Source organism: Patescibacteria group bacterium (genome assembly GCA_026417895.1).
GTDB lineage: Bacteria > Patescibacteriota > Patescibacteriia > UBA2591 > CALHIP01 > CALHIP01.
This window is the reverse complement of sequence record JAOACJ010000016.1, coordinates 1-57671: the sequence shown is the minus strand read 5'-3', so window position 1 is coordinate 57671 and position 57671 is coordinate 1. Positions and strand designations below refer to the sequence as shown.

General features: G+C 35.0%; 47 protein-coding genes and 4 tRNA genes (1 of these 51 running past the window's edge). 46 read left to right on the top strand and 5 right to left on the bottom strand.

All coding sequences use genetic code 11. The features are described 5' to 3' along the window. On the top strand, positions 1-476 hold the 3' portion of the coding sequence (locus tag N2259_03065) for a TIGR00282 family metallophosphoesterase (GenBank protein ID MCX7779192.1). The gene continues 328 nt to the left of window position 1, outside the view; the window shows 476 of its 804 coding nt (coding positions 329-804); the start codon falls outside the window, past its left edge; it ends in the stop codon at positions 474-476. Between the two features lie 18 nt (positions 477-494). Beyond that, a complete protein-coding gene (gene recA, locus N2259_03060; protein MCX7779191.1) occupies positions 495-1499 on the top strand; it encodes a recombinase RecA in 1005 nt (334 codons plus the stop codon). Between the two features lie 149 nt (positions 1500-1648). Here the strand turns inward: recA and N2259_03055 are convergent. Further along, positions 1649-1720, bottom strand: a tRNA-Arg gene (locus N2259_03055). 72 nt (positions 1721-1792) lie between these two features. After that, a complete protein-coding gene (locus N2259_03050) occupies positions 1793-2953 on the bottom strand; it encodes a glycosyltransferase (GenBank protein MCX7779190.1) in 1161 nt (386 codons plus the stop codon). A 63-nt stretch (positions 2954-3016) separates the two neighbouring features. Between N2259_03050 and rpsO the strand changes: the two genes are divergently transcribed. The 9 genes from rpsO (at position 3017) to N2259_03005 (ending at position 9299) form a co-directional block, all read left to right on the top strand. Further along, the gene (rpsO, locus tag N2259_03045) at positions 3017-3283 is read left to right on the top strand and encodes a 30S ribosomal protein S15 (GenBank protein ID MCX7779189.1); all 267 of its coding nucleotides are present in this window, start codon (positions 3017-3019) and stop codon (positions 3281-3283) included. Between the two features lie 14 nt (positions 3284-3297). Then, a complete protein-coding gene (locus N2259_03040; protein MCX7779188.1) occupies positions 3298-3810 on the top strand; it encodes an NYN domain-containing protein in 513 nt (170 codons plus the stop codon). A gap of 8 nt (positions 3811-3818) precedes the next feature. Further along, a complete protein-coding gene (gene pnp / locus N2259_03035) occupies positions 3819-5978 on the top strand; it encodes a polyribonucleotide nucleotidyltransferase (protein MCX7779187.1) in 2160 nt (719 codons plus the stop codon). Next, positions 5975-6223: a membrane protein insertion efficiency factor YidD gene (yidD, locus tag N2259_03030; GenBank protein MCX7779186.1), complete on the top strand. Its 249-nt coding sequence runs from the start codon at positions 5975-5977 to the stop codon at positions 6221-6223. The genes pnp and yidD overlap by 4 nt, the downstream gene beginning before the upstream one ends. Before the next feature lie 30 nt (positions 6224-6253). Further along, on the top strand, positions 6254-6394 hold the full coding sequence (rpmH, locus tag N2259_03025) for a 50S ribosomal protein L34 (protein ID MCX7779185.1): 141 nt from the start codon (positions 6254-6256) through the stop codon (positions 6392-6394). Between the two features lie 40 nt (positions 6395-6434). Continuing rightward, entirely contained in the window at positions 6435-6800 is a 366-nt protein-coding gene (gene rnpA, locus N2259_03020) for a ribonuclease P protein component (GenBank protein ID MCX7779184.1), read from the top strand. 168 nt (positions 6801-6968) lie between these two features. Continuing rightward, positions 6969-7322: a TraR/DksA C4-type zinc finger protein gene (locus tag N2259_03015; protein MCX7779183.1), complete on the top strand. Its 354-nt coding sequence runs from the start codon at positions 6969-6971 to the stop codon at positions 7320-7322. Position 7323: 1 nt separating this feature from the next. After that, on the top strand, positions 7324-7752 hold the full coding sequence (locus N2259_03010; GenBank protein MCX7779182.1) for a signal peptidase II: 429 nt from the start codon (positions 7324-7326) through the stop codon (positions 7750-7752). A 14-nt stretch (positions 7753-7766) separates the two neighbouring features. Beyond that, positions 7767-9299: a YifB family Mg chelatase-like AAA ATPase gene (locus N2259_03005; protein ID MCX7779181.1), complete on the top strand. Its 1533-nt coding sequence runs from the start codon at positions 7767-7769 to the stop codon at positions 9297-9299. 1 nt (position 9300) lies between these two features. Here the strand turns inward: N2259_03005 and N2259_03000 are convergent, their stop codons facing one another. Beyond that, positions 9301-10491, bottom strand: a complete 1191-nt coding sequence (locus N2259_03000) for a LysM peptidoglycan-binding domain-containing protein (protein ID MCX7779180.1) — start codon at positions 10489-10491, stop codon at positions 9301-9303. Between the two features lie 78 nt (positions 10492-10569). On the opposite strand from N2259_03000, the gene leuS reads away from it, so the two are divergent. The 18 genes from leuS (at position 10570) to radA (ending at position 41884) form a co-directional block, all read left to right on the top strand. Further along, on the top strand, positions 10570-13083 hold the full coding sequence (gene leuS, locus N2259_02995) for a leucine--tRNA ligase (protein ID MCX7779179.1): 2514 nt from the start codon (positions 10570-10572) through the stop codon (positions 13081-13083). A gap of 107 nt (positions 13084-13190) precedes the next feature. Continuing rightward, the gene (locus tag N2259_02990) at positions 13191-13751 is read left to right on the top strand and encodes a hypothetical protein (protein MCX7779178.1); all 561 of its coding nucleotides are present in this window, start codon (positions 13191-13193) and stop codon (positions 13749-13751) included. Positions 13752-13816: 65 nt separating this feature from the next. Continuing rightward, positions 13817-14635 carry a 16S rRNA (adenine(1518)-N(6)/adenine(1519)-N(6))-dimethyltransferase RsmA gene (gene rsmA / locus N2259_02985; protein ID MCX7779177.1) on the top strand — a complete coding sequence of 273 codons (819 nt, stop codon included), beginning with the start codon at positions 13817-13819 and terminating at the stop codon, positions 14633-14635. 1 nt (position 14636) lies between these two features. Further along, positions 14637-15395, top strand: a complete 759-nt coding sequence (locus N2259_02980; protein ID MCX7779176.1) for a thrombospondin type 3 repeat-containing protein — start codon at positions 14637-14639, stop codon at positions 15393-15395. A 21-nt stretch (positions 15396-15416) separates the two neighbouring features. Continuing rightward, positions 15417-24917 (top strand): carbohydrate binding domain-containing protein, encoded by a 9501-nt coding sequence (locus tag N2259_02975; protein MCX7779175.1) that lies wholly within the window; start codon positions 15417-15419, stop codon positions 24915-24917. Positions 24918-24954: 37 nt separating this feature from the next. Next, complete coding sequence (locus N2259_02970) at positions 24955-28296, top strand: hypothetical protein (protein ID MCX7779174.1); 3342 nt, start codon at positions 24955-24957, stop codon at positions 28294-28296. Positions 28297-28329: 33 nt separating this feature from the next. After that, the gene (locus N2259_02965; protein ID MCX7779173.1) at positions 28330-29241 is read left to right on the top strand and encodes a hypothetical protein; all 912 of its coding nucleotides are present in this window, start codon (positions 28330-28332) and stop codon (positions 29239-29241) included. An 81-nt stretch (positions 29242-29322) separates the two neighbouring features. Then, positions 29323-30729 carry a hypothetical protein gene (locus N2259_02960; protein ID MCX7779172.1) on the top strand — a complete coding sequence of 469 codons (1407 nt, stop codon included), beginning with the start codon at positions 29323-29325 and terminating at the stop codon, positions 30727-30729. 63 nt (positions 30730-30792) lie between these two features. Further along, positions 30793-32031, top strand: coding sequence for an adenosylhomocysteinase (locus tag N2259_02955; protein ID MCX7779171.1), 1239 nt, complete (start codon positions 30793-30795; stop codon positions 32029-32031). A gap of 141 nt (positions 32032-32172) precedes the next feature. Continuing rightward, positions 32173-32589 carry a PrgI family protein gene (locus N2259_02950; GenBank protein ID MCX7779170.1) on the top strand — a complete coding sequence of 139 codons (417 nt, stop codon included), beginning with the start codon at positions 32173-32175 and terminating at the stop codon, positions 32587-32589. Between the two features lie 136 nt (positions 32590-32725). Beyond that, positions 32726-33403: a conjugal transfer protein TraC gene (locus N2259_02945; protein MCX7779169.1), complete on the top strand. Its 678-nt coding sequence runs from the start codon at positions 32726-32728 to the stop codon at positions 33401-33403. A gap of 5 nt (positions 33404-33408) precedes the next feature. Beyond that, entirely contained in the window at positions 33409-35322 is a 1914-nt protein-coding gene (locus N2259_02940) for a DUF87 domain-containing protein (GenBank protein ID MCX7779168.1), read from the top strand. A 174-nt stretch (positions 35323-35496) separates the two neighbouring features. Further along, on the top strand, positions 35497-36066 hold the full coding sequence (locus tag N2259_02935) for a hypothetical protein (GenBank protein MCX7779167.1): 570 nt from the start codon (positions 35497-35499) through the stop codon (positions 36064-36066). A gap of 119 nt (positions 36067-36185) precedes the next feature. After that, entirely contained in the window at positions 36186-36707 is a 522-nt protein-coding gene (locus N2259_02930; protein ID MCX7779166.1) for a hypothetical protein, read from the top strand. Positions 36708-36716: 9 nt separating this feature from the next. Further along, complete coding sequence (locus tag N2259_02925; protein ID MCX7779165.1) at positions 36717-37976, top strand: pilin; 1260 nt, start codon at positions 36717-36719, stop codon at positions 37974-37976. 10 nt (positions 37977-37986) lie between these two features. After that, the gene (locus N2259_02920) at positions 37987-39264 is read left to right on the top strand and encodes a hypothetical protein (protein MCX7779164.1); all 1278 of its coding nucleotides are present in this window, start codon (positions 37987-37989) and stop codon (positions 39262-39264) included. A gap of 84 nt (positions 39265-39348) precedes the next feature. Next, positions 39349-40482 carry a pilin gene (locus N2259_02915; protein ID MCX7779163.1) on the top strand — a complete coding sequence of 378 codons (1134 nt, stop codon included), beginning with the start codon at positions 39349-39351 and terminating at the stop codon, positions 40480-40482. A 10-nt stretch (positions 40483-40492) separates the two neighbouring features. Then, on the top strand, positions 40493-41884 hold the full coding sequence (gene radA, locus N2259_02910; GenBank protein MCX7779162.1) for a DNA repair protein RadA: 1392 nt from the start codon (positions 40493-40495) through the stop codon (positions 41882-41884). Between the two features lie 83 nt (positions 41885-41967). Here radA and recG read toward each other — a convergent pair whose 3' ends face one another. Next, the gene (gene recG / locus N2259_02905) at positions 41968-44040 is read right to left on the bottom strand and encodes an ATP-dependent DNA helicase RecG (protein ID MCX7779161.1); all 2073 of its coding nucleotides are present in this window, start codon (positions 44038-44040) and stop codon (positions 41968-41970) included. An 81-nt stretch (positions 44041-44121) separates the two neighbouring features. On the opposite strand from recG, the gene N2259_02900 reads away from it, so the two are divergent. From N2259_02900 to N2259_02875, 6 genes are all read left to right on the top strand, one after another. Next, positions 44122-44212: transfer RNA gene (locus N2259_02900), tRNA-Ser, on the top strand. An 11-nt stretch (positions 44213-44223) separates the two neighbouring features. Next, the gene (locus tag N2259_02895) at positions 44224-44964 is read left to right on the top strand and encodes a hypothetical protein (protein MCX7779160.1); all 741 of its coding nucleotides are present in this window, start codon (positions 44224-44226) and stop codon (positions 44962-44964) included. Positions 44965-44988: 24 nt separating this feature from the next. After that, positions 44989-45882: a DUF3419 family protein gene (locus N2259_02890; GenBank protein MCX7779159.1), complete on the top strand. Its 894-nt coding sequence runs from the start codon at positions 44989-44991 to the stop codon at positions 45880-45882. Continuing rightward, positions 45869-45955: transfer RNA gene (locus N2259_02885), tRNA-Ser, on the top strand. Before N2259_02890 ends, N2259_02885 begins: the two co-directional genes overlap by 14 nt. Positions 45956-45978: 23 nt before the next feature. After that, positions 45979-46488, top strand: a complete 510-nt coding sequence (locus tag N2259_02880) for a hypothetical protein (GenBank protein MCX7779158.1) — start codon at positions 45979-45981, stop codon at positions 46486-46488. Positions 46489-46507: 19 nt separating this feature from the next. After that, positions 46508-46580 (top strand) — tRNA-Arg (locus N2259_02875). A 1-nt stretch (position 46581) separates the two neighbouring features. Here N2259_02875 and N2259_02870 read toward each other — a convergent pair. Then, positions 46582-47313, bottom strand: coding sequence for a ComF family protein (locus N2259_02870; GenBank protein MCX7779157.1), 732 nt, complete (start codon positions 47311-47313; stop codon positions 46582-46584). Positions 47314-47382: 69 nt separating this feature from the next. On the opposite strand from N2259_02870, the gene pilM reads away from it, so the two are divergent. The 11 genes from pilM to N2259_02815 all read left to right on the top strand — a co-directional run bounded on the left by pilM (position 47383) and on the right by N2259_02815 (position 57481). Beyond that, positions 47383-48459: a type IV pilus assembly protein PilM gene (gene pilM, locus N2259_02865; protein ID MCX7779156.1), complete on the top strand. Its 1077-nt coding sequence runs from the start codon at positions 47383-47385 to the stop codon at positions 48457-48459. 16 nt (positions 48460-48475) lie between these two features. Then, positions 48476-49357: a hypothetical protein gene (locus N2259_02860; GenBank protein MCX7779155.1), complete on the top strand. Its 882-nt coding sequence runs from the start codon at positions 48476-48478 to the stop codon at positions 49355-49357. After that, positions 49354-50049 (top strand): hypothetical protein, encoded by a 696-nt coding sequence (locus N2259_02855; protein ID MCX7779154.1) that lies wholly within the window; start codon positions 49354-49356, stop codon positions 50047-50049. The genes N2259_02860 and N2259_02855 overlap by 4 nt, the downstream gene beginning before the upstream one ends. 21 nt (positions 50050-50070) lie before the next feature. Next, positions 50071-51816: a GspE/PulE family protein gene (locus N2259_02850; GenBank protein ID MCX7779153.1), complete on the top strand. Its 1746-nt coding sequence runs from the start codon at positions 50071-50073 to the stop codon at positions 51814-51816. Positions 51817-51922: 106 nt separating this feature from the next. Further along, positions 51923-53122, top strand: a complete 1200-nt coding sequence (locus N2259_02845) for a type II secretion system F family protein (protein MCX7779152.1) — start codon at positions 51923-51925, stop codon at positions 53120-53122. A gap of 11 nt (positions 53123-53133) precedes the next feature. Next, positions 53134-53712 (top strand): signal peptidase I, encoded by a 579-nt coding sequence (gene lepB, locus N2259_02840; GenBank protein ID MCX7779151.1) that lies wholly within the window; start codon positions 53134-53136, stop codon positions 53710-53712. A gap of 4 nt (positions 53713-53716) precedes the next feature. After that, positions 53717-55066 carry a histidine--tRNA ligase gene (hisS, locus tag N2259_02835; protein MCX7779150.1) on the top strand — a complete coding sequence of 450 codons (1350 nt, stop codon included), beginning with the start codon at positions 53717-53719 and terminating at the stop codon, positions 55064-55066. 3 nt (positions 55067-55069) lie between these two features. Next, entirely contained in the window at positions 55070-56308 is a 1239-nt protein-coding gene (mtaB, locus tag N2259_02830; protein ID MCX7779149.1) for a tRNA (N(6)-L-threonylcarbamoyladenosine(37)-C(2))-methylthiotransferase MtaB, read from the top strand. Positions 56309-56406: 98 nt separating this feature from the next. Further along, positions 56407-56748, top strand: a complete 342-nt coding sequence (locus N2259_02825) for a histidine triad nucleotide-binding protein (GenBank protein ID MCX7779148.1) — start codon at positions 56407-56409, stop codon at positions 56746-56748. Positions 56749-56813: 65 nt separating this feature from the next. Next, positions 56814-57029 (top strand): hypothetical protein, encoded by a 216-nt coding sequence (locus N2259_02820; protein MCX7779147.1) that lies wholly within the window; start codon positions 56814-56816, stop codon positions 57027-57029. Beyond that, complete coding sequence (locus N2259_02815; protein ID MCX7779146.1) at positions 57026-57481, top strand: GatB/YqeY domain-containing protein; 456 nt, start codon at positions 57026-57028, stop codon at positions 57479-57481. The genes N2259_02820 and N2259_02815 overlap by 4 nt, the downstream gene beginning before the upstream one ends. Positions 57482-57671: the final 190 nt, after the last annotated feature.

The window sequence follows — 57671 nt, the reverse complement described above, 5'->3', positions numbered from 1 at the left end:
AAAATTTTATTTTAGTGATAAACTTGTTAGGTAGAGTTTTTTTGGAAATAGAAGCCGACTGTCCTTTTCGCAAGGCTGACGAGATCTTGGCTCGATTTTCTAACAAGAATTTAAATGCTATTATTGTAGACTTTCACGCTGAAGCAACCTCAGAAAAAGTTGCTTTAGGACACTATCTTGATGGCCGGGCAAGTGCTGTTTTGGGTACTCATACTCATATTGGCACTATTGATGCTCAAATTTTATCTTCTGGCACCGCTTTTTTATCAGACATTGGGATGGTTGGAGCAAAAAATTCCGTCATCGGTGTTGAGAAAAAAAATGTCTTAACTGCCTTTTTGAGCCAGATCCCTCAGAATTTTGAAATTCCGGAAAAAGGAGAAGCTATTATTAATGCTGTATTTCTTGCCATTGATCCAAAGACAAAAAAAGCCTCCTCTATTCAAAGGGTTGACCAAGAGATAAAAATAGATTAAAAAATAATTTTTAAATTTATGGCCAAAGAAAAAGAATTAAAAGACGAAAAAATTAAAGCCGCCGAAGAAGCAATTAAACAGATCAAAGAAAGATTTGGCGAAGGCTCAATTATGAGATTAGGAGAAGCTAAAAGAATGGAGGTGGAAACGGTTTCCACCGGCTGTCTCTCCTTGGACCTGGCTTTGGGAGTCGGTGGTGTACCACGCGGTCGGATCATTGAAATTTTCGGCGACGAAGCCTCAGGCAAGACGACACTTGCTCTTCATATTTTAGCGGAATTACAAAAACAAAAAGGAGTGGCAGCCTTTGTTGATGCCGAGCATGCTTTAGATCCAGAATATGCAAAAAAAATTGGTGTCAAAGTTGAAGATTTATTAATTTCTCAACCTGACACTGGCGAGCAAGCTTTAGAAATTGTCGAAACACTTGTTCGTTCAAATGCCGTTGACGCTATTGTTATTGACTCAGTAGCGGCTTTAACACCTAAAGCTGAAATTGAAGGCGAAATGGGCGATCAGTTTGTCGGTCTTCAAGCCAGGCTAATGAGTCAAGCCTTACGTAAGTTAGCCGGTATTGTTGCTAAGAGTAAAACAATTGTAATTTTTCTTAACCAAACACGGCAAAAAATCGGCATTATGTGGGGTTCTCCTACAACAACGACTGGCGGCACTGCTTTGAAATTTTATTCATCGGTGCGGATTGAATTAAAAAAAGTTGGACAGATTAAAAAAGGAGAACAAGTAATTGGTAATCGAGTCAAAGCGAAAGTCGTCAAGAATAAAGTTGCCCCACCTTTTAAAGGATGTGAATTTGATATTATTTATAATGAAGGCATTTCTCTGAGCGGTGATTTAATTGATTTAGGTTTGAATTATGGTCTTATAAAAAAATCTGGCAACACTTTTTCTTTTGGCGAAACAAAACTTGGTGTTGGCCGGGAAGGAGCGAGAGAATTTTTAAAAACCAATCCAAAATTAATTACAGAAATTCGTCAAGCTATTTTAGCAAAGGTGAAAGAATAATTTTTGAGACTTGAACCGTAAAAAAAGAGATAAAATTACCCAAATTTTAGATAATAGAATTTAGGAAGTCTATAATTAAATAATAGTTAATAAAAAGACGATTGTTTTTCGTCTTTTTTATTTTTCTATTTTTTTTGATTTTATTGTCATACCCCCAGCGTGAATCGAACACGCATCCTCAGCTTAGAAGGCTGATGCTCTATCCATTGAGCTATGGGGGCATTAAAAATTAAAAAATAAAAACTTTAATTTTATTTTAATAAAATTTTAACCTAAAAATTTATTTTTGTCAATTATTTGCCTATCGGCATGGATCGCATTTTCTCGTAAATCTCAACCAATTTTCTTGCCTGATTTTCAGCGGAAAATTTTTTGGCTAACTCCCGACCATTTTTTGAAAATTCTTGATAGAGTTTTTCGTCATTTAAAATTTCTAAGACTTTTTTAGCGAAAAGAACAGGGTCGTAGGGATAAACCGTAAAGCCATTTTTTCCATCAATCAACATTCCTTGATAAGACTCATCTTTCAAAGCAACAATCGGTAGGCCAAAATAACTTGCTTCAACAATAATCAAGCCCTGCGTATCAGTTAAAGAAGCAAAGAGAAAAAGATAGGCGTCGCGATAAAGTTTGACCACCTCTTCCCATAAAATTCGACCGGTAAAAATGACTTTTTTTTCTAAACCTAATTTTTTTGTTCTTTCTTTCAATTCTCTTTCTAAGTATCCTTCACCAACCAAGACTAAACAAACATCTTGTTTCTTTTTTCGAATTTCAGAAAAAGCCTCCAGAAGAAAGCCAACATTTTTTTCTTGAGTCAAGCGGCCAACGTAGAGTAAGATTTTGTGGTCTAAAGGAATATTAAATTTCCTTTTTGTTTCCGAATCTTTTTCTTGAACTTTTTCTAATCGTGTAAAATCAAGACCAGTTGGTAAAACAAAAATTGGCTTTTCCACACCATATTCCTCAAGTAATTTTTTCATTTTTTCTGAAGGAGCAATTAAAGCGGTACAACTATTGCCATAGATTTTTAAATAGAATTTCATTAAAATCGGCAAAATTTTATTTTCTCTAATCAACCAGTGTTTAGCATATTCAGGATAAAGCATGTGTGAGGTATAGAAAAGAGGAATTTTTAGTTTCTTAGCTACCAGCTTGGCTAAAATACCGGCCGAAAAGGGCGTGTGGGCGTGAGCGACGTCTAATTTTAAATTAACAATTTTTTTCACCGCCGCTGGTCCAAAAAACATCAACCGATTTTCTGGACTTTTCATTAAACGGAGAGAAGGGAAACGAAAAACATTTTTTTCTAGCCCTTCTCGGTCTGGATATTTTGGGCAAAAAACAAAAACTTCATGACCAAATTTTTCTAGCTCCTTTTTAAAAGTTTCCATAGAGATTTCAGTGCCAAAAGTAATTGGTAAATAAGTGTCGCTAAAAAAGCCAATTCGCATATTTTTTATTCTATCATATTTTTCTTTTTGACAAAAATTTAGTCTTTGTTATAATCTCAAATTATGTCGCTTAAAAAAGAAACTAAGAAAAAAATTAAAAAGGATTATGCCCTACATGAAAAAGATACCGGCTCAATTGAAGTTCAGGTTGGTCTTTTAACTCAAGAAATTAAAGAATTAGTCCGCCATTTAACAACTCATAAACATGACTTTTCCTCAAAAAGAGGTTTATTGCGAAAGGTAGCTCAACGCCGAAAACTCTTGCGTTATTTAGAAAAAACCGACCCAGAAAGTTATGAAAAAATTATTAAAAAAATAAGAGGCAAATAAAATTTAATTTCCATATGATTCTTAATTATAAATTTCAAAGAGTCGGTCTTTTTATTGATACACAAAATATTTATCATTCGGCGAAAAATTTATATGGAGCGAGAGTCAATTTTCGGAAAATTTTAGAAGAAGGTAGTAGGGGTAGACAACTAATCAGGGCAATTGCCTATGTTATTCGTTCAAAGTCTTTTGAAGAAGAAAGTTTTTTTGAGGCTTTAGCCAAACAAGGTTTTGAAATAAAGCTGAAAGATTTACAGATATTTTATGGTGGGGCAAAAAAAGCCGATTGGGACGTTGGTATTGCCATTGATGCGGTGAAATTGGCCGAAAAAATTGATGTCGTAGTTTTAGTCACCGGTGATGGTGATTTTGTTCCCCTGGTTAATTATTTAAAAGAAAACAAAGGTTGTCGGGTAGAAGTGATGGCTTTTAAAGAAACGACTTCAGCCAAACTAATTGAAATGGCTGACGAATTTATTGATTTATCTCAACAAAAAAGAAAATTTCTAATTAGAAAATATGAATAGAAACTTCTATGGAAGAAAAAATTTTTACCACAGAAATCGGTGGAAGAAAATTAATCGTTAAAACTGGAGCATTAGCTAACCAAGCCAATGGTTCGGTTATTGTTCAATACGGCGAAACAACGGTCTTAGCTACGGCTGTTATGGGCGAAGAGCGGGGTGAGTTGGATTATTTTCCTTTAACCGTTGACTACGAAGAGAGATTTTATGCTGCCGGTAAAATTAAAGGTTCCCGTTTTATTAAAAGAGAGACACGGCCGCCCGACGAAGCTATTTTAGCCGGTCGGCTGATCGATCGTTCTTTAAGACCCTTGTTTAATCAGGATTTGCGTCGTGAAGTTCAAATTATCACTACCGTTCTTTCTGTTGATCAAGAAAATGATCCTGACCTTGTTGCTCTTTATGCTGCTTCTTTGGCTTTGGCCATCTCTGATATTCCTTGGTCGGGGCCAGTGGCTGGTGTTCGTGTTGGTCAAATTAATCAAGAATTAGTTTTAAACCCTACCTATCAAGCTCGAGCCAAAAGTAATCTCGATTTAGTGGTTTGTAGTTTAGACCAAAAAATCATTATGATTGAGGCCAGTGCCCTAGAAGTTTCAGAAGAGGTGGTTCTTAAAGCTACTCAATTTAGTCTTAAACATAGTCGACGTCTAATTAAGTTTTTTCAAGAAATTCAGGAAAAAGTAGGAAAGCCTAAAAACTATTCTTGGTTAAAAGAATTAACCGCCGAAGAAAAGAAAGAGCAAGAGAAAATTGAAAAAATTGTTCGTGACTTTTCCCAAAAAGAGATACCAAAATATTTATTTCAAAAAAAATTAGCAAGCAAAGAAGAAAGAATTGCTGCTGTCGAAAAAATTCGTCGCGAGTTAGATGAAATTTTGATTAAAAAAAATATTGGCAAAGAAAAAAGAGAAAAAGCGATTGAACAAGTTAACAAATCAATTTACACGGCGATTAGTCAATCAATTCTCGATAAAGAAAAAAGAATTGATGGACGAGGATTGGATGAAATTCGTCCTCTTTTTGCCAAAGTAGGAGTTTTGCCCCGTGTTCACGGCTCAGCTCTTTTTCAGCGCGGTGAAACTCAAGTTCTTGCCACGGTGACCTTGGGGGCGCCGGGCATGGAACAGTATTTAGATACCATGGAAGAATCAGGCCGGAAACGTTTTATGCATCATTACAATTTTCCACCCTTTTCGGCTGGCGAAGTAGCTCCTTTACGAACAACTGGTCGAAGAGAAACCGGTCATAGTATGTTAGTTGAAAAAGGTCTTTTGGCCGTAATGCCCGATCAAGAAACTTTTCCTTATACCATTCGCGTTGTCTCAGAAGTTTTGTCTTCTAATGGTTCGACCTCTATGGCTTCAGCTTGTGCTTCTTGTTTAGCTTTAATGGATGCTGGTGTACCAATCAAAAGACCAGTAGCTGGTATTGCTGTTGGTTTAAGTTCAGAAGAAGAGAATGGAAATTTTAAAAGATTTAAAACCTTTATTGACCTTCAGGATTTAGAAGATGGGCCAGGTGGGATGGATTTTAAAGTGATTGGCACAAGAGAGGGTATTACCGCCATTCAGATGGATACTAAAACAAAAGGACTTTCTTTTGAAATTACTAAAGAGGCTTTAGAAAAAGCAAAAATTGGTCGAAATAAAATTCTTGATTTTATGAATTCAATTTTAACCTCGCCTCGGCAAGAACTTTCTCCTTTTGCGCCTAAGATTATTGCTTTTCGCATTGAACCAGAGAAGATTCGTAATATTATTGGTCCGAAAGGTAAGGTTATTAACGAGATTGTCGCTCAAACCGGCGTTACTATTGACATTGAAAATGACGGGCTGGTAATCGTCACCTCTCCTTCTCAAGAGGCTTTGATTAAAGCCCGTGATTGGATTAATGATTTAACCAAAGAGATAAAGGTTGGTGAAATTTTTCGGGCAAAAATTACACGAATTGTCGATTTTGGTGCTTTTGTTGAACTCTTTTCCGGCGAATCAGGATTGATTCATATTTCAGAAATTGCCCCCTTCCGTGTCAAAAATATAAATGATATTTTAGAAGTAGGGGAGATTATTCCGGTTAAATTGATTAAAATTGATGAAATGGGCCGATTGAGTTTTTCTTTGAAGCGAATAGCTGATAAATCTTTTTATCGAAAAAAAGGTTTTTTATGAAAATCTCTTTTCGTTATTTTGTTCTATATTTGATTAAAATTTATCAGCAATACTTTTCTCCTGAGAGAGGTTATTTTTCTCTTCTGCATCCATTTCCTGGCATCTGTAAATTTAGACCAACTTGTTCAGAATATGCCGCTCAAGCCATAGAAAAACATGGCTTTTTGAAAGGTTTATTTAAAACCATTATCAGAATTTTAAGATGTCATCCTTTTTCAAAAGGAGGTTGGGATCCGGTTAAATAAAAAAAATAAAAGAAAATAAATTAAAAATTTATGTCTCCTCAACGGACTTATCAACCAAAAGTAAGAAGAAGAAAAAGAGTTCACGGTTTCTTAAAAAGAATGAGAACAAAAGCGGGACGGAATGTTCTAAAAAGAAGAAGAATGAAAAAGAGGAAAAGGTTAACTGTTTGAAAAATCTGATTGATCTGAATAGTTAGTCAATTCAATTTTTATGTTGCCAAAAAAATATCGACTGGTCAAAGAAAAGGATTTTAAAATTTTAGCTAAACAAGGTCAACCTTTTTTTACTAAAGAATTAGGATTAAAATATTTGAAAAACAATTTTAAATTTTCTCGTTTTGGCCTAGTGGTGGCCAATAAAATTGACAAAAGATCAACTGTTAGGAATAAAATTAAAAGGAGGTTGCGTGAAATTATTTATCAAGATTTAAATAAAATAAAAAAAGGTTTTGATATTATAATTTTAACCAAACCAGAAATCAAAAACCTTGATTTTTGGTCAATGAAAGAAAGATTAGAGAAATTGCTAAAAAGGGCAAAACTTTTAGAAAGAAATAACACCTCAAATAATGTATAGACTCTAATCTAAATAGTATAGTCTTACCTGTGGATAACTTTTCTTGACCTCTTATTTATAAAGTGTTATCTTTCTTCTATCTTAAATATTTAGAACCACGGTTTTTTTATTATTTTTTAATAATTTTGCGTGGTTTTTGTGTTTATTAAGACCTTTTAAAGATTCTTTATGTTTAAAAATTTCTTAAAAGAAATTGAGGAGAGATTAAAAAAACAAAAAACAGAATTAGAAGCTCAGCTAGAGAAATTGGGTGAAAGAAGTAAAAGATTTGGTAATGGCTTTGAAGTGGACTTTCCTGATTTTGGTGATAAAGAAGATGAGATGGCCGACGAGGTTTCTGCTTTCGGTGATCGGCTTTCTTTGGGAAGTAGTCTAGAGAAAAGTTTAGAAGAGGTTAATCTTGCCCTAGAGAAAATTAAAAAAGGAACCTATGGAATTTGTGAAAAATGTGGTCAAAAAATTGATGAAAAGAGATTAAGAGCGTTGCCGACAGCGAAATATTGTTTAACCTGTAAAAAATAAAATGAAAAAGGAAAAATATTTTCTTATTTTCTTTCTTCTTTTTTTTATTTTAGAACGCTTGATTAAAAATATTCTTTTAATAAAAAAAGAATATTTATTTTTTAAATTAATCCCTAATCCTTACTTTCTCTTTTTTTTCAAGGGAGATATTTTTTATTTTCTTGTTTTGATGATTTTTTTTCTTCTCATTTTTTTGCTTATCAAAAGTTTCAAAAATAAAAAATACCATCTTTCTTATTTTCTTTCTTCTGTTTTTATTGGTGGTTTGAGTAATTTCTTGGATCGCCTTCTCTACGGTTTTGTCATTGATTACTTTAACTTTTTCTCTGTTTTTAGTTTCAATTTTTCTGATATAATGATTCTACTGGGCACAATTTTATTCATTATAAAATCATTTAAACCAGACAAGATAAACAACCTTGACCCTTAGCATACTCTATCTCTATGTTAGTTAAAATTCTTTCTGGCGTTACTATTGGTCTTTCCTCCAAAATTGTTGAAGTTGAGGTTGATCTTTCCACTGGCTTTCCTGGTTTAGAAATTATTGGTTTAGCAGATAAGGCAATTGAAGAAGCAAAAGAAAGAGTAAAATTAGCTATTAAAAACTCTGGTCTTAAATTTCCCCATCAAAAAAGACTAGTGATTAACTTAGCTCCAGCCGATTTGAAAAAAGAAGGGCCAATTTATGATTTACCAATTGCCTTGGGGATTCTCATTGCTTCTCAACAAATTCCTTTTAATTTATTTCCTCAGAACTATCTCTTTTTAGGTGAACTTTCTTTAAACGGTGACTTAAAACATAGTAAAGGGGTTTTACCTCTTGCTCTTTTAGTTAAAGAAAAAGGATTAGAAGGCATCTTTTTGCCACGGGCTAATTTACAAGAAGCAAATTTGGTTGAAGGTGTTAGAATCTTCCCCCTTCGTTCATTAAAAGAATTTTTAGCCCATCTTTCCGGCGCTTCTCCTTTAAAACCAATCATTGGTCAAGGAATAGATATTAAAGAGGAGAAATATGAGGTTGATATGGCTTATATTAAAGGTCAAGAGCAAGTTAAGAGAGCGCTGGAAATTGTTGCCGCTGGTGGTCACAATCTTCTCATGTCCGGTCCGCCTGGGGCCGGTAAAACTCTTTTAGCCAAAACCATACCCTCAATTTTGCCAAAGATGACAAGAGAGGAGATTTTAGAAGTGAGTAAAATTTATTCGATTGCTGGTTTACTTTCAGAAGAGAAGCCATTTATTACTACTCGACCATTTCGTTCGCCCCATCATACCGTTTCCGAAACTGCTTTAATTGGCGGCGGCTCGACACCTCGGCCCGGTGAAATCAGTTTAGCTCATCGCGGCGTTTTGTTTCTTGACGAATTACCAGAATTTTCTCGCCATGTTTTAGAAAGCCTTCGTCAGCCCTTAGAAGATGGGGTTGTCACAATTTCTCGCGTCAAAGGTTCATTAACTTTTCCGGCTAATTTTATTTTTATTGCCTCAGAAAATCCTTGTCCTTGTGGTTATTATGGCGACCCAAATAAACCCTGTCTCTGTTCGCCGGCACAAATTATTAAATATCATAAAAAAATTTCTGGCCCACTTCTAGACAGAATTGATTTACACTTAGAAGTGCCTCGTTTAGGTCTAGAAAAGTTATTCGAAGAAAAGGTTGCAGAAAGTTCTCAAGAAATAAGGAAAAGAGTAGAAATGGCTAGAAATATTCAGAGAGAAAGATTTAAAAAAACAGATTTTCTAACCAATGCTGAAATGGGAGTAAGAGAAATCAAAAAATTTTGTCAAATTGACCAAGAAGGGGAAACATTACTTAAAGAGGCGGTTGAAAAATTTTTTCTCTCAGCTCGAGCTTATTACCGCATTCTTAAGGTCGCTCGGACAATTGCTGATTTAGCCCAAAAAGAAAAAATTGCCCCATCTCACATAGCCGAAGCAATTCAATATCGCGTTAGATCAGAAAGAGAAGTTATTTGATTTATTTTAAATAGATATAACCATTGATTCGCCAATCATCTTTTTTTATTTCTCTTTTATTAACCTTCCAAGGACCCAAATGATTCATTTCCGAAATAATAATTGAATCTTCGCCCACTTCTTCAACAATACCGACATGGCCATACCAAGTTTCACGGAGTGAAACAATGGCACCCTTGACTGGTTCAAGGCCAGTAGAAAAGCCAAATTTTTTTGCATTAGCTAACCAACTTTTGGCATGACCAGACCAGGGAATACAGTACTTTTGTGCCACATACCAGGTACATTGTCCAGGATAAAAATCTCGACAATTAGTTCCCTCTCTTGTTCTTTGACCTAATTGACCGGGCCATAATTTGTCTCGAACAGACCTTGTCACTGTTCTTGGTATAACTGGTGGTGGAATTTTACCTTCAGGAATAATAATGATTTCGCCAGCAACTAATGGTTTTTCTTCTAAATCATTAAAGCTAATAATATCTTCTTGATTTGCTTTATAATAACGAGCAATTTTTTCAATTGTTTCTCCTCTTTTGACTTGATGAGAGACACCAGAAATAGGTAAAATTTTCAAGATCTGGCCTGGCCTAATAATTGAACGAGGGGTTAATTTATTTTCCCATAAAATTGTATTAACACTAACCTCAAAATCTTCGGCAATAGAAGAAATTGTGTCGCCAGGTTGGACAATATATTTTTCTATTTCTGTTCGCGTTGGCACAAAGTCTCGTTCAAAGGTAAAATTTGGTATTAAAACCGATTCCTCATCTTCAACTGTTGCGATTTTAAAATCAGGCGAAGTAGCCTCATTCTCTTCTGTTTCTTTGGCGAAAGAAACAGAAGCCTGAACAGACAACATTTTTTCGGGTATTATTTTCTGTTCAGAGATAATAAAAACAAAAACAAAAATCAAAAAAATTAAAATTATTTTTGACTGAAAGTGAGAGACAAACGAAAATAGCTTATCCTGGTAGTGGAAATTCAAAGAGACCTCTTTAATTAATTTCTTTGTTTTTAAATATAAGGAAAAGAAAAGAGACAAAATAATTTTTGCCAAAAAGAAAAGAAAATTTGTAAAGCCCTGAAGGGTTTTTTCTAAAAACCAAAAGATGAAAAAGCCGATCTTTTTAAAAAGATTAACCAGTCGAAGGATAAAATTGATTTTAATTTTAAGAAATAGTTCAGATCTCATTATTTTTGCATAAAAAATAGCTTTTTAAGCTTTCATTGACTTGCTATTATTATAAGAAAAGATTAAAATTTAGTCAAGATGATCTATCAACCAAAAAAAATTGAAAAAAAATGGCAGAAAATCTGGCAAAGATTGAAGTTGTTCCAAGCCAAAGACCTTTCTTCTAAACCAAAACAATATCTTTTAGTTGAATTTCCTTATCCTTCTGGCGATGGACTTCATGTTGGTCATGTTCGGTCTTATACTGGCCTTGATGTTTTGGCTCGTAAAAGAAGGATGGAAGGTTATAATGTTTTATTTCCTATTGGTTGGGATGCTTTTGGTTTACCAACAGAGAATTATGCTATCAGAACCGGCCTTCATCCGATTGAAATTACCAAAAAGAATATTAAAGTTTTTAAAAAACAGCTGAAATCTTTAGGCCTTTCTTTTGATTGGTCGCGTGAAATTAATACAACGGATTCAGAATATTATAAATGGACGCAGTGGATCTTTTTGAAACTTTTTGAACATGGCCTAGCTTATCAAGCTGAGATGCCAATTAATTGGTGCCCATCCTGTAAGATTGGTTTGGCCAACGAGGAGGTGATTGGAGGCAAGTGTGAAAGGTGTGGAACCGTTACCGAGCAGAGAATGATTAAACAGTGGTTATTGAGAATTACTCAATATGCCGATCGTTTGATTGATGATTTAAAATATGTTGATTATTTAGAGAAAATTAAAACTCAACAGATTAATTGGATTGGTCGGTCAGAGGGAACAACAGTTAAATTCCAAATTTCAAATGCCAAATTTCAAATCGAAGTCTTTACAACACGAATTGATACGATTTTTGGTGTCACGGCTTTAGTTGTTGCTCCTGAGCATAAAATTATTAAGAACTTGGAGTCTAGGATAGAGAATTTAGAAGAGGTTAAAAAATACATTGAAAAATCAAAAAGAAAATCTGAGTTTGAGAGGACAAAATTAGAAAAAGAGAAGACAGGAGTACCTTTAAAGGGTATTTTTGCCATTAATCCAGTTAGTCAAGAGAGGGTCCCTGTTTGGGTTGGTGATTATGTTATTGCTACTTATGGTGGTGGGGCGGTAATGGTTGTGCCGGCTCATGACGAGAGGGATTTTGAGTTTGCCAAAAAATATAATTTACCGATCAAAGAAGTAGTGGCGGGCGGCGATATTAGTCAGAAAGCTTATACTGGTTATGGTCGATTGATTAATTCCGACCAGTTTAGCGGTTTATCGTCTCAAGAAGCAATTGAAAAAATTACTCACTGGTTAGAGCAAAAGGGTTTAGGACAGAAAAGTGTTCAATATAAACTTCGTGATTGGATTTTTTCTCGTCAACACTACTGGGGTGAACCGATCCCTCTAATTTTTTGTAAAAACTGCAAAAAATTAGTAGAAAATTTCAATACCCAATTTTCAAACACCCAACAAATTCAAAATTCAAAATTCAAAATTCAAAATTTTAGTAAAGGGGAAATTTTAAATCCTGGTTGGGTGGCGGTAGCTGAGAAAGATTTACCCGTTAAACTACCTTATTTAGAAAAGTATCAACCATCCGGTACTGGCGAATCACCATTAGCAAAAATTAAAAAATGGGTTAAGACAAAATGTCCAAAATGCGGTAGTTTAGCCAAAAGAGAAACTGATACAATGCCGAATTGGGCTGGTTCAAATTGGTACTACCTTGCTTATCTAGTGAAAAAAAATTCAAAATTCAAACTGAAAAATTCAAAATTACTAAAATATTGGCTACCAGTTGATTGGTATAACGGCGGCATGGAGCATACGACCCTCCATCTTTTATACTCTCGTTTTATTTATAAATTTTTATTTGATCTTGGTATTGTCCCGACCGTTGAGCCATATCAAAAGAGAACCTCTCAAGGTATTGTTTTGGGTGAAGATGGGCGAAAGATGAGCAAAAGTTTCGGCAATGTTATTAATCCCGACGAGATAGTGAAAAAATATGGTGCTGATACATTACGAGTTTATGAAATGTTTATGGGACCCTTTGATGAGACTATTGCGTGGCAGACTAAAAGTATGATTGGTTGTTTCAGATTTTTAAATCGAATTTGGGAAATTTTTCAGGAAAAAGAAAAATTTGGTCCGTCATCAAAAAAAATGAAAATAAAACTTCATCAAACGATCAAAAAGGTTTCTCAAGATATTGAAATGATGAAATTTAATACCGCCATTGCTTCTTTGATGGAATTGATTAATTTTTGGTCTCAACCGAACGAAAAACTTTCTCTAGAAGAAAGTGGGTTGTTTTTGAAAATTCTTTCTCCTTTTGCTCCTCATTTAGCTGAAGAGCTTTGGCAAAAAATTGGCCAAAAGAAAAGTATTTTTTTAGAAAAATGGCCTAGGGCAGATGACAGTTTGCTTCAAGAAGAAAAAGTTGAGTTAATTATCCAGATTAATGGAAGAATTAGGGAGAAGATTGAAGTTCCTATTACTATTTCAAAAGAAGAGGCTGAGAATTTAGCTAAAAACCGAGAAAAAGTCAAAAAATATCTAATTGGCCAAGAGATTAAAAAGGTTATTTTTATCCCTTCCAAATTAATTAATTTCGTTATTGATTAATTTCATTGATTAATTTCACTCCTTGCTTTGCCCTTTGATTTGTCTTATAATTTATTACGACCGCATTAAAAAATAAGACGCAATAAATGAGAATTTAACGATATTTTATGTCAAAATTTATTATCTCAAAAAGGGTTTCTTGGACAGAAAAATTTCTTTGGGATTTATATAAAATTTATGAGAAATTTGGTGATTTTTTAAATTGGCCACCGAGAAGTTGGCAAGACGTTCTTTATCCTGAATATAAAAGACTTCGACAAATCTACCAGAAAAAAACTGGCCGACGAGCTTTTCGTAATTTAATTTATTATTTAAAAAAGAAAGGTCTAATTAAAAGCTTTCAAAAAGACAAAACAAGAGGCTGGCTTCTGAGCGAAGAGGGGAAAAGAAAAATTTTAGAAGTAAAAGAAAATTTGAAAGAAGTTAAAAAGAGAAAAGATGGTAAGTGGTTGATGATTATTTTTGATATTCCAGAAAAAATTAGAATAAAAAGAAATTTCCTCCGTGCCGGACTCCAGGGGTTAGGCTTCCAAATGCTCCAAAAAAGTATTTGGGTCTCTCCTTATGACGTTTTAGCCAAAACGGAAAATTTAATTAAAAAATATTTTCTTAAACCCTACACCCGTCTTCTCTTAATTGAAGAGGTTCAAATTAATAATAAAAAATAATAAGCAACCATCGTCTTAAAATTTATAACGATCGTTATAAAAAATAAGACGGTAGGGGAATAAAGATGAAGAAGGTAAAAGAAATCTGTCGAACCTTAGATTTCCGGCCTCTAAAAAAAAGAGGGCAAAATTTCCTAACTAATCCCAGTATTTTAAAAACAATAATTCAGGCGGCCGAGCTTAAAAAAGGCGATTTTGTCTTAGAAATTGGCCCAGGTTTAGGCATTTTAACTCAAGAATTAGTCAAAAAAGTTAAGAAAGTATTAGCCATAGAAATTGATAAAAAATTAGTTAATTTCTTAAAAGAGAAGTTTAAAAAGGTTAAAAATTTAGAAATTATTCAAGGCGATATCTTAAAAATTAAAAATTTAAAATTAAAAAATCCTTATAAAATTGTCGCTAATTTACCCTATTATCTTACCGGTGTCGTTTTACGAAAATTTTTAACTAAAGAACCAAGGCCAAAACTAATGGTTTTAATGGTTCAGAAAGAAGTGGCCGAAAGGATTCTTGCTAAAAATAAAAAAAAGAGTATCATTTCTTTGATGGTTAATTTTTATGGTCAGCCAGAAATTGTTCAAATTGTTTCGAAAAATAATTTTTGGCCAAAACCAAAAGTTGACTCCGCCATTTTGAAAATTACCAACCTCAAACCTCGTTTTTCCAAAATTAGAAGAAATTTATTTTTCAAAATAATTAAAACTGGCTTTGCTCATCCCAGAAAAAAATTAGTTAACAACTTAACCAGAATCATAGAAAAGGAAAAGTTAAAAGAACTTTTTCAGGCAATCGGTTGGTCACAAGAAGTGAGGGCAGAAAACCTCGATTTAGAAGACTGGCTAAAACTTTATCAAAACATTGGGGTTTTTGTAAAAGATTTTTAATATGAAAAATCATGGTCCTTTAATTGGCTTAGCTCTTTTAGCTATTTTTACCCTTTTTTTTGGCTTTTTTAGAATTAAAGAGTCAATTCAAGGACCGTTTCGAGTGCCAAAATACGAAAATAAATTAACTAATGAAGAAATTCAGTCTTTATTAGCCCAGAGGGACACGGATAAAGATGGTCTTTCTGATGTTGATGAGGTTTTTAAATATAAAACCTCAATTTACCTATCCGATTCAGATTCTGATAATTATCCCGACAAAGAAGAAATTGAGGCTGGTTCTGACCCTCTAAATCCCAAATCAACCCCCTTGAAAAAAGTTGCCGAGGGGTCCAAAATAGAAGAAAAGAAAGAACTAACAGTTGAGGAAATTAAAGAGATATTAATTCAAGCTGGTCTACCTAAAGAAACCCTAGACAAGGTTGATGACGAAACTCTAAAAAAGTTGTATAATGAAACTATCCAAGAGACAGGCATTGATCCTGAGGAGTTAAAAAAACAATTATCAAGCGGATTAGGCAAATTAGATTTTTCTAAAATTATCGCTGAACAGCAAAAATTGATCAATTTATCAATAACTAATACACCTCCCACTAACCAACCCTTTGCTGAAAATTTAACTGGTTTTGAAAATTTGGATCCAGCGACTATTCGGCAGTTGATGCTTTCGGTCGGAGCGGACAAAACTACTCTCGATCAAATTGATGATGCCACCTTAAAAAACCTGTTTTTACAAGCCGTAAAAGAAGCACAAAAATAAGTAAAATTGAAAAAAGGGAAAATGAAAAAACATCTTCGAAAAATTATCATCAGTTTTTTACTCGGAGTAATGATTTTCTCCCTACTTACTCCTCTTTTATTTTGGCCGAAACCAGCATATGCTCAAGGAGCTTCCACAACCGTCGGTGATATTCCCCGGGTTTTAGAATGGATAAAAAGTCAAGCTATTAGGATTTATGACAAGGTAAAATATCAGGTAATAGCCATTCTTTATAAAAGCTTTCTTGAAGGTTTTGCCCAAAAATTTGTCACCGAATCAGCTACTTGGCTGGCCACTGGCGGTAAAGCTGGCAAACCAATGTTTTTTACCGACAAAGAATACTGGAACAAAATGGCTGATTCTGTTGTCGGTGATCTTTTAGATGAAGTGGCGACTAAAGGTTTTGGTCTCCAAAGCCTTTGTGATCCGATTGATCCGACAATAAAACTGAATATTCTCTTATTTGTAAAGCCGCCAAAAATTCCTTTTGAATATGAGGCACGTTGCCCTATTTCGAAGATGAAAGAAAGGATAAGAGAGGCGAAAGAAAAACTCATTGCTCAGTATAAAGAAGGATTGAAAGGTTATGTGAATGTCGAATATGTTCCAGGTCAGCCGCCCCAAGTTCAGGTTAAGATTAAAAATGCGATTAGGATTGATACGAAACTTTACGATGTTAACAAAAGTAATTTAATCAATATTGCGGATCAACTTTCTGGACATCAGCAGCTCTTTTTAACTGAGTGGGATAAGTATCTACAAGAATCAAAAAAGATAGGTCCGCCGAATATTTCCGGTGTACTTAATAGTCTCTCCACTATAAAAGAAAGGTTGAAAGCCATTACTCAAGGACCACCAACTTTTCAGACAAGTCTCAACTGGTGGTTGGGAAGAAAATGGACCAGTGATGGATACAGACCAATTGAGGCACCGGTTCGTTGTCTTAATAAATCACAAGAAGAATTTTGTCAAAACCCTAATTGCTATAACGGTGCTTGTCCAGGTATTAATAATGCTACTCAATGTCAAAATAATTATAGCTATTGTTTTGAAGCAATTAAAAGGGCACAAAATTATGCCTCTCAACTCTCTGAATGGGCAACCACTTTAGAAAAAATGGTTGATGAGGCAAGAGAAGCAGTGGAAAAAGGAACTCCCTCACCAGACTTGAACATTTTAGAAGATATTCAAAAAACCTTCACGCCGGAAGGAAGTGATCTTGGCGTGGCCATGAGTCTCAAATCAGGTATTTTAAGTAAGGCGGCTGAAAAAGTTGGTGCGGATAAATTTTTCCAATCTCTTCAGGGCCAATTTCAGTCAGTTACCTCTAAAATTTCTGGTAAAGCGCTTTTACCAGCTGGTTTAACCGAAGAAAGAGCTCGACAGATGATTGCTGAAGGGAAAGCGTCACTTAAAGTTTACACTGGTGTTTTGGTTGCTGATGTGGCAAATACATTTATTCAGACATTTTTTTCTAAATTTCTTGAAAGGTTATTTCAAAAAGAAGGTCTTAATCCTGAAGCTAGTCCAAGTGGTCGAACAAGTTGGGAGGGTGGGATTCCGGCTTCTCCTACCCAAGAAAAAATTGAGGCCATTTATGCTGATTTAAAAACTGTAAGCTTTAAAAAACCATCTGGTGAGATAAATCTTTTAGAGGAATTTGCAGCTTGTCCAACGGAAACAAAATATGCTTTGCCTTATAATTGCGTCATTGACGGCGGTTTTGCCCGGGCTATTGAAGAAAATTTAACTATTAAAGAAGCAATTGAGAAAAATTATTTACATGGTAACTGGTATGTCGGTAGTTATGGTCTGACTGATGGGGCGCGTGATTTTTCCTCTCGTTATTCTTTAACCAACCTAAAAAAACTTCGTCGGGCACGAGTTATTCCTTTAGGCTTAGAAATTGCTGCTGAGAAAATTAGCCGGGGTGATTTTGGCGATGCCAAGTTTACTTTGGCTCAAATTGTTGAAGGTTTTGACAAAGTTAGTTCTGATGGCGATTGTACAATTTATGTCCAAGGGGACCCGAAGTCAAATACGACAGAAAAAAAATGTGAAGGAAGTATAGGTAGTTGGGACTCAAGTGCTAACTGTTGTAAAAAAGATGGACAATGTCTTGTTTCGGCTTCACCTTTCTGTCATTTAGTTGATCCGAATTGGGTTTTGAAATTACCCTCAATGCAATGTAATTTAATGGCTTATTCGGCTATTCCCTTGCCTGCTTCTAATGAACGCCAAGAGACTTGTATAGAGATGAAGGATTGTGTTGGCGAAAATGAAGATGGCACCTGTCATACTTACGGCTATTGTACCCGCGAAAAAAATATTTGGCGCTTGGCCGGCACTCAATGTCCGGCTTATTATAATACTTGTCAACTTTATACCCGAACTAAAGATAATCAAAGATTTGCCTGGTTAAAAAATACTTTAGATTTTGGTGACTGCGATGCGAACTCGGTTGGTTGTCAGTGGTATTGTCAGAGATGGAATAAAGACTTTGCCGAAGGGGCAGGTGGTTGGATTTGTACTGAACCGAACCAATCTTTAAATATCCAGCCAAACGGATCAGTTGGTAGTCCCCGTTCTGTGTCTGATCCCTTTAACACCATCTTCTTTAATAAATTTGTTGAAACCTGCCCGGCTACTTCTGAGGGTTGTTCCGAATTTATCCGGACCAAAGAAAATTTAGGCACCAATTTATTACCCAATTCGAGCTTTGAAGATTATTCTGAAACAAGTACGACTACGACCCCGACTATTTTAGTGAAGGGTTGGCAAATAACCAGTGGTCAATTTCTTGTTGATGAAGCCGAAGCTAAATCCGGTAAAGTTTCGGCTAAATTTACTGGTAGCGGTAAAGTAGAGTTGGCTTCCACTGACAACGTTGATATTTCTCTTTTACCAGGGACAAAATATACCCTTTCTTTCTGGGTGAAAAATAAAGATCAAAGTAATGATCGAGAAATTCAAGTCAAGATTAACAATAGCGTTACAAAAATTATTCCTATTTCTAAAAATACACCTTGGCAAAGGGTTTCAACAGATTTTATCGCTCCAAATAATAAAAAAATTATTGATTTAGAAATTGCTGTTAATGGAACAGGCATTTATCTTGATGATTTACAATTAGAAGTTGGCTCACTCTCATCTTATAAATCTTATGCCAGCACGAATAAAATTTATTTAAAAAAGGCGCCAGATTGGATGAAATGTTACAACCGCGATAACAATGGAAATTTAATTACCAATGACGATGATCATGCCTGTGCTGATTATGCTTTAGCTTGTCAACAAGATGAAGTTGGTTGTGAAAAATATACACCAGTTTTAGGTGGGCCCTATCTGCCAGCCGTGGCGAGAGATACTGATCGTTGTCCAAGAGAGTGTGTTGGCTATGAAGTCTTTAAACAAAAACCAACGCATTTTTATAGTGAAGAAGATGCTTATTTTATTCCACGGACGGTTCGAATCTGTCCGGCCTCCGAAGTTGGTTGTGAAGAATTTACAAATTTAGATGTCGTCAATCGCGGTGGTGAAGGAAGAGAATACTATTCTTATCTCAGACCCTGTCAAAAACCAAGAGCTGAGTGTCAATACTTCTATACCTGGATTGGTTCAGAGACGACAGGTTATCAATTAAAAAGATATTATCTTTTAGCCAAGACAACAACTAATGGTTTTGAGCCAGACGAAATGTTGTCTTCTAACAATGCTCAAGCCCTTTGGGGCAGGTGTCAAAATTCTCAAGATGCTCGGACCAATCCTCATTGTAAAGAATTTTATGATGCTAATGGCCATGTTTCTTATAAACTCTATAAAAATACTATTACCTGTTCCGAGACTTGTGTGCCCCTAAGAAAGACGACAACCGTGATCAGCGGTTATTGCCCGACGAGCACTCAAGGTGGTCTTGCTTTAAACGGAGTTGAATTTAATAATGGAATCTGTACCTATATGGCTATTCCAGCAGAAGGAGAAAGATGTTCTTCGGTAAATGTTGGTTGTCGTGAGTATCAAGGCAATGCGGCTAATAATCTAAGAATTCTTTTTGAAGATGATTTTGAAAGTTTAACCGTTGAACCCTGGATCGACGGTGAACTTTCTTCGGAATCAATCTATTTTGGCGGTCGGTCAATGAGAGTTGCCAACAATAATAATTCTGTCTCTAGGCCAGTTCAGGATTTAGTCCAAAAAGGAAGGTCGTATTTACTTTCCTTCTGGGTAAAAAGAGCCAGTAATAATTCCACCACTCTTACCATACGATTTAGAGGCAATGACAATAACATAGACTTCCCTTCTCTGCCTGCTTTGACTACTGGTGAGTGGTATTCATTCACTGTCGGACCAGTTTATTTCCAGCGAGAGGTTGCTAATGATGAAAGATTAGTAATATTATCTTCTTCTCCCTTCTATCTCGACAACATCACCTTAAAAGAAGTCCGACAAAATATCTTTGCTATTAAAAATTCTTGGCAAACACCAACTGTTTGTGATCAGGATTTAACTGGCGCTTCTGCGCCTGGCTATCATTTAGGTTGTGCTGAATACAGAGACCGAGCCAATCAATCTCATTTCTTTAGATCATTTTCTAAACTCTGTCCGGAAATCAAAATTGGCTGCGAAGCTTTAATTGAGACAAAAAACTCCACCTCACCATTTTCAGAAACATTTAACTTGACTGATCCCGACGAGCCAAAAGATAATGTTTTAGTCCCAGCTGATCAATTAACCTATTTAGTTGTTGATCAGACCAAAGCCTGTCCGGCTGGCGATAAAGGTTGTCAGAAATTTGGTTTACCCAACCTTTCTCAAGGTGAGCCAATTTCCTGGACAGATTTTTATTTAAAAAATAACCCTGATTTATATACCCGTCGACCAATTCTCTGTCGTTATCATCAGCAAAACTGTGAAGAGTTTGAACAAGCCGCGGCGGGCAAAGTTTATTTCAAAGATCCTGGTGAAAAAATTTGTGTTTGGCGAGAAAAAGTGCCGATTGGCAGTGAATACAGAACCGGCTGGTTTAAGAAAGGCACTGATCAGCCTTGCTATACGAATTATTTACCGGATGGGGTGACTTATGGCATTAAATTTTCCGAGGAAAGCGGCTATCAAGGCTTGGTTGGTGAATGTGAAGAAAGATTTGCTGGTTGTACAGAATATATTGAACCACTAAGAACGGCCGGCGTGACTAATTATGTCCAGAATGGTGATTTTGAAATTGGTAGTGGAAGTAGTGGTCAGGGGCCAGCCCCAAATTGGTCTTACGGCTACAGCGGCAATTCATCTACTGTGAGTTGGGACGGCGCCAGTAAATCACTTAAAATAGCTAACGATACGCCACATACTGTGGGTGCAGACACGCGAAAAATATACGCCGCCTCTCAGATTGTTGAAATACCTCATAAAAATCAAAAAAGTTTTGTTTTGAATTTTAAAGTCAAGGTTGTTTCTACCTCTCACCTTTCTTATCCATCTGGGCATGTGAATTTAAAATACGAAGGCTGGCGAGGTGTAACTCAATTAAATGGTTGTCAAACCGAAGAGTGTCAAGATTGGCAAGAATATAAAAATCATTGTGGTTCTTCTCAATCGTGCTGTAGTTGGGTTGGCGGAAATTGGAGTAATAATCAATGTAATATTTCCGGTCAGCCCAAATGTAAATTTAACCGTGGCAATCTTAAAGAATGTATTGCTTTTTTGATTAAAAATGGCGGAAACCCCTGGGGTGACAATCTAAACCATTGGCCTTGGAATTATGAACATGGTTATGAAATCGGGGCTAGCATTGATGCTTCAACGACCATTACTAGTTGGCAAAAAAGGTCTTTAAGAGTCGTGGCGGGAGGTCCTTTAAATCCGAAAAATTTAGCCATTGAAGAAATTAAAATTATTCCCCTTCTAGCTCCGGCTTATTGGCATGGTGGCTGTTCTAAGACAAACGCTGGCGATTGTACCACCATCCAAAATTGTCCCAATTGTCCTTGGAGATGTTGTGAGGCTTTTGGCGAAGTTTATTTTGATGATATTGAATTTAAACCTTTAGATCCTTATTACTATTTAGACAACAATCAATTAGATAAAGCTTCTTGTCGTGGCCAGGTTTCTTTAAAAGAAGGCTGTGTTTTATTTAAAGCCCAAAATGATCCAAGTGCCATTTATAATTCTATTGCCACTTATGCTAAAAGTGAGGCTAATCAGCACCGACTTGTTTCGCCAATTGATTGTACGAAAAAACCTTGGCCAGTAGATGGACAAGGAAATCCTGTTAATTCTGATGATAATTGTACAAATTCTAATTTTGCCAATACCGATTATTGCCGTTACTGTTATGCTTTAGGCCAAAATACTAATGACACTAATTTAATTCTTAAAGTCCGTCGCGATCGTGTTTGCGGTGAATGGCTTTATTGTGCAGGAAAAAGATATGTTTGGCAGGAGAATCAACAACGATTTTTAGAAATTTGTGACTATTTCTTAAGATGTCAAAAACAAACTGGTGAAGGTAGCGGTGCTCAATGTACCTTAGTTTCGACAGAGACACCAGAAGTTTTGACTGAACAAAAATACAAAAATCGCGATTTCGGTTGGACGGGTATGGATTATTCCGGCTATTCTCTTTACAATTTTTATCCGGTGGAGATGTTAAGACCCAAAAATTATCCGAATGGTTATGCTTTAAGTTATCTGAGCGGAACCACTGATTACGGCGTTGGTAATAGAACTTGTACTCGGAATGAAGATTGTCCAAAAGGACAAGTTTGTTATCAGAGTAAATGTGTTGTCTCCCCAACCTGCAAACTTTATCCAGAAAATACCTCTCCTTTTTCTCGCGAAGTAGAAGGAACTTATCGCGGTCTAAATTTATGTACCGAAAGAGGGGGAAATAATTGTCTTTGTTCGTACCGAAAAGCAGAATCAGTTTTAGGCGAGCCAACCTATTATTTTAATTTAGAAACGGACGTTGAATCAATTAAAGTTTGTACCCAGGCGGAAAATCCTCAAGATTTAGGTAAATGTTGTTCACCTCCTTGTCCGAATGGGATGGCCGTTGCTTTTCGTGAGGATTGTACACGGACTGATGAGGGAAGAAAAAATAATCAGGGTAAATGTGAGCCAATGAAAAAAATTACTGATTACATTGGTTTAGCTGGCTATTGCTTAGAGCCGGATTTAGAAAAACCAAAAGAAATACAGGCTTGTTTAACCTGGTTTCCCGGTGAAGTCGAAACTGGTTTAGATTCTTATAACCAAGTCCGCAGTGCTGGTTATTTTCCATCTTCGGATCGAAGATGGTATGGCTATGAAAGATATACCCGTCCGGCTGAGATTTCCGGTTTTGCACCAACTTTTTTCCCTCTCGGTTTTAATCTGACTTCTAGTTTTCCGGGTCAAAGATTGGGTGGAAATTGGGGCTGTTTTGCTGATCGTTTGATTCAACCTTTATATTTAGGGGGTGATTATGGTAATAAATGTTCCGAGTACACCAATTATGGAGAAACAGATCTAGGTTATTGTTTTTTGGCGGAGGGCGGAGAAGGAACCATTCTTCAAGCTAAGTACATTCCTTATTTAGAAAGAAAAATTAAAAGAGAAGAGATTCAAAAAATTATTGTCAAGGCTAAGTTTCGCTGGGAAAATACTACCTGTTCGGATTTAAACACAGTGGATTGCAGTAGTAGTAATAAATGCTGTGGACCGTTTGATTTAGAACTTGGGCCAAATAATTTTAAAAGAGCAGCTTATTTACACGCTACGCATCAAAATTCTAGTGGTTATGTTTGCAAGAGTAATGGAACCTGTCCAGTGGGGGGGGCATGTCTTGCCGACGAATGTCCGGATAAAAATAAATCCTGTCTTTTTATTCAGGCTGAATTTGATCAGGAAAATTATTTAAGAAATTTTCATCTTGAATTTAACGAAGACGGCTCTGGGTGGGGGGGGGCAATTATTTATACAATTAATTTACACTTAAAAAGTGGGGCTAATTTGCCAATTAAGGCTTATCTCGCACCGGCCTCTGAGATTAATGTGGCAGAAGGAGCGTCTTGTTGGAGAAAAGATTCAAATAATAATAGTCGGGGTTGTTGTCAAGATTATTTAGGCTTTTCCAGTGAGGAATTAAAAAGGGACGGAAGTGTTACCAGACAATGGGCATGTGATGGAACAGATAAAGAAATGGCTTCTTGTTTCCGCGGTGATCAACGGAAAGGTAGCCCATCTCAAGCTATTTATCTTTATTCCTCCTCTTATTTTGCCAAAAGTGGAAATAATTTTTATTATTTAGATCGCAAAATTTATGAATATATGATTGATCGGATAGAAATTGATTGGAAGATAGATAAAAGTAATCCTGGGGATTGTAAGTTTGGTGCAGACTACCAAGGGACAATTATCCTTCCTTATGAAGATCCGGCGACTAAAGAAAAGAAATATGAAAAAGAAGTTACCGGCAAAGGAAATGGTGAAGCAAGATTATTTGTCCAAACCATTTTTGATCAGAAAGAAGGGGAATTAAAAGGTTTTAAAGTTGAATTTAATGATGATGATGCTGGTCATGGGGCTGCTGCCTTGACCGGCATAAGAATTATTTTAAAAGAAGCGGCGAACAAATTAGTTAAAATTAATGATAAACCTTATTTACCAACGGTTGTTAATACCAACTTAGTCAAACTGAAACCAGGGACAGACGTGCCTTATGGAAATCTGACTGACATTTTAGATTACAGTTATGAATGTCTGCCGAGGGGCGCCACCGGTTTTCAAGGGACAATGCCTAAAAAATACATTATTGATTCCAAAGGTGAAGTTTGTCATCTTTATAGTGGTGGGATTTACGACTCTGATGCTGTCATAAAAAAACTGTTCCCTAAATCATATGCCTGGTCTTATCTTGATGTTAATACCTTGAGTTATCTTCCGGGTAATATAGCGAATAATTGGGATTCAAGAAGCGATACTTCCCTCCATCCTACTGATAGGTCGCCACAAATCCAATCAGTTAATTTTAGTACCGGCGTCCCGGCCGGCGGAACTGTTGGCAAAATTACTATTGGTAATCAAGAGAGTGGCAACATCTTAATTTCCGGTAAAACTTATACCGCCACTTTAAGATTTTATGCCTGGGCAGACGGAGCTTATATGCCGGTACGCGAAGTTGTCGTTGACTGGGGCGATGGTTTTCGAAGCGGTTCTTCAAATATGATTACTAAAAACAGAAAACCAGTTTGCAAAAAAGGTACAGATGGATTACCTCTTTCTTTTGGTGATGATCCAGATGCTTGTTTAAATCAATATTGGGAATTTGTTCATACCTATCTCTGTACTAATCCGAATGGTTGTTCCTATCAACCTAAGGTCTATGTTAAGGATAATTGGGGTTGGTGTGCCCATTCAGCTTCAACACCAACAACACCATATGCTGGTGATTTCTCTTGTCTTGATCCAGACGGCAATCCAGGGACGTCTACGCCAGCGAATTTCGGCGTTCCCTACGACGGGCAGATTATTCTTAATCCATAAAACATAGATAAAAGATAAAAAAATAGATAAAAAACAAATGAATTTAAAAAAGAAAAAAAATTGGCTGACTTTTGGCTGTCTGATTTTTGTTTTGACAGGGATTTTTTTAATTGTTCAACCGACCTTCGCTGGCTTTATTGAAGATGCCATTTCAAAAATTTTTGAGACAATTGCTAGATTTTTGGGTATTTTTGTTACCTGGACTATTGATTGGATTACCGGCATTGCCCAATACAATAATTTTCTTAGAACAAGTGCCGTTAATAAAGGCTGGGAGATTCTTCGTGATTTGGCCAATATGTTTTTTATCTTGATGCTCTTAGTTATTGCCTTTGCTACGGTTTTGAAAATTGAAAAGTATTCTTATAAAACCCTTCTCGCTCCGGTTTTGCTCATGGCCGTTTTAGTCAATTTTTCCAAAATGATTTGCGGTTTGGTTATTGATTTTGCCCAGGTGATCATGCTTTCTTTTGTTAATGCTTTTAAAGATATAGCGTCCGGAAACCTATCTGAAATTCTTGGTCTGAAAACTTTCGGTGATTTAGGTGAAGAGATTACGGTAACAGTTAACGATTGGAACAAAGTTTGGGCATGGATTTTAGCTTGTATTATGATGTTTGTTGCTCTCGTTGTCACCTTTATTATTCTAGCTCTTTTAATTATGAGAATCATAGCCCTCTGGATTATGATTGTTCTTTCTCCTTTAGCTTTTATTTGTTTTGTTATTCCTGGTGGTCAAAAATACGCTAAACAATGGCAGGATAAATTTTTTAATCAGGTCATTGTCGGTCCGGTTCTCGCTTTCTTTTTGTGGTTTGCCTTTTATGCTGTGCAACAAGGCAATTTAAACCCCACGACAGGAATGGGTTTACAGCCAGGAAAAGTCAATGTTGGCCCAACTGTTTCTGGACAATCTAATGTTTTAGCCAGTTTTGCTTTAGGTATTGGCATGCTAATTGGTGCCCTTGTTGCCGCCCAACAGCTCGGTGTGGCCGGGGCCAGTTTAGCCGGTAAAGGAATTAGCTTTTTACAGAAAAGTGCGACAAAAGCAGCAAAATGGACAGCCAGGAGGTTAGAAGGGTTAAAAGATAGAACGATGAGAGCCTTTAGACCAGTTACAACTGATTTAGCCGCTGCTATTGTTAAAACCCCCTTAGCATTATTGACAAAAGGAGGAAAAGGGGTGGCTGATGTATGGAAAGGATGGGCAGAGAAAGCGTCGGTAACTCCAATTCCAGCTTTTGTTAAAAAAACGGCCGCTAAGTTTGCTAAGCTGAAAGGTGAAAAGGATTTGACCGTTACCGAAGGAATGGATTTATTAAAAGGAGCGGTTTCTGAGCAAGACTGGCAATCGATAGAAAATTTAAAGAGTAGATTAGGAACAAACGGCGGATGGACGACAGATGAAAAAAATCAGATAAAAAAGATTGTTGAGAGCAGTAATTTAGAGACGACACAAAAAGAAAAATTAAAGGATAATATAGATAAAGATATCAAAACCATCGAAGGTTTGAAAAATGAACAAGTAGTCGAAAAAATAAATGAGATAGTTGGCGCTTTGAGAAGTATGCTTACTAGAAAAGGATTAAGTGAAAAAGAAATCAACGCCCAACTAGGGGCATTTAATCAGAGTGGTATAAAAAGGAGAATAGAAGAAATTATGAGGGCAGGTGGGGCACCGCAAAAAGAAGTTCAAGATCTTATTGATCAGTTTTTAGGTAAAATGTCGCAACGAAGATTGCCGGGCGCCGAGAAACTTCCTCAGAAGAAATCGTTTACCGATCAAGAAAAAGAACAAATAGAAATTTTACTATCCAAACATATTCCCATTTTTACTCCTCTTTCTAAAGCAGAACTCGCGCGTTTTAGTGGGGGCGTAAGAGGTGGAGTTAAATATGAACTTGATCAGATCAAAAAAGCTCATCAGGCAGATCCAAATTTAACTGCAATAAGTCAGAGTTTTGAACAAATTGAAAATATTATCGATCCTCATTTAAAAGTTGGTCAGATTTCTTTAACGGATAGACGAAAGGTCAAAGAACAAATAGGAAGCATTCTTGAACAATTAATGAAAGAAAATAAACTCAGTGAGCAAGAAGGGGCAAGTCTTAAGACAAAACTTTTAACTCAAATTGAATTGATTCCACCCAAAGCTATGACAACTGAAGAGGTCTTAAAACAGATTGGTAAAGATGCATTCAAATGGGCAGCAGAAAAAATAACCTTGCCATTAAGTTATGTTGCGGCTACTTTAGAAGCAACACCTGACATTCCTATTTTTGACCTTGATGCTCTTCTAAAAGATATCCAGAATTTTAATGCTCGTCGAACCAGAAAAAGAGAAGCAGATCGATTGGGTAAATTGCATGACTTGATGAATTTGTGGGTTTCTTGGGGAAAAGACCAAACCGATTTTAAAGGTAATGAAATAATGAGAAGAGTTTTAGAAGAGAAAGAAGAATTACAGAACAAAACTTTAGGAGAAACCCACGCTACTTTAAATGAACTTGAATCAGCTTTAAAAGGAAACGATATGCCGCGAGCCAATGCTGCTCTTATGATTTTAGCGGAAAACAATGACTTAAATGAGCTTTTCAAAGGAGATTGGGTAGAAAAATTTACCCCTTATTTAAAGAAATTTTTGGCTCAAGATTATTTAGGGAAAACAGTCGAAGTTTTTAATGAAAAAACAGGGAAAACTGAACCAGTCACCATAACGCCTGAAAAAATTGAAGAGTTAATCAGAACAGCTAAAACTAAAGGAGAGGTGAACCCTGTTTTTATACGAGAAATGGTGAAAAATATCTCTTTAATGGCAGCTAAAGATGAGGGTGTGGCAGCGAAAATTGCTAATATGATTGGGATGATCAGTTTAGAACATGGAGCCCCTCATATGGGTTATGCTATTTCAAGACTTAATCCAGTGAGAGGAAAATTAGAATTTTCTCCTTTCAGAATGTACATTGATCAGAAAGGAAATTTCGACATCACTCTTAGCCAGGAAACAATTAATGAGATAGTAGGTAAAGTCAAAAATATGTCTCAGCGGATGATGTATCAACGGGCCCATCCTGGGCTTTTTGCTACAGAAGATATGTATGGCAATATGAGGGGTCTTAATCCTTTGAATATTGCTTTCTTGGTTAATGCCGAAAAGTCATTTTTTGAACGTCCAAATGAAATGAGAGATGATGTTATTTCTAAACTTACTGCTTCTTTAGAGTTTCAAAAAGATTTTAATAATTTAATCGCTCAAATGATGGCTCAACCATATAAATTTATCAGCCCTTATTTGCCTACTATTCAGGATGTCTTAAAACAAGTTGAGGCCATGAAAGCATATATGGCTAGATTAAAAGCAGCTCGCTTTGTTACCTAGAGATGAGTGTAATATTAAATTTTGTCTATTTCTATGTTAGATTTAACAACAATTTCCTCTCTCCAATTGAAAACCCCTTCTTTTATTGAAGAATTAAAAAAAGAGATTAACGAAATGATCAGACGTTTCAATTCAAGGGATGCCTTTTTACTTTCTCAAAAAATTAAAGAAAAGACAGCTGAAGATCCTTCTTTAAGAGAAGTTTATAAGGAAATTATTCCTCAACTCGAATTTATCGCTATTGGTTTTTTGAATAGAGAAGAAATAGTAAGACTGATTAAAGAACATTTTAAGGTTCTACTTAATTTCCCCTTTGATTCCCTTCGACCATTTGATCTGATTCGTTATAAATTTAGCCAACTTCCTTTTATCGAACATGAACTTTTAAGAATGGAGATAAGCAAGGCTTTGAAAGAAAATGAAAATGTTATCACTAAGCGGCCAATTGTTTTAGAAAAAGGAGGAACATTCCCCCCGACTATTAAAAATTGGCTTATTGATTACGAGACAAGATTGGAAAAAAAACCGGACCGAGCTTTAGCTAGAACAGAGTATTTAACTAATAGTCCAAACATCAATTCACTTTCCCCTCAAGAAAAAGAGAAAATTGAAGAATTGATTAAAATTTATGATTATGTTAACACCTGCTCTCTTTTTCCTAGTGCCTATTCTCAAGACCTTATCGTTTATTGGCCAGAAAAGACAATATTTGTTATTTCGCAAGGCGAGACCATTGTCTCTTTGCCGCCCATTGAAGAAGTTCCGCCTTGGAGCAAGCCCACTTTAATTGAAAAAAATGAAGAGACAGAACAAGAAGATCGAACAGGGCCCGAAGAACGTTCAATGAAACCGAACCCTCTCGAAAAAAAATACCTTGAAGAGGAAAAAAGTGAAACATTTTCTCAGAATCCAAACACCAAATCACAAACTTCAAATAATCTTTAAAATTTAACCTTCAATGACCAATGCCTGAGTTTTGGGATTTAATAATTGGATGTTGACTGGAATAATTGGGTCAGTTTTAAAATGGATAATTATTTAGAACAATTTAAAAAATTACCTTACGAACTTCAAGAAGCGGTTTCTTCTGAAGAAAAGGTTAAATTATTAGAGGAAATTGAGAAAAAATACAATTTGCCATTAGCCAAGTTGGTTGTGAGATTGATGATTAAAGATATTGCCTGGTCAGAGAGTGAAAAATTTTGTCAAGAAAATTTTGGTCTAAGCCCGGAAAAAGCAGCTGAATTAAAAAAAGATTTAGCGGAAAAAATTTTCAATGAAGTAATAGACTATCTAACTAAAGAATCAGAAGTAAAAAGTGAAAAGCAACCAGAAAGAGAAGAGGAAATGGAAATTGGCAAAGATGAGCTAGAATTGGCCAAGGCGGTTGAAGAGGTCAAAACAGTGCCAAAGCCGGAACTAGAGATTAAGGGCTATGGGTTAAACCCCGACGAGATAATTAAAGAAGTCAAAGAAAAAACCGGCTTGAGTTTTATGGAGGAAATTTTAGAGAAAAGATTTACCAATATTTGTCTTAATTTTTTAAAAGAAATAAGAAAAGATTTTGAGACCGAAGAAATTTTAACTCGGCCAGAAAAAATTGGTGGCTTAGGTTTAGTTCCAGAAAAAGCCAAGGAAATAATGAACCTACTAAAAGAGTTTAAAGTTAAATTTTATGGGCCAAGAGAAGCAACTTCTCTTGCTCAAACTATGGAAAAGAAGCCAGGTCTGGCAGAAGGATTTCTAACGCCAGCAGAAATTATTAAGGGGTCAATCGTTGAAGAAATACCTCTTGAAGAACCAAAACCAGAAAGTGAGAAAGTGAAAGAACTGATTCCTCCATCTATTGCTAAATTAATGGACACGCCAGAGCCAGATCAAGAAACAAAAATTGACGAAAAATTGAAACAGAAATTTAATGGCGGCACGATTGTCCCGAGTTTTCCAGAATTAGAAACACCAATCCAACCTGTTGCCACAAGAGAGGAGTCAGAAATAAAAAAAGAAAAGTTTGAAGAAATGCCTTTAACTGAAACCGTCGAAGAAGTGCCTATTCAAATTAAGCGACCGCTGAGCGAAGAAAAGATAGTAGAAGACGTAAGCAGTTATCCGAAAGCCTTAGGACCAGTTGAAGAGATAAAAGAAATGACTTTAATGGATTTAAAAAGATGGGGCGGTCAGCAGACTTGCCAGATTATTCTTAATAAAATTAATTTATTAGCCGAAGAATCTTTAACCAAAAAAGCCGAAGCAATTCAGGCATGGCAAAAAAGCCCCCTTTATCATTTATATTTAGAAATTGGCGAAGAAGCCTTATCAAAGAAAAAGTCAGTAGAAGAAGTGATTGAAGAAAGACTTGCTCAAGGGAGAGAGACAATGAGTTTAGCAGATTTTGAAAGGATTGCCGAATTAAATAGGAAATTGAGATTTTAGCCAGAATTTATAATTTTTTGCTTTTGTAATTTTTAAAATTAAGAAAAAATTAAAAAACTTTCCATGACTTATAAAATCAAAAATTTAAAGCTAGCTTCTTTTGGTTTAAAACTGATTGATTGGGCTTTTCAACGGATGCCGGTTTTACGAATTTTAGTTAAAGATTTAACCCAGAGAAGGCCATTGAAAAATTATAAAATTGGCGCCTGTCTCCATGTTACTAGTGAAACAGCTAATTTAATTCGGGTCTTAAAAGCCGCTGGGGCTCAAATTTTTCTTTGCGCCTCTAATCCTCTATCAACCAAAGATGAAGTGGCTGCCGCTTTAGTTAAATATTTTAAAATACCAGTTTTTGCTTTTTTTGGCGAAGATAAAAAAAATTATTTTAATTTTATCAATCAAGTTTTATCTTTTAAACCAAATTTATTAATTGACGATGGGGCGGATTTGATTACTACCGCCATTAAGAAAAAAATTAAAGGTATAATTGGCGCTTCTGAAGAGACAACCACTGGTGTGATAAGAATTAAAAATTTGGCTAAAGAAAAAAAACTTTCTTTCCCAGTTATTGCCGTCAATCAAGCGCAAACGAAGTATCTCTTTGACAATCGTTATGGGACGGGTCAGTCAACAATTGATGGACTTTTGCGGGCAACCAATCTTCTTTTAGCTGGAAAAAAAGTTGTCGTTTGCGGCTATGGCTGGTGTGGCAAAGGATTAAGTCAAAGAGCTAAAGGTCTAGGTGCTGAAGTCATTGTCTGTGAAGTTAATCCTTTAAAAGCTTTAGAGGCTAAAATGGATGGTTTTGAAGTTTTGAGTTTAAATCAAGCGGCAGAAATTGGTGATATTTTTTTGACCGTAACCGGCAACCTTAATGTCATTCGAAAAGAACATTTTTTTAAAATGAAAGATGGAGTTATTTTAGCCAACGCTGGCCATTTTAACGTCGAAATTAATTTAAAAGATTTAGAAAAAATTACTCAAACAAAAAAAGAAATTAGACCCTTCATTGAAGAATATACTTTGACAAATAAGAAGAAAATTTACCTTTTAGCTCAAGGCAGACTTTTAAATTTAGTTGCCGCTGAAGGTCACCCAGCCGAAGTTATGGATTTAAGTTTTGCTGGCCAGGCCTTGGCGCAAGAATTTTTAGTCAAAAATGCTAAAAGTTTAGAAAGAAAACTTTATTCTCTACCAGAAGAGTTAGATCAAAAAATTGCCAAACTAAAACTTAAAAGTTTAGGGGTGACGATTGATCAATTAACAAAAGAACAAGAGAGATATTTAAAGAGTTGGCAATAAAACTAAAAATGAAAAACGACAAGAAAAAATTTAAAACTGAACTTAAAAGAAGAGTTTATCGTAAGGGTAAAGGATAATTTTCACTTTTTAGTTGTCGTTTTTAGTTTTTCATTTTTAACCTTTAATTTGAGCAAAGCGAATATGCAGTTTGTTGTTCCACAATTTATTGATATTGAGCCAAAAATTATTGGACCGATCACGCCACGTCAGTTTATTCTTTTGATTTTTGCTGGAGGTATAACCTTTCTTTGTTTTAAGCTCTTAGATTTTTGGATTTTTGTCGTTGTTTTTCTTTTTGTTATTTGTCCATTTTTTGGTTCTTTTACTTTTGTCAAAATTAATGGTCGCCCCTTTCACTATTTTTTATTAAATCTTATACAATTTTTTCAAAGGCCAAAAGTTCGGGTTTGGAGAAAAGAGATCATTCCCGAAAAAGAAATCGTTCTTAAAAAAGAAAAAGAAGAAGCGCCGCCAGAAATTAAGAAAACTTTACCGCGGGGTCGGCTTTCTGATCTATCAATTTTAGTTGATACCGGTGGCTTAGCCAGGGAAGAGTAAATTTATATTTTGAAAATTTCAAATCCAACCTTAAAATATAAAATGACAACCAAAAGTTCAAAATTAATCAAAAAAATAATTTTACATTTTAAATTACATTTTGACTTTTGAGATTTAATTTTTGTATTAAAGATCTATGAGATCTAAAATAGCCAGACAAAAAATCACTGTTTCAACTCAGAAATATTTAGATATTTCTGGCATTAGAAACGATTGCGTTATTTTACGAGACGGTACTTTAAGAGCGGTCTTACTTTGTTCCTCGGTTAATTTTGCTCTTAAATCCGAAGAGGAGCAAAAAGCCGTTATTTCTGCTTATGTTAATTTTCTAAATTCTTTGGATTGGCCAATTCAAATTGTTGTTCAATCAAGAAAACTAAATATCGCACCATATCTTGAAGAATTAAAACAAAGAGAAAAGGAACAAACCAATGAATTACTAAAAATCCAAATGAGAGATTACATTAGTTATGTCCAAGAGCTGGTTCAGTTGGGCGACATTATGACGAGGAAATTTTTTATCGTCGTTGCTTATAATCCGGCCGGCGACAAATCAAGAAAATTTACTGATCGTTTGATGGATGTTTTTAGAATGCCCTCTTTGATTAGAATGAAAAGAGAGAAATTTGAGAGATATCGAGCTGAGCTTTTTAAAAAGGTTGATTTTGTTATTTCCGGTCTTTCGAGCATGGGTATTAATGCCGTGCCTTTAGACACACAAAGTTTAATTGAATTGTTTTATAATATCTATAATCCAACCGAGTCAATTAATCAAAAAATGAGTAAAATTGAAGAATTAAAAGTTGAGCTATAAAATTTATGATCTTTGAGCCATCGAAAATTGAAAAAGCAGAAATACTAAAAAAAGAAAGACTTTCGCCGGAAGAGAAAAAAAGAAAAGAAACGGAAGAAGAAATGAAGGACAAGGAAATGATTGAAATGGAAAGGGCTTTACAGGAGGGCCTAGTTTCTGTTCGCGATTTAATCGCTCCGGCGGCTATGCAAGTGACCCCTGATCATTTGATTTTAGGTAACAAATATGTTCGCACCCTTTTTGTCACTGCCTATCCCCGATATATTGCCATTGGTTGGTTTGCTCCAATTATCAATTTTAACGCGCCGATGGATATTGCTATGTTTTTTTACCCGGTACACGCCTCGATTATTTTAAAACAATTACAAAAAAGAGTCGGCATTCTCTATGCTGAAATTGAAATGGAAAGAGAAAAAGGCTTACCGCGCGATCCGATTAAAGAAACAGCTCTAAGGGATATTGAGAAATTGCGAGACGATTTAACTCAAGGAGTGGAACATTTCTTTCAATTTGCTTTATACGTCACTCTTTATGCCGATTCTTTAAAGGACTTGGATTTACTAACGGAAAAAATCGAGGGCATTTTCGGTTCAAAACTGGTTTATAGTAAAAGAGTTTTTTACCAAGCCGAACAAGGATTCAACTCGACCCTCCCATTAGGTAATGACGAGTTAATGATTGCTTTTAATATGCACTCTTCGCCCTGTGCCTCTTCTTTTCCTTTTATTTCCGCTGATGTTACCTCTGATCGTGGTATTCTTTACGGCATTAATCGTCATAATAATAGTTTAATTCTTTTTGATCGTTTTTCCTTAGAAAATTATAATTCAGTCATTTTTGCCACTTCAGGGGCAGGGAAAAGTTATTGTGTTAAATTAGAGGTTTTGCGTTCAATGATGATGGGTATTGATGTTATTATTATTGATCCGGAAAGAGAATATAAACATCTATCTGAAGCGGTAGGTGGTACCTACATTGATGTTTCCTTGGCTTCAGAGAGCAAAATTAATCCCTTTGATTTACCTCGACCAAAAAGAGGTGTAGAGTTAAAAGTCGCTGATATTATTCGCTCGGCCGTTGTTGTTTTAAAAGGTTTATTGAAAATTATGATCGGCGTACCCGGAGAGAAGGGACAAAAAATTTTCACCCCTGAGGAAGATTCTTTACTTGACCGGGCTTTATTAGAGACTTATGCCAAAAAAGATATTGTTCCGGGCTGCGATTTAAATAAAGTGGAAATGCCAACCCTTTCTGACCTTCAAGAGATTTTGGAAGGAATGGCTGGTGGCGAAAATCTAGCACAACGATTAAAAAAATATACCGAGGGCACCTTTGCTGGCCTTTTGAATCATCAAACCAATGTTGAGCTTGATAATCAATTGGTCGTTTTCTCTGTTCGTGATTTGGAAGACGAATTAAGGCCAATGGCTATTTATACCATTGTTAATTATATTTGGAACGTTGTCCGCTCAGAACTAAAAAAAAGGATTTTGGTTATTGATGAGGCTTGGTGGTTAATGCAACATGAAGATTCGGCCCGCTTTATCTTTTCTTTAGTCAAAAGATGTCGAAAATATTATCTAGGAGTGACGACTATTACGCAAGATGTTAATGATTTTCTTGTTTCTGACTACGGCCGAGCCATTGTCACCAATTCAGCCTTAAGAATTCTTTTCAAACAAACACCGGCGGCTATTGATATTGTTGCAAAAACTTTTATGTTAACAGAGGGAGAAAAATATTTACTTTTAGAATGTGGAGTGGGTGAGGGAATTTTCTTTGCCGGGGCTAGACATGCGGCTATGCAGGTTGTTGCTTCTTATACTGAAGACCAGCTTATTACTTCTGACCCACGTCAACTTTTAGAAATTGAGCAAGCAAAAAGAGAATATGCGGAAGGTTTAGAGACAGAGCCTTAAGTTAAAGATTGAAGGTTGCAGATTAAAAGGGTACAAAGGGAAATTAGAGAAAAGGTATATCATTTTAAAATAGCTCATGCCAAAAAGTATTTAACAGAAGCAAAATTAAAAAATATTTCTTGAGTAAATACAAAATTTTCAGTTTAATCTTAAACCTGAAATCTTTAAAATATTATGAAGAAAGTTATTATCATTATCGTTATCTTGATTGCTCTGGGTGGAATCTTGTTTTTTCTTTCGAGTCAGCGTCAAAGTCCAGCGACAAACATTCAACAACCAGCTTTTAATCAAGCGCCTCCTGTCACGAATCAAGAATTAATACTTAATCAAGAAATTACACCGTCCAGAGAATTAACCGAAGAGGAAAAATTAACTTTATTGAAAAATGAACTAAAATTGAAGGCGCGGAATTTTGTTGAAAGATATGGTTCTTTTTCTACCGATGTCAATTTCCAAAACTTAAAAGATTTAAAAAATGAAATGTCAGTGCGTCTCTGGCAAGAAACAGAAAATTACATTCGTCAGAAAGAGAGAGAAACAATTAAAGAGTTTTATGGAATTACAACAAAAGTTTTAAATGTTGAGGAAAAAAGTTTTTCTGAAAATCAAGCCGAATATCTCATTTCGACACAGAGAGAAGAAGTCAAAGACAACCAGCCAGCCAGGGTCTTTTATCAGACCCTAGAATTAAAAATAATTAAAGAAGGAGAAGAGTGGAAAGTCGACAGAGTTGTTTGGCAGTAGCTAAAATTTAAAATCCAAAATGAAGACCTCAAAATCTAATCCAAAATTCAAAATTAAATTTAACCTTACGCCCAACATTCTCTTTTTGCCCTTTGAGATTTAATTTTTCAATTATTTTTATGCCTAGCGGAGAAGAACAACAAGAAGAACAAGAAGAGGAAAAAGATTTGGCAAGAGAGTTAGCTGAAGAAAAAGCCAAAGAAGCCTTGAAAAAGGCTGTTGTTGAGCCAGCTAAAAAAGCAGTGAAAAAAGCCGCTGTCACGGCGGCGAAAAAGGTTTTTTTAGTCGTTGGTAAAGCTGTCGGGGCAGTTTTGATTAAAACCTTTCCTATTTGGGGACCGATTGTCTTAGGTATTTTAATCAGCGTCGCTATCTTAATAATTCTTTCGGGCGGCGGCGAAGAAGTTTGCCCTGAACTTGCTCAATTGAAAGAGCAAGATCCATCCGCCTTTCAAGAAATTAAGAAACAATATGATGAGGGAGGTCAAGATTTGGAAGTTATTTGTGGCTGGAAACCACCAGCTGCTCAACAAAAAACAGCTAAAGATATAGCTGGAGAAAAATCAAGATTAACGCCTAGACCAGGCACTGAAGCAGATATTAAAGCGGGAGCAGGTTTGCCTGGTCTTGAGGCGGAATAGACGCAAGATATGAAAAACTTTTTCCAAAACAAAAAAAACATTTTTCTGATTATTCTTCTACTTTCTACTTTCTATTTTCTATTTTCTAATTTACCCGTCCTTGCTCAAGCAGTTAAATTTCGATCACAAATTGGCATTCCACCAGAGTTTAAGGCAGGTAAAGAGTATCCTTTAGGCGAAAAAGAGGAAAAGGTTTCTCTTTTAGCCAAATATATTCGGAATTTTTATCAGTGGTCAGTTATTGCCATTGCCATTATGGCAGTGGTGATGATTATGATTTCTGGAATTCAATGGATTTTAGCGGCTGGTAATCCTCCAGCCATTCAAAAAGCACGCGAACAGATGATGTCAGCCATAATTGGTTTAGTTTTAATCCTTTTAGCTATTTCTCTACTAAACTTAATTAATCCGGCCTTGGTTAATTTGAGTACATTTAAAATACCAACGATTATCAGAAGCGAGATGAAAGGTTTTGGTGTTAACGTGAAAGTATTCGGTGGGAGGGGTTCAGAACAAAACATATTTATTCAAGGTCATGATAGTCAAGGTTCTTTAATTGTGGAGATTGTGCCAAAAGCAGGGGTGCATTTAGAGGAAATAAGTTGGGTATTAGGAGATGCTGATCCCAACGTTGACGGTAACCAGTGGGTTAAAATTACCCCTCCTTTACCTAATACAGCATGGTCTTCTAATTTTACAGTTTCAACAGATGAAAATGCTGATTGTAAACCTATTCAAGAATCGTCAGGATCTCCTACTCCGCCTGACGCTACCGCCACCAGTATGAGATGTATTAAACTTAGTACTGAAAAATTTATAAAAACAAAAAACAATAACGATCCATTTTATTTTCTTGGCGAGTATAAGGTTGAGGTTTATATTTATTCTAAGAAAACATATGAAACGGTTACTGCTTCTACTTCGATTAAGGTAGTTGAGGCAAATCAAGCCCCGCCCATTTGTTCTTGTACAATTACCGAGGGCAAATATGTAGCCTGTGAAACTTGTGTTACAGATAGCCAAAACAAGAATACAGGAGAATTATGTATGAGCACTTCCTCAACAGGAGGTCAGATAATTAAAAATTGTCAGATTTGTCCACCTCCAGTAGACCAATGTCCTTATTCAAGATGTTTAAAAGTAATGTACCCACAAGAAGAATATAGACCTTTCAACATTACTAATCCTATTTATAATAACAAAAAAGTTAATTGTTCGAACCCACCTCAAACCCCTAGCGGTTGTATTGAAAAATATGAATGTAGGTAATTAAATTTGTATGAAAAAATTTTTAATTATTCTCAGTTTTGTTCTAGTGGCAACAGGTATTGCTCTGGCCTTGTATTTTACTTTCTTTAAACCAGTGCCAGGGCCGCCAGTTGTTGAAACTCCGCCGCCAACCGAAGTACCGACCCGTTTGCCAGTTAGTCGCGAAGATTGGGAAAAGATGACTTATGATCAGAGAGAGAGATTAGGACTACCTTTGACCGAATGGCCAGAAGAAGTACCAACTGTAGTACCAACTCCGGAAGTACCGTCGGAAGTAGAAGAGATTTCTGAAGTGGCAAAAGGTGGGCCCACTTGGTTTTATCCGGTTTCTGAGGAAAAAGTTCAAGACGCGGAATTAGCCCGTGACGGCCAGTCAAGCCTTTATTACCAAAAAGAAACTGGTAAATTTTATGAAGTTGCCCCTGATGGGACAAAGAAACTTTTAACCGATCAAACCTTTCCGAACGCTGAGAAAATTACTTGGTCACCAGTTAAAGATAAAGCCATCATTGAATTTCCTGATGGTTTCAAAGTTATGTACGATTTTCAGAAGAAGAAACAAGTTACATTGCCCAAGGAGTGGTATGAATTTTCTTTTAGTCCGACCGGTCGAGAAATTGCCTTTAAAACTGATTCAAAATATCCAGAAGATCGTTGGTTGGCTGTGGCCAATCCTGATGGTACTGGCGGCAAAGCCATTGAACATATGGGCGAGAATCAAGATAAAGTTATTGTTTCTTATTCGCCAAATAATCAAGTCATTGCCTTTTCCGCCACCGGCAATCCACGTGGTGCTTTTGAACAAGAGATTTTATTAATCGGTAAATATGGAGAAAACTTTCCAGCTTTAATTGTGGACGGTCGTGGTTTTGAACCGCAGTGGTCTCCTCAAGGCAATAAAATTTTATACTCTGTTTATTCTGACGAAACAAATTATAATCCTACTCTTTATGTTGTTGGTGGTTCAGGTGATCAGATGGGTCGTGGAAAAATTAATTTAGGCCTGCAAACTTGGGCTCATAAATGTACCATTGATCAATCAGAAAATTTTGCTTATTGTGCAGTGCCGAGAAATTTACCACAGGGAGCAGGTTTGGTTCCAGAATTAGCCGCTAACGTCAAAGATGATTTTTATAAAATTGATTTACGGACCGGCCGAAGTACCTTTTTAGCTGAAGGCGCTTTTGGCGCTTATAATGTTTCAAAAGTTTTTCTTTCTTCTGATGAATCACTTCTTTATTTTGTTGATCAAGATTTAGGGAGATTGAGATACATTAGATTGAAATAAAAAATAAAAGAAAATAGATAAAAAATGCAGATAAAGAGTAAAAAAATTTTTATTTTAATATTCTTTTGGGTGGTTTTTTTTATTTTGGTACCAAAAGAGATTTTGGCTGTTTGTTGTTGTGCTGCTACCCGACCGGCCGATAGAGTGATTATTTGTTATGAGGTTGAAGATTGTGGTGGCTGTACTGCCTGGCGTAGTGAACACGGCTATACCAATTTAAAAATTAATCCAGGCAAAACCTGTCAAGAAACAAGCTATTGTCAGGCCGGCGGGGTTACTAAGCGATATATGGAGGGTGAGGCGCCACCGGTTAAAGAAACACCTCTAAAACCTCCAGAACTTCAAATTAATATTCCCGGCTTTCATGGTTTCACGACTGAAGAAGAGAAAATAAAAAAATGCGCTGAATGCAAAGATCCAGATGTTATGCCTGAAGACTGTCCACCAGAAAAATGCGCCCGCTGGGTCTATGAAATTCCCTGGATTGGTGAGTATTTAATTGCCATTTATAAATGGTCGGTTGGCGCCATTGCCATTTTGGCGGTAGTGATGATTATGATTCACGGTGTCCGTTGGTTGATTGCCGGCGGTGAAGCACCAAAAATTTCCGAAGCCAAAAAGGGTATTACCTATGCGGTCACTGGTTTGATATTTATCTTATTAACCCACCAGATTTTATCTTTAATTGACCCCCGCCTAACCATTTTTAAACCGATTACTATTGGGATGATTAAGAAAATTGAAGTTGATTATGAACCACCGCCAGCTAAGCCAGGCGAATTTGTTGAAGAAGAATTGTGGAAATTTTCTTCATTGACTGTTAAAAATCAAACTAGTGACGCTTCTGATGTTTTAACCAGCTTTATGAATTGTACGGGTAATAAAATTAAAACAAAATCAGGTGGGAAGAAAGCAACGATTACGAGCATTTCTGATACGGCCGGTATTTCAAATTGTCTGCCAGCTAATTATAAAAAACCACCCTGTAGTCACAGTCTAAATTCTTGCCATTATGGTGGTCGAAAGTGTTCGGGCAAATCTTATGCTTTAGATGTTTGGGCGCAAGGAGAAGTTTCGCCTGAAACTATTATCGAGGCTATTAAAGAATGCCAACCAAAAGCTTTTATCTGTTATACCCCCAAGACACCAGCTTGTTCAGGGCATTACAGTCACATTCATGTCAGTATAGGCAAAATAAATGGCTGTGATTGTAATTAGCTATAAATTTATGTCTAAATCCAAAACAATTTTCATCTGTTCAAAATGTGATTCTCAGTTTCCTAAGTGGTTTGGCCAATGTCCGGAATGTGGTGAATGGGGTGTACTTGAAGAGCGCGCAATCAAAAATCAAAAATCAAAAGGCAAAAATTTCGGTGAAGTAGGTGAAGTTATTGAATTTGAAAAAATAAAAACTGAAGATTGGCCAAGAATCAAGACAGAAATTGAAGAGTTAGATCGAGTTTTGGGTGGCGGCTTTGTTCCTGGCAGTGTCATTTTATTAGGTGGTGAGCCGGGTATTGGGAAATCCACCTTAGTTTTACAAATAGCCGAGCAAATTCAACCCCGAACCACGTTGGATTCAGGGTTGTCCGGTACCCTACGCGGTGCCAGTCAAAATTCAGTTTTATATATTTCAGGCGAAGAATCAGCTGAGCAGGTGAAAATGAGAATTGATCGTTTAGGTTTAAAAACAAAAAACTTGAAATTTTTAGGTGAAACAAATATTGAAACAATTTGTGCGACGATAGAAAAAGAAAAGCCAGTTTTAGCTATTATTGATTCAATCCAAACAATGTTTTCTCCGCTGATTAATTCTGAGGCAGGTAGTATTAGCCAGGTGAGAACTTCAACGGCCAAACTTTTAGAAGTGGCAAAAAAAAATAAAATTTCGATTTTAATAACCGCCCATGTCACTAAAGAGGGGATTATTGCTGGGCCAAAAACCCTAGAGCATTTAGTTGATACAGTCTGTTATTTGGAGGGCGATCCCTATCATCAATTTCGTCTATTAAGAGCAGCAAAAAATCGTTTTGGTTCAACTAACGAAGTCGGTGTTTTTGAGATGAGAGAAGAAGGATTGGTTGAAGTTAAAAATCCCTCCGTTGCCTTTTTATCACAAAGAGAAGAAAAGAATCCCGGTTCAGTTATTGCTGCCATTTTGGCCGGCGGTCGTTCTTTTTTAGTTGAGGTCCAGGCTTTAGTAGCAAAAACCTCTTTTGGTTATCCACAAAGAAGAACAATTGGTCTGGATTTTAATCGAACCCAACTCTTAATTGCTGTTTTGTCGCGTCGATTAGGTTTACCTTTGGGCAATTATGATATTCATTTAAATGTTGTTGGTGGTCTGAAAGTTGAAGAACCGGCTGTTGATTTGGCTGTTTGTTTAGCCATTATTTCTGCTTATAAAAACAAAGCCATTGATTCAGACTTGGCTGTTTTTGGTGAAGTTGGTTTAGGCGGAGAAATTCGGCAGGTTTTTCAGGAAGAAAAAAGAATTAGGGAAGCAGAAAAGTTAGAATTTAAAAAAATTATCAAACCAGTTTCAAAATTAAAAATTAAAAGTCAAAAATTAAAAATAATTGAAGTAAGAAATTTATCAGAAGTATTAGATCTCTTTTAGTCAATCCTCAATTACCAAAAATCTTCCAATCTCTCGCGTCTTACAATCTATAACGATCGTTATAAAAATTAAGACGGGGAGTTTTATTCTAAATGAACAATTTGGGTCATCTCTTTGATTTTTTTCTGAAGAAGAGGGAATTTCTTTAATTCAGGATCAAAAGAGAGAATTTTCGCCGATGCCTCTCGAGCTTCTTTAACAATTTCTGTCTCAGAAAGTTTGGCAATTTTTAGAATTGCTAAATAGCCAGACTGTTCTTTACCAAAAATTTCTCCCGGTCCTCTCATTTCTAAATCTTTTTCAGCCAATTCAAAGCCATTTTTGGCATCAAGAAGAGCTTTGAGTCTTTGATGAGATTTTTCGGAATAACTTTCTGAGAAAAGAAAACAGTAAGATTGATGTTCGGCTCGACCGACCCGACCTTTAAGTTGCCAAAGCTGAGCCAGACCAAATCTTTCTGCCCCTTCAATGATCATTATTGAAGCATTAGGTACATCAATGCCTACTTCAACGACGCTGGTAGAAATTAAAATTTTAATTTTATTTTTTATAAAGTTCCTCATCGTTCTTTCTTTTTCCGCAGCAGACATTTTGCCATGAAGGATAGCTAATTTTAACTCCGGAAAAACTTCTTTTTTTAATCTTTCATACTCCTGTTTGACTGATTTAACACCTAACTTGTCAGAAGGATCGATTAATGGACAAATAACAAAAGCCTGACGACCTATTTTTATTTCTTGCCGAATAAATTCATAGGTTTCTTTTTTTTCTTCTGGTTTGACAATTTTAATCTCGACTCTCTTGCGGCCAGGGGGCATTTCTTCAATCATTGATAAATCTAAATCGCCGTATAAAGTTAAAGCTAATGAACGAGGAATGGGTGTGGCCGTCATCGAGAGAAAATGTGGCAAAACCTTTTGGCGTGTGAGCTTGGCTCTTTGTTCAACACCAAAACGATGTTGTTCATCGACAATAATTAGACCTAATTTTTTAAAAGTCACACCTTCTTGAAGAAGGGCGTGGGTACCAATAGTGAGATCTATTTCCCCCTTTTTAATTTTTTCCAAAAGTTCATCTTTTTTTATTTTTTTTCTTTTATTTTTTATTTTCATTTCTGTTTTTCCCCGCGTTAAAAGCCCAATTTTTATTGGCCAATTTTTGAAAAGTTCTGAAATATTAGCAAAATGTTGAGAGGCTAAAATTTCTGTTGGTGCTAAATAAGCAACCTGATAATTATTTAAAATGACATTTAAAATGGCTATCGTCGCGACTACAGTTTTACCTGAACCAACATCGCCCTCAAGTAATCGATTCATAGGCGTAGATTTTCCTAAATCTTTTAAAATTTCCCAAGCAGATTTTTTTTGAGATTGAGTTAAGATAAAAGGTAATGTTTTAATAAACTCTTTTATCTCTTCAAGTTTTATGGTCATTTTTAGTCCCTTTTGTTTTTTCAATTTTTCTCTCATCATCTGAGCTTGAAGCTGAATTAAAAATAATTCATCGAATTTTAAACGATGTTTTGCTTTAGCGAGTAAATTTTCACTGGCAGGAAAATGAATTTGCTCTAAAGCCAGCGGTAAAGACATTAATTGATAATCTCTTTTTATTTCATCGGGCAAAAAGTCTTGAATTTGATCAACTAAAGGCAAAACTTGTTTCATTAAAAAACGAATTTGTTTTTGTGAGAGGCCCTCAGTGGTAGGATAGATAGGGACCAATCTGCCTAAATGAATTAGACCTTCTTTTTTAGGAAATTCATAAGAAGGCGAAATAAGTTGCAAGCCAAACGATTCATCATAATCAATTTTCCCTGCCAAAAAAACTTCTTGACCGGGTTTTAAAATCTTAATTAAAAATGGCTGGTTAAACCAGACCACTTTTATTGAGTCAGTTGAATCAGAAACAAGTGCTTCAGTTAAAACCATTCTTTTTTTTGGCGTTTGACGATTTTTAATGGTTTTGATTTTTGCCTGGATAGTGCCAGAACCTTTGGCCTTTAACTCGGCAATGGAAAGAATTTTACTCCAATCTTCATAACGAAAAGGGAAATGGTAAAATATATCTTCTACCCTTTTTAAGCCAAGTTTTTCTAACCTTTTAACAGCTAATTTGCCAATTTTTGGAATCTGAGAAATTGGGCTTTTAAGATCCATATTAAATTTGTTATTTATTCTAAAAAAAATTTGACTTTTTGTCAAAAAAATGATAGATTAACAATAATAGATAGATGATAAGGAAGGATGGCCGAGTGGTCTAAGGCAAGAGTTTGCTAAACTCTCGAGGGGGTAAAAACTCCTCGCGTGGGTTCGAATCCCACTCCTTCCGCTTTTAAATCTATGAATCTTTCCCAAATCTTGGTGCAAGAAAAGCAATCTTTGAAAGACTTTTTTGATCCTGAATTTTCGTTTCCTCCTCTCCATCTTTCTCAAGAGGATTTTGAAAAATTTGATCGCCTTGGCTTTGACCTTCACTTTTTGCCCAAAATAAAACTGACGCAAGAAGAAAATTTTTTTGGTTGGCAGGAAAAACCCTCGCCAATTTTTTACCAATTAATTGAAAAAGAAAGATTACCTAAAAGTGCTGATCAGTTGTTTGGTCAGTGGATTTTTATAGAAAGAAGAGATAAACCAAAGAAAAGTTGTTTTTGGTTAACAAAAAATGATTTATCAACAAAAATTTTAAAATTATTTAAAATTGATCTCAAAAAATGTTGTCAAAAAATAACTAGACAAAAATATCCCGATGATTTTTTGGAAGAAATTTTAAAAAAGAACGGCTTTTCTTCTCGCTTTACCCTTTCCTGGCAAGAGATAGAAGAAATTTTAAAACCAGAAATTAGTCTTTTTCTAAAAATTCCACCGGCGAAAATAAGACTTCCGAGATTTATCGAGTGGAATTTTTTAGCTAATTATTTTTATCCCCAATGGGGGAAAACTGAAACCTGGGAATGGTTTGCTGATCGATTGACTACTGGTGAATGTCTTTCCGGAGGTAGTAATTCCTTAAGCATCTGTGGTTGGGATCCGCCAGATTACTGGAGTACAATTTTAGGCTTTAGACTTTTAATTGAAATATAAACTTACTACGAAGAGTAAAAATAAATGGAAGAAAAATTTTTAAATCTTGCCCAGACAATTTCTCAGGACCAAGTTTATGATTTTTTTGGCGGCATCGATTTGGAAAAAATTTTTACGAGGAAAAGTTATCCAGTTTGGGCCTTTACCAATGAGAGTTTAGAAGAAATTGGTCATTTAACTTCTTTTAAAAATAAAGAGATTATTTCTATTTTAGGTAGCGGTGATCAATTAATTTATTTTTTAACCAAAGGAGCCAAATTAGTCATTGGTGTAGATCATCGTCCGCTAGCTTGTCTTTGGGTCGAATTTAAAATTTCAGCTTTGAAAAACCTTTCTTTTAAAGAATTTAAAGAAATTTTTTTTGAAGCAAAAAAAGAAAATTCAAAAATTTATTTCGAAAAAATTAGAAGCAGTCTTTCCTCTTTAGCCAAAAAATTTTTTGATTACCTTTTTGAAGGCTTGCCAAGAAATATTTTCTCTACTTTAAAAAAATCTAAGTTTTTTTATGGCGAAAGTTGGTTTTTTCTCAAAAAGAAAGATTGGTTACCCTATTTGATAAATCAAAAAGAATTTTCAAAAGTTAAAAAAAGAATCAATAATTTTTTTCTTTTTAACACTGATTTCGAAAAAGCTCTGAAAATTTTTAGAAGAAGATTTGATTTGATCTATACCTCTAATATTTTTGATAGTAAAAAATATTGCCAAGATAGCGAAAGAACCATAATCTTAATTGATCTAAATTTAAAAGAAAAAGGAGAGATTTTAATGACAGCTCAGGAAAATCCAATAAAAATAGTTTCCCTTTTAGAAAAAATGAGTTATAATTTAGAAATAAAAAAACCAAAGAGAAGGTTCTTTGAATTCTTTTATAAAACCTTTCCCTATTATTATCTTTTAGCCAAAAGGTGGGGTGGCTGAGTGGACTAAAGCGGCAGTCTTGAAAACTGTTGTACCTGAAAAGGTACCGTGGGTTCGAATCCCACCCCCACCGCTTTAAACAACTTTGATAAAACTATGCCTAAAAAAGAAACTTTAAAATCTTTAGGTAAAGGAGAATACGGAGAAATTTGGGCCCAATGGTCATTTCCAGAGAAACCACAATATCAACGAAAAACTGGCTGGTGGATTTTTATGGTTCTCCTTAGTTTAGGACTGATTATTTGGGCTTTTAAAGAGCATAATTTTCTCTTTATCATGCTGGTCGTGATTGTGGCTTTAATTGTTATTTTTGAAACAAAAAGATCCTCTCTTCAGGTCGAATGTCAAATTACTCAGGATGGTTTAAAGTTGGGTTCAAGTTTTTATGAATGGTCAAAAATAAAAAAATTCTGGCTTATTTTTAAACCACCAGAAGTCAAAAGATTGTATTTTCAATTAAAAACTTTTCCTTTCCAACTTTCCCTCCCCTTAGAAAAACAAAATCCAATCAAAATTAGAAAAATTCTTTTAAAATATGTCCTTGAAGATTTGTCAAAAGAAGATGAAAGTCTGGCTGACTTCTTGAGTCGAAGTTTAAAAATTTAAAATTAAAAATTTTTATTCTGCCTCCATAGTTTAATGGATAAAATGCGGGTTTGCGGAACCCGAGAGTGCAGGTTCGATTCCTGCTGGAGGCAATTAACCTTTGGTTATTGTTAGTCCCCAAACTTCTTTAGCGCCAGCTCTTTTTAAAACTTTAGCCGCTTCACTTAAAGTTGCTCCGGTCGTCACAACATCATCAATCAAAAAGATTATTTTTTCCTCGATCACTTTTCTATCTTTGACGGCAAAAACATTTTGAACATTTAAAAAACGCTTTTTCCCCTCGAGTTCAGTTTGGGAAATGGTATTTTTCACTCTGATTAAAAGATCATCTCTGAATTCTAAATCAAATTCTCGGGCAATTTCTTGGCCAATTAATCCGGCTTGATTAAATCCGCGTTCAAGAAATTTTTTTCGATGAAGCGGAATTGGTAAGACTAAAGATTGAGAACTTGATTGTGAAAAATTCGAGAAAAAATGAGAACTTCTCAGACATTTTATTAAAAGCCCGCTGAGTGGCTGAACGAGTTCTTTTAGATATTCATATTTTAAAGCTTTTATTGCCTCTCTGATCAAATTAATTTGATGAGAACAAGCAGAGATTAAACCAGTTAAATAAAATTTTCTTTGACATTTTTCACAGCTTCGACCCCAAAAAGAAAGTTGACCGCAAAAATAGCAAGAAAATTTATCTGTTAAAGGGATTTTTTCTAAACAATTTTGGCAAAGGTAAAAACCTTCGCTGCGACAACCAAAACAGATCTTCGGGAAAATTAAATCAAGGCAAAAATTAGTAATTTTAATAATTTTTTCTTTTAACTTTGTCATTCTTTTCAAATTTTATCTTTTTGATAAAATAAGACAACAGCCAAAAGAAAAGTCTGCTATTCTTAGACTATGGGAATTTTTTCTAAAAAAACAAGCTTTCTCGGTGTTGATTTGGGTTCAACGAGTATCAAGGTAGTTGAACTGAAAAAAGAAAAAGGCGTGCCAACCTTAGTTACTTATGGTTATCTCGAAAAAGCTGGTGGCGATATTATTCGAGGTAAACCAAAAGAAGTTCAAGCAAAAACCGCTGAAATGTTAAAAAAAATCTGTCAACGGGCCGGCGTGACTACTGATCAGGCAGTGACGGCCTTACCTAATTTCTCAGTTTTTTCTTCGATTATCACCCTGCCCATCTTACCACCAAAAGATTTAAAAGAAGCTATTTTCTGGAAAGCAAAGAAAATCCTTCCTCTACCCCTTGAAGAATTAAGCCTAGAATGGAAAATCTTAGAAAAAGTGATTGTTGAAAAAAAAGAACCAACAGAAAATGGTGGGTTGGCATCAACAAAAAAGAAAGAAAATTACCGAATTCTTATTGTTGCCGCTTCAAAAAATTTAGTTAATCAATATATTGAAATTTTCCGTCAAGCAAACTTTCAATTAAAGGGCTTGGAAACCGAAGCCTTTGCCCTTTCCCGTGCTCTTATTGGTAAAGATCCGGGCACGACAATGATTATTGATACGAGCGCCGTTTCTACTGATATTATTATTGTTGAAAAAATGATCCCTGTTTTTAATCGAAGCATTGATATTGGCGGCGTTGTTTTAACGAAAACTATTGCCCAAAGTCTAAACATTAGTTTTGAACGAGCTGAGCAATTCAAAAGGGATTTTGGCCTGAGTCGGAGAGCACCGATTCCTTCTTTAATTGAAAAAACGATCAGACCAGTGATTGACGAAATTCGTTATTCGACTAATCTTTTTCATAGTCAAACTGGCAAAGAGATTGAAAAAATTATCCTTTCCGGCGGTTCGTCTTTCTTGAAAAATTTTCCCGATTATCTTTCACAGGAATTAGGAATGAAGGTTTTGGTCAGCAATCCATGGAAGAGAGTGGCTTATCCTCAAGAACTTGAACCGGCTTTGAACGAAATTGCTCCTCGTTTCGCCGTCGCTATCGGCCTTGCCTTACGAGAAATAATATAAAACCTAAATTTTAAATATGAACAATAATTATATTAATCTTTTACCAGGGGAAAAAAGAAGTAGGGAAATAAAAAAAGAAGAGAGAAGAGAAAAGGTAACTTATCTTATAACTAAAGAGAAGGAACCGGAAGAAAAAAAGAAGAATTCCTTTCAAGAAAAGCAGACCCAGAGAATTGAAAAGAAAGAAAAAGGGAGACTTTTCTCTTTCTTGAGAAATGTTTTTCGTTCTCAATTTTCTTCTAAAAGTCATTCCCAGAAAGAAGGGCAAAAAACTACTACTGAGTTAAAAACAGTTTCTCAACCAGAAATGCCGACCAGTCCAGAAATTAGCCTAATGCCAGAGAAGGTTTTAATTACTCAGAAATTGGTCAGACAAAAAATCATCCAACTATTGATTTTTGTCTTTTTAACTATCGTCATTGTCGTTTCATTATATTTTTTCACCAACTCTTTACTTCATAAAAAAATTAATGAGACTCAATCACTACGAGAAGAATTAAGTTTAATTGAAGAGAAAAACCTTCGTTTTCAAGATTTACTAAACGAGATTAAAAACTATGAAGAAAGAGTTGCTTTAGCGGAAAAATTATTAAAAACTCATCCCCGTTGGACTAATTTTTTAGCTTTTCTAGAGAAATATACTTTACCTGAAATTTCTTATCAAAATCTTTCCGCTGATCTGAGCGGTAAAATAACCCTGCCAGCAGTGGCTAAAGACCTTTCTTCTATGCTTAAACAATTAATCATTTTTCAATCAGCCGATGAATATGTTGAAGAGGTTAAGTTTTCTGGTTTTACCTTTTTAGCACCAGAAGAAGAAAAAAAAGAAAGTGGGCCTCAAATTTCTTTTCAAATTCACTTAATACTCAAAGATAAAGTTTTTTATCCCTCGCCATGAAAAAAATTCATTATTATTTGGTCACTTACTTTAAAATTCTTACCCCGCTTTTATGTCTGGTAATTTTTCTCATTGGTTTTTTCTTATTTATTCATCCAGGCATTAAAAAAATATTTTCCAACGATCTTGATTCCAAGGTTTTGGAGAAGAAACTTTTATCTGAAAAAGATAAATTTAATCGATTGACAAACTTAAAGGAAAATTTTGAAAAAATTGATTTCGCTGCTCTTCAGAAAATTAAAAAAATTATTCCCGACAACGATGAACTATTAAACTTTATTATTTTCTTAGAAAATTTAGTTCGAGAAAACAATTTTTCTATCCCTGGTCTTAACTTTTCGCTTAGCAAAACCTCTGATCATTCTTTATCATCTATTCAAACCAACCTTACTCTGAGTGGCGGTAATTATCAATCTTTTAAAAACCTTTTGAAGATTTTCGAGAAGAATTTAAGAATTATTGATATTGATTCAGTTAGTCTTTCTCCGGTAACGGCCACCTATTCAATATCTCTTAAGACCTACTTTTTACCCACCGCAGAAAAGAAATTTGTTTCTGAATTTCCAGATCTAAAAAAAATTTCTAATTTTATTCAAAGTAATCAATTTCTCACCTTAGAAGAAAGAAGAGAATTAATTATCCCGATTGAAAACATTCAAATTGGTCGACCAAATCCATTTTTACCATTTTAAAATTTTAAAAATAAAATTTTTATGGCCGAAAAAAATCAAGCTGAATTGCTCAAAATTTTATTTCAACAGGGGAAAATTACTCAAGAAAAATTCCAAATGATTATTGAACAGGCCAAGAAATACCATTTAAATCCAGATGAATTTATTGAGACAAATGGAATGGTGGCAGAAGACGATATTATCCAGGCAAAGAGTCGGCTTTTTAACCTGCCGGCTATCAACTTAAGAGGCAGAATGATTGAAAAAAGGGTTCTTAATCTCTTACCGAGACAACTGGCAGAAAATTATAAAATGGTTGTTTTTGATCAAGAAAATAATCGCATTAAAGTAGCCCTTATTTCGCCCACCGATTTTAAGGCTCAGGAGGCGATCAAGTTTTTTGCCAGAGAAAAAGGATTGGAGCCGGTTTTTTATGTCACCACTATTTCGTCTTTAAACAGTGCTCTTGAACAATACAGTGAATTAACCAGTGAAATAGAAGAGGTTATTGGCACAGCGCGGCTTAAATTTGAGCCAATGATTAAAGCTGGTAAAAGTTTAGTTGATATCGGCCTCGACGAGGTAACCAAGGTCACTCCAATCGCTAAACTTGTTTCAACTATTCTTAAGTATGCTGTTGATACGCGGGCCTCGGATATTCATATTGAACCTTTAAAAGATAGAACAGTAATTCGTTATCGGATCGATGGTATCTTAAAAGAAAAAATTAGCCTGCCCAGTTATCTTCATTCAGCCATTGTTTCAAGAATTAAAGTTATGGCTAATTTAAAAATAGATGAAACTCGACTTCCTCAAGACGGGAGAATTAGAGTTGAAGTGGCAGGTCGGGAAATTGATTTAAGAATTTCTACTCTTCCACTTCTCAATCAAGAAAAAATAGTGATAAGAATTCTTGATCCTTCACAGAGAATCTTCTCACTCGAAGAATTGGGTTTTTGGGGTAAAGGACTGGAAATTATCAAAAATAATATTTATCGACCTCATGGTATGTTTTTGGTTACTGGTCCAACTGGTTGTGGTAAGACAACCACTCTTTACGCCTTAATTAATATCCTTAATAAACCTGAAGTTAATATCGTTACCCTTGAAGACCCGGTGGAATATTTTATTCCCCATGTTAACCAATCACAGATTAACCCAGCTGTTGGTTATACCTTCGCTTCAGGCTTGAGATCAATTTTAAGACAAGATCCTAATATTATCATGGTTGGTGAAATTAGGGATAACGAAACAGCTGAATTAGCCATTCACGCTGCTTTAACTGGTCATATTGTTCTTTCAACCCTTCATACTAATGATGCCTTCGGAGCTATTCCTCGGTTGATTGACATGAAAGTTGAACCATTTCTTCTTGCTTCTACCCTAAATGTTGTTATTTCCCAAAGATTAGTCAGAAAAATTTGTGAAAACTGCAAGGTTGTTATTGAGGCGCCACCAGCTTTGCAAAAAGAAATTGTTAATCTTCTCTCACCGTTGGCAGATAAATCGCCAGAAGTTAAAGAGTTGATCAGTAAGAAAATTAATATTTATAAAGGTAAGGGTTGTTTTCAATGCAATCAAGAAGGTTATAAGGGCAGAAGTGCTATTTTTGAGGTCTTGGAAGTGAATGATAAAATAAAAGAAATTATTGTGAGTAATCGTCAGATTAGTAATATAAAAAAAGAATTTGAAAATCAAAATACACCCTATATCTATCAAGATGGCTGGCTAAAAGTCTTAAAAGGTATTACCACCCCTGAAGAGGTGATTAAGGCGACACGAGAGTAGCGATTTTATTTAGTAATAGTCTTAACTTGATTGATCAATTGATCCGAACAATCCGAATAAAATTTAACAGATATTCGGATTATTTGAAATTTCAAATAATTTTATCATGATTTTTGAATATAAAATTAAATTAGAAGACGAAAGTATTGTTCAAGGCGAGATTGAAGGTCCAGATGAAGCATTGATTGTTGAAACCCTTTCTCGACAAGGGACAATTATTTCTTTAAGAAAAAAAAGAAAAAAAATTTTTCAAGAAAAATTTTTTCGAACAAAAATAAAACATAAAGATTTAATTGTCTTTACCCGACAGTTAGCGATTATGCTTTCGGCTAACTTTCCTTTGGTTAGGGCTCTTGAAACCCTTCTCAGTCAAACTACCAATCAAAATCTTAAAGAGGTAGTCAATGAAATTGTTAATGATACTAAAGGAGGGACAAAGCTTTCTACTTCTCTCTCAAAATTTCCTCAATTTTTTAGCCCCTTTTTTATTAATATGGTGAAAAGTGGTGAAACAGTTGGTAAACTTGATGAAGTTTTAAATTATTTAGCCGACGAACAAGAAAAAGATTACGAATTTAGAAGTAAAATTAAAGGTGCCTTAATTTATCCTTTGTTTATTATTACTCTTGTCATCATTGTTATGATCGTCATGATGACATTTATTATTCCGCAACTTTCCACTGTTTTTTTAGAAACAGGCGCTCAATTGCCTCTATCAACCAGAGTTTTGATTAATCTTAGTAATTTTATGGTTCGTTATTGGTGGCTTATTTTTAGTCTTTTTGGCGGTGCATTTTTTCTTTTTACGAAAATTACTAAAAAAGGAAAAGGAAAGAAATTTTTGGACAGAATACAAATTAAAATACCAATTATTGGTGAGCTTTTCCAAAAAATATATCTTATTCAATTTTCTCGAAGTTTTTCTACCTTAATTAGTGGCGGCGTCACCCTGCCCGAAGCTTTAAAAATTGTTGGCGAAGTGATGCCAAACAGTATTTATAAAGAAATTATTGAGGCTACCTTGAAAGAGGTTAATGAAGGACGATCGATCGCTACCATTTTTTCTCAGCGTAAAGAAGTCCCACCTATCTTATCTCAGATGTTAGTTGTTGGTGAACAGGCTGGTCAAATTGAGATGGTTTTAAATAAAATTGCCAATTTCTACACACGGGAAGTAGAAATCTTAATTTCTCGACTGACAAATTTAATTGAACCCTTAATCATCATGCTTTTAGGCCTAGGCGTTGCCTTTATTGTCTCTGGTATTATTTTACCTATTTACAATTTAGCCAGCGGTGGTTTTTAACTAAAAATAAAATGATTCATCAAGAAAAAACTAAAAATTTGATTAAAGAATTTATTATTGAATTTTTGAAGATTTTAATTATTTCTTTAGTTATTGTTCTGCCGATTAGATCTTTTTTGATTCAACCTTTTTATGTTAAAGGTGCTTCTATGGAGCCAAGCTTTCATGATTATGAATATTTAATCATTGACGAAATAACCTTTCGTTTTCGCCAACCTCAACGTGGAGAAATTATCGTCTTTCACCCTCCTCATAACGATCGAGATTATTATATTAAAAGAGTTATTGGTTTGCCTGGTGAGAGAATTCTGATTAAAAATGGAGAGATTTTTATTTACAACAAAACCTTTCCTCAAGGAATAATTTTAGACGAAAGCAGTTATCTTGAAGCCGGTGTTACTACTCCTGGTCAAGTTGACTTGCTTTTAGGATCAGAGGAATACTTCGTTTTAGGCGACAATCGCCATTCGAGTTTAGACTCTCGAAGTTTCGGACCAGTGGCAGGAAAGAAAATTATTGGTCGAGTCTGGCTCAGGGGTTGGCCGCTGACAAAAATTGGCAAATTTGAAATTCCTTTATATAACTTTTAAAGATATGACAAAAAAGATAAAGAGAAAAGTTTCCAAAAAGCAAAAAAAGAAAATTCTTTCCAAACCAAAAAAAGAAAAATTTATTCCCCAACTTCTTCGAGGTATGAAAGATATCTTACCCGAAGAGCAAAAGTATTGGGATTATCTTTTAGAGAAATTAGAAAAACTATCAAAAATCTATGGCTTTGAAAAGATTGAAACACCGATTTTAGAAGAAACAACGCTTTTTCAACGAAGCATCGGTTTAACGACTGATATTGTTGAAAAAGAGATGTTTTCTTTTATTGACAAAGGAGGACGATCAATTGCCCTCCGGCCAGAAGGAACGGCTGGTGTTGCTCGAGCTTATCTTGAACACGGATTGAGTAATTTGCCTCAGCCGGTTAAACTTTTTTATTTTGGTCCAATGTTTCGTTATGAAAAACCACAAGAAGGTCGACAAAGAGAATTTCATCAATTCGGCCTTGAAGTCTTTGGTGCTTCTCATCATATTGTTGAGGCACAAATTCTTCTTTTGAGTTGGAATTTTTTTCGAGAAATAAAATTAGAAACTGAATTGCAAATTAATAGTCTTGGTTGTTTAGAATGTCGAAAAGAATATCAAAAAAGGCTTTTTGAATTTTTCCGCTATAAAAGAAAACTTCTCTGCTCGATTTGTCAAATTCGATTAGAAAAAAATCCTTTAAGAATTTTTGATTGCAAAGAAAAAAAATGTCAAGAAATTACTAGCCAGCTACCTCATTTAATTGATTCACTTTGTGAAAATTGTAAAAATCATTTTATTAAAGTTTTAGAATACCTTGATGAACTAGAAATTCCTTACAATCTAAATCCATATTTAGTCAGAGGACTTGATTATTATACAAAAACCGTTTTTGAATTTTGGCCACAAAGAGTTGATCTTTCTCAAGAAGAGAGAGCAAAACTTGCTTTAGCCGCTGGCGGTCGTTATGATGGATTAATTAAACTTTTAGGTGGAAAAGAGACACCAGCTTGTGGCATTGCATTCGGCTTAGAAAGAATAATTGAAGAAATGAAAATTCAAAATCTTCATTTGCCCAAAGAAAAAAAGCCACAAATCTTCTTGGCTCAGATTGGTGAAACGGCTAAGAAAAAATCTTTAAGGATTTTTGAACGACTTCGCCAAGAAGGATTTTTAGTGAAAGAAGCTTTAGCTAAGGATAGTCTAAAAGCTCAACTGGAAATGGCGAATAAATTAGGTGTCAAGCTGGCCTTAATTTTTGGTCAAGAGGAAGTTGTACATAAAACAATTATTATTAGAAATATGCAGACCGGTGTTCAAGAAATCGTTGATTTAGAAAAGATTATCATGGAAATTAAAAAAAGGCTTTAACTTATGATTAAGGTAGCAATTTATACTTTAGGTTGTCGATTAAATTTTGCCGAAACAGAAGAGTTAATAGAAAAATTTCAAAAAAGAGGATATCAAATTTCATGGCAGAAACCACAGATCTGTTTAATTAGAGGATGTAGTGTCACACAGAAAGCCGAGAAAGAAACGAGACAAAAAATTAGAGAAGTAAAAAGGAAATTCAAAAATAGTTTTGTCATTGCCAGTGGTTGTTTAGTTGACAATTTTTTTCTCCCCGAAGCAAATCTTATTTTGCCCAAAAAAAAGGAAAAAAACCTCTTTTCTTTCCTTCCCTTGTCAAGTTATCAACTTCCCTCTGATAGTCATTCTATTACCCAACTCGTTAGATTAAGAACTCGTTTTTTCTTAAAAATTCAGGATGGCTGTCAAAAATTTTGTTCTTATTGTTTAGTTCCTTATTTAAGAGGTAAAGAAACCTCTCTTTCTTCAAAGAGAATTATTGCAAAGATCAAAGAAAAAGAAAGACAGGGTTTTCAAGAAATTGTTTTGACCGGCGTCAATTTAAGTAGCTGGCAAGAAAAGTCAAGAGCAAAGGATCTAAAAAAATTGATAGAAGAAATTTTAAGCCAAACTTCTATTCCAAGAATTAGCCTTTCCTCTCTTTGGCCAGACAAAATCGATGACAAATTTATTTCTCTCTTTCAAAACCCTCGCCTTTGTTCCCATCTTCATCTTTCCTTGCAGTCTCTTTCTGATCGTCTGTTAAAAAAAATGGGTCGTTCTTATCAGGTAAAGGCAATAAAAAACAAAATAAAAAAAATTAAGAAAAAATTTCCTCATTTAACTTTAACGGCCGATATCATTGTTGGTTTTCCTGGTGAAACAGAAAGAGAATTTCAAGAAACAAAGAAAAACCTTCAAGAACTGGCTTTGGCCAAGATCCACGTTTTTCGCTATTCAGCTCGAGTAGGGACCAAAGCTTCTTTGATCGAAAATCAGGTTGAAGAAAAAATAAAAAAAAGAAGAGCTAAAATTCTTCTTTCTCTTTCAAGAAGACTCGAAGAAAAATGGAAAAAAAATTTTTTAGGCCAAAGTCGTCCAGTTTTGTTTGAACAAAAAAAGAGAGGGTTTTGGCAAGGCTTGACTGATAATTATCTAAAAGTCTTTGTTAAAACTCAAAAAAATCTGGCGAATCAAATTATTCCTGTCAAATTAGAAAGATTATATAAAGATGGAATAAAGGGAAAATTAATAAAAGAATAGTTAATAGTTTTTAGTTATTAGTTTTGGTTTTTTAGTTACTAGTTTCAACTAACAACCAATGAACTAAAGCTAAAAACTAATAACCAATAACAAAATTTATGGAATGCATTTTTTGTCAAATTGTTCAAAAAAAAGTTCCCGCCCAGATTGTTTATGAAGATGAAGAGATTTTGGCCTTTAAAGATATTCAGCCCAAAGCAAAAATTCATCTTTTAATTATTCCCAAAAAACACTTTGTTTCTTTAAATGAAATAGGCGAAAAAGAAAAAGAACTTTTAAGTCGGCTTCTTTGGCAAGCAAAAATTTTGGCTCGAGAATTTAAAATTTCTACTATCGGTTATAAAATTATCATTAATTCGGGCAGGGAAGCCGGTCAAATGATTGACCATCTTCATCTTCATTTTTTAAGTGGCGAAGAGTTAAAAAATTTTACTATTTAATTATTGAAAAATTCTATAGTTTTGCTATCATTTTGTTAACTAAATCTAATTCCATTTAAACTTCTATGGTCGAAGTCAAGCGTAAATCTAATGAACCAATAAGTGCCATGTTAAGGCGCTTTACTGAAATTTTAAAAAAAGAAAAAAAATTAGAGCGAGCTAAAGAAATAAGATTTAAGCAGAAACCAAAGAGTAAGGAAAGAATAAAAAAGGAAGCACTTTTAAGAAAGGCCAGACAGGCACAAAGAGAATATTTCAAGAAGTTAGGTATTTTAAAATGAACCTTTTAGAAAAAATCAACAAAGATTACCAAGAATCATTATTAAAAAAAGAGACTAAAAAAATCCCCACCCTTAAACTTCTTCGGGCAGCAATTCAGAATTTAACCATTGAATTGAGAGCGAGGAAAAAAGAATTAAAAGAAGAAGAAATTATTCAGGCTTTACAGCGAGAAATTAAAAAGAGAAAAGAGGCAATCGTTCTTTATGAACGGGGTGGGCGACCCGATTTAGTTTTAAAAGAAAAAGAAGAGATAGAAATCTTATCAGCCTATCTACCTCCGGCATTGTCTGAGTCGGAAATCAAAAAAATTATTCAACAAAAAATTAAGGAATTATCACCGGAAAAAAATTTTGGTAAAATAATGAAAGAGGTAATGAAAGAAGTGGCTGGCCGGGTTGAAGGAACAAAAGTAGCTGCTTTAGTTAAGGAAGAATTAAATCAATCAGAATAATAATTCCTAACAAAAAGAAAATGAAAAAGAGAAAATTGATTATTCTATTTTCTATCTTCTACTTTCTATTTTCTATTCCTTTGATTGCCCAAAGCCAGGAGGTTGATAATCAACTGGCTAATTTTATTCAAAACACGCCGCTCGTTAACGCGCCACTAGTTAATATTGTTTTCAATGTCATTCGTTATCT

Coding starts and splice junctions, on each gene's coding strand:
- N2259_02945 (MCX7779169.1), top strand. CDS start 32,726: ATGAGATCTAAAATAGCCAGACAAAAAATCACTGTTTCAACTCAGAAA.
- N2259_02960 (MCX7779172.1), top strand. CDS start 29,323: ATGGATAATTATTTAGAACAATTTAAAAAATTACCTTACGAACTTCAA.
- N2259_02855 (MCX7779154.1), top strand. CDS start 49,354: ATGAAAAAAATTCATTATTATTTGGTCACTTACTTTAAAATTCTTACC.
- N2259_02990 (MCX7779178.1), top strand. CDS start 13,191: ATGTCAAAATTTATTATCTCAAAAAGGGTTTCTTGGACAGAAAAATTT.
- N2259_02940 (MCX7779168.1), top strand. CDS start 33,409: ATGATCTTTGAGCCATCGAAAATTGAAAAAGCAGAAATACTAAAAAAA.
- N2259_02880 (MCX7779158.1), top strand. CDS start 45,979: ATGCCTAAAAAAGAAACTTTAAAATCTTTAGGTAAAGGAGAATACGGA.
- N2259_02950 (MCX7779170.1), top strand. CDS start 32,173: ATGCAGTTTGTTGTTCCACAATTTATTGATATTGAGCCAAAAATTATT.
- N2259_03050 (MCX7779190.1), bottom strand. CDS start 2,953: ATGCGAATTGGCTTTTTTAGCGACACTTATTTACCAATTACTTTTGGC.
- N2259_02935 (MCX7779167.1), top strand. CDS start 35,497: ATGAAGAAAGTTATTATCATTATCGTTATCTTGATTGCTCTGGGTGGA.
- N2259_02975 (MCX7779175.1), top strand. CDS start 15,417: ATGAAAAAACATCTTCGAAAAATTATCATCAGTTTTTTACTCGGAGTA.
- rsmA (MCX7779177.1), top strand. CDS start 13,817: ATGAAGAAGGTAAAAGAAATCTGTCGAACCTTAGATTTCCGGCCTCTA.
- N2259_03005 (MCX7779181.1), top strand. CDS start 7,767: ATGTTAGTTAAAATTCTTTCTGGCGTTACTATTGGTCTTTCCTCCAAA.
- N2259_02930 (MCX7779166.1), top strand. CDS start 36,186: ATGCCTAGCGGAGAAGAACAACAAGAAGAACAAGAAGAGGAAAAAGAT.
- recA (MCX7779191.1), top strand. CDS start 495: ATGGCCAAAGAAAAAGAATTAAAAGACGAAAAAATTAAAGCCGCCGAA.
- N2259_02970 (MCX7779174.1), top strand. CDS start 24,955: ATGAATTTAAAAAAGAAAAAAAATTGGCTGACTTTTGGCTGTCTGATT.
- N2259_02980 (MCX7779176.1), top strand. CDS start 14,637: ATGAAAAATCATGGTCCTTTAATTGGCTTAGCTCTTTTAGCTATTTTT.
- mtaB (MCX7779149.1), top strand. CDS start 55,070: ATGATTAAGGTAGCAATTTATACTTTAGGTTGTCGATTAAATTTTGCC.
- N2259_02955 (MCX7779171.1), top strand. CDS start 30,793: ATGACTTATAAAATCAAAAATTTAAAGCTAGCTTCTTTTGGTTTAAAA.
- N2259_03000 (MCX7779180.1), bottom strand. CDS start 10,491: ATGAGATCTGAACTATTTCTTAAAATTAAAATCAATTTTATCCTTCGA.
- N2259_02870 (MCX7779157.1), bottom strand. CDS start 47,313: ATGACAAAGTTAAAAGAAAAAATTATTAAAATTACTAATTTTTGCCTT.
- yidD (MCX7779186.1), top strand. CDS start 5,975: ATGAAAATCTCTTTTCGTTATTTTGTTCTATATTTGATTAAAATTTAT.
- N2259_02925 (MCX7779165.1), top strand. CDS start 36,717: ATGAAAAACTTTTTCCAAAACAAAAAAAACATTTTTCTGATTATTCTT.
- leuS (MCX7779179.1), top strand. CDS start 10,570: ATGATCTATCAACCAAAAAAAATTGAAAAAAAATGGCAGAAAATCTGG.
- lepB (MCX7779151.1), top strand. CDS start 53,134: ATGATTCATCAAGAAAAAACTAAAAATTTGATTAAAGAATTTATTATT.
- N2259_02895 (MCX7779160.1), top strand. CDS start 44,224: ATGAATCTTTCCCAAATCTTGGTGCAAGAAAAGCAATCTTTGAAAGAC.
- N2259_02825 (MCX7779148.1), top strand. CDS start 56,407: ATGGAATGCATTTTTTGTCAAATTGTTCAAAAAAAAGTTCCCGCCCAG.
- hisS (MCX7779150.1), top strand. CDS start 53,717: ATGACAAAAAAGATAAAGAGAAAAGTTTCCAAAAAGCAAAAAAAGAAA.
- rnpA (MCX7779184.1), top strand. CDS start 6,435: ATGTTGCCAAAAAAATATCGACTGGTCAAAGAAAAGGATTTTAAAATT.
- N2259_02890 (MCX7779159.1), top strand. CDS start 44,989: ATGGAAGAAAAATTTTTAAATCTTGCCCAGACAATTTCTCAGGACCAA.
- N2259_02920 (MCX7779164.1), top strand. CDS start 37,987: ATGAAAAAATTTTTAATTATTCTCAGTTTTGTTCTAGTGGCAACAGGT.
- rpsO (MCX7779189.1), top strand. CDS start 3,017: ATGTCGCTTAAAAAAGAAACTAAGAAAAAAATTAAAAAGGATTATGCC.
- N2259_02965 (MCX7779173.1), top strand. CDS start 28,330: ATGTTAGATTTAACAACAATTTCCTCTCTCCAATTGAAAACCCCTTCT.
- recG (MCX7779161.1), bottom strand. CDS start 44,040: ATGGATCTTAAAAGCCCAATTTCTCAGATTCCAAAAATTGGCAAATTA.
- pnp (MCX7779187.1), top strand. CDS start 3,819: ATGGAAGAAAAAATTTTTACCACAGAAATCGGTGGAAGAAAATTAATC.
- N2259_03010 (MCX7779182.1), top strand. CDS start 7,324: ATGAAAAAGGAAAAATATTTTCTTATTTTCTTTCTTCTTTTTTTTATT.
- N2259_02860 (MCX7779155.1), top strand. CDS start 48,476: ATGAACAATAATTATATTAATCTTTTACCAGGGGAAAAAAGAAGTAGG.
- N2259_02845 (MCX7779152.1), top strand. CDS start 51,923: ATGATTTTTGAATATAAAATTAAATTAGAAGACGAAAGTATTGTTCAA.
- radA (MCX7779162.1), top strand. CDS start 40,493: ATGTCTAAATCCAAAACAATTTTCATCTGTTCAAAATGTGATTCTCAG.
- N2259_03015 (MCX7779183.1), top strand. CDS start 6,969: ATGTTTAAAAATTTCTTAAAAGAAATTGAGGAGAGATTAAAAAAACAA.
- N2259_02815 (MCX7779146.1), top strand. CDS start 57,026: ATGAACCTTTTAGAAAAAATCAACAAAGATTACCAAGAATCATTATTA.
- N2259_03040 (MCX7779188.1), top strand. CDS start 3,298: ATGATTCTTAATTATAAATTTCAAAGAGTCGGTCTTTTTATTGATACA.
- N2259_02850 (MCX7779153.1), top strand. CDS start 50,071: ATGGCCGAAAAAAATCAAGCTGAATTGCTCAAAATTTTATTTCAACAG.
- rpmH (MCX7779185.1), top strand. CDS start 6,254: ATGTCTCCTCAACGGACTTATCAACCAAAAGTAAGAAGAAGAAAAAGA.
- pilM (MCX7779156.1), top strand. CDS start 47,383: ATGGGAATTTTTTCTAAAAAAACAAGCTTTCTCGGTGTTGATTTGGGT.
- N2259_02820 (MCX7779147.1), top strand. CDS start 56,814: ATGGTCGAAGTCAAGCGTAAATCTAATGAACCAATAAGTGCCATGTTA.